The sequence below is a fragment of the Spirosoma daeguense genome (genome assembly GCF_054776875.1).
Map to the genome: position 1 here is coordinate 873911 of NZ_BAAHBF010000002.1, position 57671 is coordinate 931581.

Consider the following 57671-nt stretch of genomic DNA (forward strand, 5'->3'; position numbering starts at 1 on the left):
GATGATAAACAGCTTTTTACCTTCGAAAGTCTCCTGAGTGAAATCACCCGTATCGTCCCAAACCCGGTAGTCTGTGATTTTTGGCTTGGCATTCTCATTAACCAGCACCATTTCTTTAAAGGTGTATCCCGGCTCGGTAGGATATTTTTCCAGTTCAACCGTCTGGCCAGCATGTTCCATAATATACTTGTAACGTAGCGGTTCAGAAGGTTTCATCTGCGTCGGAATACTTTTCCCGACTGCATAAGGAAGCATATCGATTGGTGGTAAAAACTGAACGGCGTAAACACCCAGCCCAAGCGTCAGAATGGTTATTAAAGCCACCAGCCAGCCTGTGTTACGCGCACGTAATCGGTTTCGATGCCCAATAATAAATAGAATCAGTACGGTCAGTACTACGTCCTTTCCAAACGAAGTCCAGGGTTTTAGTTTGATTGCATCACCAAAGCAACCACAGTCTGTTACCCGGTTGAAATATGCCGAATAAAATGTTAGGAAAGTAAAGAAGATGATCAGGGAAAATAATAGCCAAACCGTAACTTTGGGTTTATAAGCCGCCAGCAACGCTACGCCCAGAATGATTTCGGCCGCACAAAACAGCACCGACATCACCAGTGTAAATGGCACCAGCCCCATAAAGAAGTCATGCAGAAAAGGTATGTCCTGCGCAAACACTTCAAAATATTCCTCAAACTTAATCTGGGTCCCAACCGGGTCATTCAGTTTAATAAAACCCGAAAAAATAAAAACGATTCCGACCAGAATTCGGGCTGTACGGGCGGCAATCAGCATCGGTGGCGTGCCGGTCTTAACTTTAGGCTGAGAAGCTGTTGGGTTCATATTTTTTTAATGAATAATAATGTAGCGAGGTAAGCATTATTCCTTCTACATTATCAATTATTCATTTATTAGTCAGTTTAATCAGACAAAAAACGGCGTAATTGATCATATCCATATAATTAGCATCAACGCCTTCCGACACTAGCGTAGTACCCTGATTATCTTCGATCTGCTTCGTTCGCAGAAGTTTCATCAGAATAATATCGGTCATTGAACTAACCCTCATTTCGCGCCAGGCTTCGCCATAGTCATGATTTTTGGCAAATAACAGGTCAATAACCTTGCCAACTTCCCTATCGTAGAGTTGTTCAAGTTCATCGGTCGGAATATCCATCCGGGGCGATTCTGCCAACGTATCATTTGCCAGACGCAACTGAATCAGCGCCATTACACAATAATTAATGATACCAACAAATTCAGGTTCAATGCCTTCGCCTACCCGGCTGACACCCGTTTCCTGTAAGGTCCGAATACGTTGGGCTTTGATAAAAATCTGGTCGGTGATGCTGGGCAGCCGTAAAATGCGCCATGCCGTACCATAGTCTTTGTTCTTTTTTAAGAAGAGATCTTTGCAGCGTTGGATAACCTGCCGATATTCGGTTTCAGTATTGCTCATAGTCGCCAGTCGACAACCACAAGTCGGTAGTTACAATAAAAATGCTCTAATAGCGACTAACGACTAATGACTTTTTTTATGCCGAAAGTTACGAAAAAAACGCTGAACTGCCGGGGAAGGCTGGTAGATTTACAAACGCCCGCCGTAATGGGAATCCTGAATGTAACACCTGATTCGTTCTTTGCCGACAGTCGCGTTACGTTAGAAAAAACCGTTGAAGCGGCCCGAAAAATGCTTGACGAAGGTGCTACGTTTCTGGATGTGGGTGGCTATTCTACCCGGCCCGGTGCGGCCGAAGTTTCACCCACCGAAGAGGCCGATCGTGTATTGCCAGTTATTGAAGCTATTCTTAACACTTTCCCCGACGCTCTAATTTCGGTCGATACGTTCCGCGCTTCGGTTGCTCGTCAGGCTGTAGAAACTGGCGCAGCGTTAATTAATGACGTAGCAGGTGGCTCACTTGACCCCGATATGTTTGAGACAGTAGCAAAATTAAGTGTCCCATACGTACTGATGCATATGCGTGGCACTCCTCAAACAATGCAATCACTGGCCAACTATGATAATCTCGTATTGGAAGTGCTAGATGAATTAGCGGTTCGAATAACAGAACTGAGACATTGGGGTTTGAAAGATGTCATTATTGATCCCGGATTTGGCTTTGCGAAGACGCCAGCGCAAAATTTTTTTTTACTAAACCAGCTTCACTCGTTCACTTTGTTCGACGAGCCAATTCTGGTTGGTCTATCCAGAAAAACGACTATTTGGAAAACACTGAACATCAGTGCCGATAAGTCGCTAAATGGTACTACTGTTTTGCACACCACAGCCCTACTGAAAGGTGCGTCAATACTACGTGTACATGACGTTTTAGAGGCTGTAGAGGCCATAAAACTGACTCAGCAATTAAATTTTTTTTGAGTGAGGCTTGCATCTAGAAAAATAAACTTCTACTTTTGCAATCCCAAACGACGACAACGAAACACGGACGACTCGAAAGGGAAAATGATTTGGTAGCTCAGCTGGTAGAGCAATACACTTTTAATGTATGGGTCCTGGGTTCGAATCCCAGCCGAATCACAGAGTAAACGAAGGGCGAAACGATCTCAAATTGGTCATTTCGCCCTTCGTCATTTTGGTATTTTTCCTAGTTCAAGTGTCTTGCAAATGATTCATTTTATTCACTTTTCAAGAACAAGTATAACCAAAATTACAATTAGAGCCATTCCCTATAAAATTCCGGGGAAACCTGTTTTTACCGACTTTTTTTTGTAGTATATTGCGTGACTTTGTCACAAACGCCCGTCAATTCAGCCGCACTCCTTCATAATGTTTTCCGGCTGGATTATTTTGATAATTTAGATTTTCTTACAATTCGCCCCTGTTTGTTGCAATTTTGGCAACAGCGTTCGGCAAACAGCGGCATTACCCAACACTGTTACGACCATGTCTGATCAGGTTGACCAACTGGCGGGACTTTACCGCCCTGAATTTGAACACGATAACTGCGGTATTGGCTTTGTGGCCCATATCAAAGGCCGCAAGTCTCACCAGATTGTTTCGGATGCGCTCCAGATGCTTCGTCGGATGGAACACCGGGGCGCCGTTGGCTCCGAGCCAAATTCTGGCGACGGCGCGGGCTTGCTAATTCAACTACCGCACGAATTTTTCGTAGACGAAACCCGCAAGTTGGGCGTTCATTTACCTCCTGCACTCGAATACGGTGTCGGTATGGTATATTTTCCGAAAGATGTTTGGCTGCGCGAAGAATGCCGGGCCATTCTGAACCGGAACATGAAGAAATTGGGTCTTGAGTTACTTTGTTATCGGGTGGTGCCCGTTAATAACAGTGATTTGGGTGCTGGCTCTCGTTCGGCTGAGCCACAAATGGAGCAGGTGTTTATTAAACGACCTGCCGATATTACTAACCCCGAAGACTTTGAGCGAAAACTCTACATTCTCCGAAATTACAGCACTCGGCTTATTAATGAGACGGTAGCAGGTGTCGATCATTTCTATTTTTCGTCACTTTCCTGCCGTACCATTACGTATAAAGGTCAGTTGACTACTCTTCAACTGGAACCTTACTTTCCGGATCTTCAACAGGATGGAGTGGTTTCGGCAATTGGGGTTGTTCACTCACGTTTCTCAACCAATACGTTCCCATCGTGGAAGCTGGCTCAGCCATTCCGGTATATTGCCCACAACGGGGAGATCAATACGGTACGTGGTAATGTAAACTGGATGAAAGCTGCCGAAGGGTTGCTACAAACTTCGAAATTTACGAAAGATGAGATGGACATGCTGCTGCCCATCTGCGATCCTAAACAGTCGGATTCAGCCAACCTCGACAATGCAATCGAGCTACTTGTGATGAGTGGGCGGTCATTGCCGCATGTGATGATGATGCTTGTTCCTGAAGCCTGGGATGGTAATGAGCACATGGACCCCGTTCGGAAGGCGTTCTATGAATTCCATGCTGCCCTTATTGAGCCCTGGGATGGTCCTGCATCGATCTCGTTTACCGATGGACGTATCGTAGGCGCAACCCTCGACCGGAACGGCCTTCGTCCATCACGTTTCTGGGTGACCAACGAAGATATCGTTATTATGGCGTCGGAAGTGGGTGTACTCGACATCGACCCTGCTAAAGTGGTATCGAAAGGCCGTTTGCAACCGGGAAAAATGTTCCTGGTTGATATGGAACAGGGCCGGATTGTTGCTGACGAAGAAATTAAAGCCGAAATCTGTTCGCGTAAGCCTTATCAGCAATGGCTCGAAGATAATAAAATCAAGATTCAAGATCTTGAGGCTCCAATCCGTTCGTATAACCACTACGATCCGGCTAAGTTGCTACGTATGCAGCAAGCCTTTGGCTTCACGTCGGAAGATCTTCGGATGATTCTGACGCCGATGGTTGAAACGGGCAAGGAAGCGCTAGGCTCTATGGGTACCGACGTACCACTGGCCGTTTTATCGGAACAAAGCCAGCACCTGAGCCATTACTTCAAACAACTGTTTGCGCAGGTTACCAACCCTCCTATCGATTCGATTCGGGAACGTGCGATTATGTCACTGATTTCATTCGTAGGAGCAACGTATAACCTATTGAGTGAGTCGCCGGAGCATTGCCGTCAGGTCGAACTGGAACAACCTGTACTGACAACCAAAGAGTTTGATAAGCTTCGGTTTATCGATAAGCCGAAGTTTCAAGCCAAAACCATCAATTGTTTGTTTACGGCCGATGGGCAGGGCAAATCGCTTGAGAGAGCACTTGACCGTATCTGTCGTTACGCCGAAGATGCGATTCAGGATGGCTACTCGATTCTGGTGCTCTCTGACCGGGCCATCGATTCCAGCCACGCGCCGATTCCGTCGTTACTTGCTACGTCAGCCATCCACCACTACCTGATTCGTCAGGGATTACGGGGTAAAATTGGTATCGTCGTAGAAGCAGGCGACGTTTGGGAAACGCACCACGTTGCTACGTTGATTGGTTATGGCGCATCGGGTGTCAACCCGTATATGGCATTTGAGTCCATCGCCAGCCTTAAAGAGAAAGGTTTACTGGGCGTTGATTACGATCTTGACAAATTGTACAAAAACTATGTCAAGGCAGTAAACGGAGAGTTGCTCAAAATCTTCTCGAAGATGGGTATCTCTACCCTGCAATCATATCAGGGCGCCATGATTTTCGAATGTCTTGGCCTGAACTCGGACGTAGTGAGCCGGTACTTCACGGGCACCGTATCACGCATTGGTGGTATGGGTCTCGACGAGATTGCCCGTGAGATTCTGGTACGTCACTCTGTTGCCTTCCCGGACACACCGATGGTGGCACCACGTCTTGAAGTTGGTGGTATTTATCAGTGGAAACAACGGGGTGAGAAACACATTTTCAACCCCGACACGATTCACTTGCTGCAACAGTCGACCAAAAAGAACGATTACGCGCTCTTTAAGAAATACTCGAAGCTTATCGACGATCAGACCCAGAAAGCGATTACGCTACGTGGTCTGTTGAAGTTCAAGAAAGGTAACGCTGTACCTATTGATGAAGTTGAACCAATCGAAAACATCTTCAAGCGGTTTGCTACAGGTGCCATGTCGTTCGGTTCGATTTCGTGGGAAGCACATACTACGTTAGCGATTGCCATGAACCGGATTGGCGGTAAGAGCAATTCAGGCGAGGGTGGTGAAGACGAACTCCGTTACAGCAAACTCGAAAACGGAGATAGCATGAATTCGGCTATTAAGCAGGTCGCTTCGGGTCGATTTGGTGTCACGAGTTATTACCTGACCAATGCGAGTGAGCTGCAAATAAAAATGGCGCAGGGTGCGAAACCCGGCGAAGGTGGTCAGTTACCTGGCTTTAAAGTCGATGACTGGATCGGCCGGACGCGCCATTCAACACCCGGTGTTGGTCTGATTTCGCCCCCGCCCCACCACGATATTTACTCGATCGAAGATTTAGCACAGCTAATTTCCGATCTGAAGAATGCCAACCGTGCAGCACGTATCAGCGTTAAACTTGTATCGGAAGCAGGCGTTGGAACGATTGCTGCCGGTGTAGCAAAAGCCCATGCTGACCACATTCTGATTTCGGGTTACGATGGTGGAACGGGCGCTTCTCCCCTGTCATCGATTCGTCACGCGGGCCTGCCCTGGGAACTTGGGCTGGCCGAAGCGCATCAGACACTGGTAAAAAATAAACTACGTGGTCGGGTAACGGTACAGGCCGATGGGCAAATTCGTACAGGTCGCGATCTGGCAGTAGCCGCTTTGCTGGGTGCCGAAGAGTTTGGTGTAGCAACGGCTGCGCTGGTTGCAGCGGGTTGTATCATGATGCGGAAGTGTCACCTCAATACCTGTCCGGTAGGCGTAGCAACGCAAAATAAAGAACTGCGCGCGCTGTTTACGGGTAAGCCTGAGCACGTAGTGAACATGTTTACGTTCCTGGCGATGGAGCTTCGTGAGATTATGGCTGAGCTGGGTTTCCGTACTATCAACGAAATGGTCGGTCAGTCACAAATGCTCGAGCTTCGGAGCAATCTGCCTCACTGGAAATACAAAAACCTGAATTTCGACGCGCTTCTTTATAAAGAGCCAACGAATCTCGACGTAGCACTTTTCAAGCAGGAAGAGCAAAATCACCATCTCGACGAAGTTCTCGACCGTAAGCTTATCGAACTGGCCCAACCAGCTTTAGCTTCTGCCGAGTCGGTTTATGGCGAGTTTACCGTTCAGAACATCGACCGGAGTATCGGTACCATGTTGTCGAATGAAATTTCGAAAGTATATGGTGGCCCCGGTCTACCAGAAAGTACCATCCACGTAAAACTTCGCGGAACAGCTGGACAGAGTTTTGGTGCCTTCAGCACGAGTGGTATTAAACTAGAACTCGAAGGCGACGCCAATGATTACTTCGGCAAAGGTCTTTGTGGTGCTCAATTGATCGTATATCCTGATCGGACGGCTCAATTCAAACCCGAAGAAAACAGCGTTGTTGGCAACGTATCGTTCTACGGGGCTACGTCGGGCGAAGCCTTTATTCGGGGTATGGCTGGTGAACGGTTCTGCGTTCGTAACTCAGGTGCTAAAGTTGTGGTTGAGGGCGTGGGTGACCATGGTCTGGAATACATGACGGGTGGATTGGTTGTCATTCTGGGCAACACAGGTCGCAACTTCGCGGCTGGCATGTCGGGCGGTGTGGCGTATGTCTGGGATAAGGATGGCACGTTCGCGTCGAAGGTAAACGCCGAAATGGTTAGCCTCGAATCGCTAACGGCTGAAGATCACGGAATTGTTCGGGAATACGTCGATAAACACTTCCAGTATACAACCAGCAACGTAGCACTTTCATTGATTCAGAACTGGGACAATATGATTGGCCAGTTTGTGAAAGTAATGCCTGGTGATTTCCGTCAGGCGCTGGCAGGTCGTGGCATTTCGCTAGCCGATCAGATTCGCGACAAGAATGTTGTTTATCAGGATATTACCGTTGACGTAACAAACGGTTGAGCATAAATTAGAATGGGAAAACCTACCGGATTTTTAGAGTATGCGCGTGAGCTACCCAAAAAACGCGCTCCACAAGACCGTATTCACGATTACAAGGAAATTGAAGTACCACATTCTGAACAGGATTCAGGCCGTCAGGCCGCCCGTTGTATGGACTGCGGTACCCCTTTCTGCCATAGCGGATGTCCGCTCGGGAATATCATTCCAGAGTTTAATGACGCGGTTTTTGAGCAGAACTGGGCCTACGCATATGAATTACTGAGTTCAACCAACAACTTCCCGGAGTTTACAGGACGCATTTGTCCGGCCCCCTGCGAAGCGTCGTGCGTATTGGGCATCAATAAACCGCCCGTTGCTATTGAGTTTATCGAGAAGTCGATTGCTGAAGTAGCTTTTGAACGGGGTTATGTAACGCCGAAACTACCCAAAGAACGTACCGGCAAAAAGATAGCCGTTGTGGGTTCGGGTCCGGCGGGCTTAGCGGCTGCCGCACAAATGAACAAAGCAGGGCACACCGTTACGGTTTTTGAGCGGGCCGATCAGATTGGTGGTTTGCTACGTTACGGTATTCCTGATTTTAAACTGGAAAAATGGACTATCGACCGTCGTGTTGCGGTTATGGAGGCCGAAGGCATTACGTTTAAAACCGGCGTTAACGTTGGAGTTAATCTGAAAGCCAACGATTTACTGAATGATTTTGATCTTATTATTCTGACAGGTGGCTCCACCGTTCCGCGCGATTTGCCAATTAAAGGTCGTGATCTGAAAGGTATTTATCCGGCGATGGAATTCCTGAGCCAGCAAAACAAACGTAACGCTGGTTTACCTGTTGTAGTCGATCATCGGGGCGAGAAATATGGCGATGGTGACCTTTGGGCAACCGAAAAGAACGTAGTGGTAATTGGTGGTGGCGATACGGGTTCTGACTGCGTTGGTACGTCGAATCGGCATGGAGCCAGTTCGGTTACGCAAATTGAACTGATGCCAATGCCACCAAAAGATCGCGCTGAAAGTACGCCCTGGCCAAACTGGCCCATGATGCTACGTACCAGTACGTCGCATGAGGAAGGCTGCGACCGGCATTGGTCGATCAATACAAAAGAGTTTGTTGGTGACGAAAATGGCAATCTGAAAGCATTACGTATCGTTAATCTCGACTGGAAAAACGAAAACGGCCGGATGCAGATGGTTGAAGTACCGGGTTCTGAGCGTGATATTCCGTGTGAACTAGCTCTTCTGGCTGCTGGTTTCCTACATCCTCAACACAATGGTCTGCTCGACGATCTTGGCGTGGAATATGATGAGCGTGGAAATGTAAAAGCTACTAATTATCAGACCACGACAAACCCTAAAGTGTTTACTGCTGGCGATATGCGCCGTGGTCAATCGCTGGTAGTTTGGGCTATCTCGGAAGGTCGTGAAGCTGCCCGTGCTGCCGATACGTACCTGATGGGCGATAGTAAACTGGAGGCCAAGGCTGTTTCGCTGGTTGCTGTAGTTTGATCGTTTTAAAAGACACAAAAGCAGAAAGGCTCGCCAATATTGGTGAGCCTTTCTGCTTTTGTGTCTTTTAAAACGAATTAACTTTTACAGTCTGTTTTTCAGACAGTTACTTCACTGCAATAACTTCAATCTCAACTAATACGTTATCTTTACCAATCGCCTTCACACTGTTCGTTTTGGTTATCTTCGATTTATTTTCTCCCGCAAAGTACGTATTGGCAACACTCGTTACCTGTTGGGCTAGAGCGGGCTCTACTAATCCTTTTCCCGATTCACCTTTCACATTATAGGTAATCTGCGTTACGTTATCCATCGACATTCCAACACGACCTAGTGCTGCTTTAATATTTTCTAAGACCTGCTCGGCTTGTTTCGCAACACTACCAACCCCTACTAACTCGCCTTTTGCATTATACGGACGTTGTCCGCTAATGTAAACTTCTTTGCCCGGAATAGCCGAAGTTACTTTGTACGTATAGCCAAGCGACAGTTGCGATGGTGTTTGCGCCTTTGTCAACGTAACACATAAGGTGCTCATTAACAGAAAAAAGCAAAATTTCATACCGAAAAAACTTGGTTTATGACTACTATTTTTCATTCTAATCATGGTTTTCCAACTCCTCTTTCAACACATCACAACCAGCAATACGAATAGGTAGCCTATAATAACGTAACAGGCTCTTCTTTTTCGTCAAAAAATAAGTAATTCAGCCAGTCACAGTAAGGTTTCAGCAAGCGGCACCCTTGTATAAGTTCATCAGCAAATTGTGCGCCCAAAACTTCTTTATCGGTGAACCGATGGATAAAAAATAACTCTTTCCGACGTAGCAAATCAATTTCAGGATGATCGGCTGAATAGCCTTTCGGAGCACCTTTCAATAACTCGCCCTGCGCTTCAGTAAAATACGATTTGAACGTATCGTTTTCGATGATGTCTTTTAGTTCATCAACATTGTAATCAACTTCCTGTCGAAACTTGGCGAGATTCGTTGGCGTAGGCTGCCACATTCCCGCTCCCACAAACGATTGGCCGCCCGGCTGAATATGGACGTAGTAATCGATTCGTCCGGAATGACGGCCACCGGGGCCAATGGCAAAGGCTAAATTTGATTTGTAGGGTGCTTTATCTTTCGAGAATCGAATATCCCGATTGATTCGAAAAATGCAGTCTTTTACCGACGTATTGGCCAGTGGTTCAACTGGTCCTAAGCCCTTCAATACGTAGTCAACGACATTACAGAGTTCGGCTTTGGCCGCATCATAACGCGACCGATTGGCATGAAACCACTCGCGATTATTATTCTGAACCAAGTCGCGAAGGAAGGTAAGCGTATCGGATGTAAAGACAGCTTTTGGGGCAGATTTTGCTTTCATAACTAATCAAAGATACGTATTTCTGTCCCACAACGGATGTTGAAACTGGCAATTTGTTACCAAACTAGGCAAATCTGACTATACGGGTAACTGATTTGACGTTAACATACTGGCTATCAACTTGATTTCTTTGTACTCATTATGTACATTCGGTACAGTTTCACTAAATGCTTACTCGTATGAACCTATTACATCGCATTGAGCATTGGGGCGATACACATCACCCCGCCTGGACTGACGCTCTCCGCATTATGCTGGGGATTATTCTGGTGCTGAAAGGCATTAGTTTTATTAGTGATACTGGCTACCTGCATAACCTTGTGGGTGGGTTGCATTTTGACCTTTACGCGGTCATGGCTGTTCATTACGTTGCCTTTGCTCACTTGATGGGCGGCTTTCTAATTATGGTTGGCTGCCTCACGCGACTCATGTGCATTCTCCAGTTACCGATTCTGGTGGCTGCGGTTTTTTTTGTCAACATTCGGCAGGGATTTTCTTTCCTGAACTCAGAGCTTTGGTTATCCTTGATTGTTCTGGCCCTACTTATGGCATTTATCGTGCTAGGCTCTGGTCGCTTCTCGATGGACGAGTACGTGAAACAACATAGTCGTTAGAACCCGCCGGATTTAGCAGATTTAAGGATTAACCGGATTTTGTTTTCGCTTCTTCAAAGCGCTTTATCAATCAACAAAATCCGGTTAATCCTTAAATCTGCTAAATCCGGGTTCAGAAAATATACCGAATCGCACACCACGGAATCTCTTCTCGAACTAGCCCTTCAAATATCTCAATCATTTTTCGCTTCAACTGATGATTGTAGCGAATGTTCCAGCCGCCAAACTGACTTACTTTACTCTCCTGCAATTCAGGTACCCACAATAATTCTTCAGCTTTTGGATTAATGGCCAGATTGGCCTGATGTTGCCACTGGTTGTGCGTCAGAAAAATGACTTCGCATTTGAGTTGCGCCCGCACTTCGGGACGTAGTGCAGCATCGAGTTGGCGAAATAAATCGCGGTAATCATGTCGCCATTGTTTACCACCATACACAATTACAGGTGAAAAGTTTACGTGGACTTCGTAACCAGCGTCGTAAAAATCGTTGATGGCGGCAATACGTTTCTCGATGCTATCGGTTCGTACATCTACCAATTTGCTCACATGGGCGGGCATCAGACTGAAGCGAATCCGAATTTTTCGCTGTGGATCGAATGATAACATTTCCGGGTTCACAAACTTCGTCGCAAACGTGGCTTTCGCCTTTGGATGATCCCGATAAAAGTCAAAAACCTGCTGGATTCCGCTGGTCAGACTGTAGTCGACCGAAATATCGGAGTTACAGCCGATGTCATAGGTATAGAACGTAGTGTCGGTCTGGTTTCCGGTTTTGGGCCACGGTAAGCTCATTACGTGCCGGTCGACCGATGCGAGGTTTTCCTCTATATTGGTAAAGAGTGTAATTGGATTAACAGCTTTATGTCGGTCAACGTAGCAATAGGTACAGCCACCAAAACATCCATTGGCCAAACTTGGCGCAATGTAGTCGGCGCTACGTCCACTCCATTTAATTTCCTGCGACTTTAATCGACCCAGAACCAGTACGTCGGATTTGATTTTAAAATGATTCATACCCAGTTCGGGCAACCGGTTATGTTGCTTTACTTCAAGCGCTTCGGCTTCCGGAAATTTTGCCAGCACAGCCTCACCTCTTCCATTCAGAGCATCGGCAGTATAAAGTATATAAGACGGATTGAAATCGGGCATAAAAAGACGTTGAGGCTACAACTGATAAACGTCTGACAGGCAGGCTTAGTTCAATTTCAACCCACTGACCGTCAAAGCATTACACAAATCAATAACACAGTTTTTTATGATCCCTTATGATCTGTGTACATCATAACGATCATAATAATCTGTGTTCCAGTAATCAATGTTTAAGAGTCAAATGTATCCTCAAAAACTACGTTCCCATCGGGTTTTGTAAATCGAACAGCATCTACCGACCCCGTCCCTTCAAAATCGTAGCTAATTCCTACAATGTCTTTTGCTTCAACCGTAATTTTAAACTCGTAAGCCTTTTTACCATCCACATACACTTTCGCTAATCCATTCCGAACCTCGCAACGAAGATTTACCCACTTCGATAAATCGGCTCCGAAAGCAGATAAATCGGTGTCTTTCGCATCAGCGTAATGACCTGGTAAGCAAATACCTAAATCCCCAATACAACCTTTTGCCGACAGTGGAATGGAAAAGTACTCGTTCTTGCAATGAATCATGATGGTAACACGCTGGCAGATTGACGAGCCTTTTTGAAAGTCATTTTTTAGTCGGGTTTCCATCGTAAAGTTATCGCTCCGAAGATTAGTAAATTCTCGAACGTAGCGGTAACGAACGGTTGGTGGCTTGGGCTGCATCGGAATATTCTGTTGCTCAATCAGGGCTACCGGAACACCTAAACTACCCTTTTGGCGAACTTCTGCCTCTTTGAAATACACAGGTACCGGCTCCTGCATCACTGCTACGTTCCAGCCTTCCGACGGAATCAGTAAATTATGCTCCTGCACAATCTGATTACCGATTACCAGCTTCGCGCGAAAATAGCCGGGGTAATAATAGATTGACGTATGGGAATGACCGTCTTTGGGCACAAGTTGCCGACGCCGTGGGTCCCACGATTGTTGGATAAATATGGAGTCAGTTGGTGATGACCTAGCATCGTAATGAAATACTACCGAATTGGGAATTCCTTTTGTTACGGGCTGGCTGCTGAACGAAAAATCATCTGGCGAAAGTGGCCGATGTTGCATGTAATTCAGGAAAATGGCCAACACACTAATGAGGCCCATCAGGAGCAATGCACCAATCCACAAACGTCGGGCCGAATTTGGTCGAGTGGGTTTCGGAGAAATGGTCACGCTACGTTCTGGCGAATCGGATTCAGGTATTGAATCAGGCCCTAATCCTTTTTTGAACTGCTGCCAGTTTTCGTAGCCGATAAACTGAACTAAGGCATTCAACGTAGTGGTTGTGGGTGCTGATTCGTATTTCACGCGGCCCCATACACGTTTTAGCGTCGTTACGCTTAAGGAAACGTTCGTCTGCCTGGCGATGAGTTCGCTTAATTGCTCAAAATCCTGCGTCGACCAGTTTCCCGAATTCCCCCAGGCTACTTTTTCTTCAATCAACTGGCGACACCGAGCAAGTTGCCATTCCTGCTGCTCCGCTACCATATACATATCATTATCAATTCATTACGTATTTGTACAAACTTGAACACAAGTTGAACAGCTTTGAATCGTCTATTTATCCGTCAAGTTGGAAGTTTGTTTCGATTCGATCAAATGTACTGAAACGAGCAACGAAAACCGAAAACTCATCCCTGAACGCTAACTATCAAATTTATGCAAATCAAACTATTGCTCTCACTTGCCATAACCGCCCTCGGACTTAACACGGCCATGGCTCAGGGCTCTCCACAGAAACTGCCCCTCAACAGCACAGATGGATTGATTCCAGTTCAGGTGAAGTTATCTGCCGAGACCTATCTTGGTAAGAAATCTGTCCGTGTGGTCGATGCTGGAGACCCGTCGACGGCGGGTGCTTCACAGATCTATGCCAAAATCAAGGATTCACATTTTCACAACGGCACCATTGAACTGGAAGTTGCTGGCAAACCCTTGCCCACTGCCGGTGAACAGGCGCGAGGTTTTGTTGGCATTGTCTTTCGCATTGTTGAGGAGGGCAAATTTGAGTGCATCTACTTACGCCCAACCAATGGCCGTTCTGAAGACCAGGTTCGGCGCAATCATTCCGTTCAATACAGCGCACACCCTGACTTTCCTTTTGATGTGAGTCGTAAGGAAGCCCCCGAAAAGTATGAAGCGTATGTCGATCTGGTAGCTGGCGAATGGACAAAAGTAAAGATTGTGGTTGATGGTCAAAAAGCCCGGCTATATGTCCACGGTGCCGCTCAACCCACGTTGATTGTCAATGATCTGAAACACGGTCCGAATGATGCAGGAGCCATTGGTTTAATGATTGGCCCCGGTACCGATGCTCATTTTGCGAATTTAGTGGTAATTCCTAAGAACTAATACGTTTACCCAGACCAACGTTCGGCAACACGTAATAGACCCATAGGTCAATCAGTACGTACTAACTACCAATACTGTTACGTACTGATTACATCGCCAACTTTCCGTCGGCTCCAGATCGGATTGCTCGATTGTAATTTTGTCAATGTTGTTTCAACAAACCAAAGCTGCTGGCGTTCATCGAATTCGATCAGGACGATACGTTCTGGTTCAGACGAGGTTCGATACGTAGCATCAATTCGTTCATCCGTTTCGATACGTCCCTGCACCAGTCGAACAACGCGGTCAGCTAACGCCTGTACATCCAGCACATGATGGCTTACCAACAACGTAGTGGTTCCCCAGCGTTTGTGTAATTCGAGTAAAACCTGACGTAACACCTGACTGGACTCTTCATCCAACGCAGCAAATGGCTCATCCAATAACAAAATTTGCGGACGACGTACCAACGCACGAGCCAGCGCCACCCGTTGCCGTTGCCCCCCCGACAAACGCGCTGGTTTCTGATTCACGAACGTTTCCAGCCCTGTTGCTTCCAGTAATTCTTCGAGCAAATCCTGTTGTCCACGTAGTGCTGCATACTCAATATTCTCGCGAACGGTCATGTTCGGAAACAAAGCTGTATCCTGAAAAACGTAACCAATTGAACGTTGCTGCGGAGCCAGATTAATACGTTGGTCCGTATCGAACCATACCGACTCGTTCACAACGATACGTCCTTTACGGGGTTTTTCTAAACCGGCCAGTAAACGTAGCACAGTCGTTTTTCCCGAACCCGATGGGCCAACCAACGCCGTCAGGCTGCCCGACTCGATTTGGAGACTGACCTGAAGTTCGCTCGCTTTTTCGGTAAACAAACGCGGAATTGCTACGTCCAGCTCGATCATATTGTTACACGTTTATTGATGATATAAACCAGCAACAGAATAGCAAACGACAGGGCCAGCAGCAAAGCCGCATAGGCATGAGCCGTCTCAAAATGAAGCAGCTCTACTTCGTCGTAAATCGCTATCGACGCTACCCGCGTCTGACCGGGCAGGTTTCCGCCAATCATCAGCACCAGCCCAAATTCGCCAATGGTATGCGCAAACGTCAGCACAATTCCGGTCAGCAATGCTGGTTTACAATTAGGCAACAAAACTCGCCACAACGTTCTCGCTGGCGATTGACCGAGTGTATACGATGCTTCGCGCCAGGAAACAGGCAGATTTTCCAGCCCCGCCTGAATCGGATGGACCATAAACGGCAAACTATATAGCAGCGAGGCTACGATTAATCCTTCGAACGAAAAGACAAGTTGCAGATTAACAACACGTAACAGCCAGGCTCCAAAGCCACTAGTTGGGCTAAACGCCAGTAACAGATAAAACCCTACTACCGACGGCGGCAACACTAACGGCAAACTTATAATGGCTTCAACAACGGGCTTCAGCCGGAACCGACTTAGTGCAAGCCAGCCTGCCAGCGGCACGCCGATCAGCAACAGCAGCAACGTAGTGATGCCCGCCAGCCGAAGCGTCAGCCAAATAGGTTCCCAATCGATGGGCATAAATTGGTAATGAATAATGGATAATGTAAAATGGATAATGCAGAATGGGTAATGAGCATAAAAGAAGTGAACTTCTACTCTTCATTGTCCATTATTCATTTTGCATTAACGTTTCACGCGATAGCCGTATTTCTGTAAGATATTCCGTGCTTCGGCACTACGTAAAAAAGTCATAAACTGCTCAGTGGCTTTTGCCTGAGTTGTCCGTTTTAAGACAACAACGCCCTGTGCAATAGGCGGATAACTTGTTTGTGGCAGCTCAATCCATTTTCCTTTTTTGGTAAGTGTTGGGTCAAGAACAACGGATTTGGCCGTAAACCCAATCTCAGCCGAACCGGATAAAATGTACTGATTCACCTGCGAAATACTTTGCCCGTACACGATTTTAGACTGCACCTTTTCCAGCATTTTTCTTGATTTTAGATACGTAACGGCGGCTTCACCATACGGAGCCATAGCTGGGTTCGCAATAGCGATATGACGTACTGTCGGGTCAGATAACACGTTCAAATCAGCCGAAACGGGCAATTCGCCTGCTGTCCAGAGCACCAACGTACCGTAAGCATACACAACCGGAGCGGCTTGGGTTAATCCTTCTTTGTGCAAGGTTTGCGGGTACTCCATATCGGCCGACAGAAATACATCGTAAGGTGCTCCCTGCTGAATCTGTGTCGTCAATTTACCCGATGAGTTCACAATCGCTTCAACTTCTACTCCTGTTTTTTTCTGGAAAGCCGTTTTCAGTTGTTCCATCACAAACTGAGCATTCGCAGCTACCGCCACACGTAGCGGCTGAGCCAGCAAACTCAATGGACACAACAGCAGACAAAGAAGTAGTTTTTTCATAGATAAAAAATCTGGCTATTAAACCCAACAAGGACTATTTATGACTAATCTGATGTGGGTTGGCGAATTGCGGATTCTGAACGAACGTACTGTCGGTAAACAAACGCATAAACGCAATCAAATCCGTCTTTTCGCTTTTCGTTAAGTGAAAGCCATTTGCTTGACCCGGCAATTCGTGGCTCAAGGTCGGGCTACTTTTAATGTGCTCACTGTAATGATCAAGTACGGCGTCTAACGTAGCAAGTCGACCATCGTGCATGTATGGCGCAGTGAGCGCAATGTTACGTAGCGTCGGTACGCGGAAACGCCCTTTATCGAGGTCTAGTTTTGTAATAGCCTGACGACCAATATCTGTCGGCTTCTGCTCAAGACCATTGTTGTGAAAAACCTCCTGATACAATTTCGGGCCGCCGTGACAGTGCGCGCAGTTGCCCCCCCGAATGTTACGTTCCATGGCCGGTGCGGCATTGAAAAGTTGCATACCCCGTTTTTCCGAATCGGTTAGCTGATAATTTCCCTGCAAATAGTGATCATAACGGGAATTAGCAGAAATGAGGGTTCGCTCAAATTGGGCGATGGCTTTGCCAATACGGGCATCGGTAATCTCGTCAGTACCAAAAACCTGTTTGAACAATGCCGGATAATTCGTCGTTTTCTGCAACGTTCGGGCGGCTTCTCCCGGCTTCGCTCCCATTTCGTCGGCGTGTCCGAGCGGTACCAACGCCTGTTCTTCCAAACTATTCGAACGCCCATCCCAAAATAACTGTCTGACCCAGAGCAAATTGGTCAGCGACATCGAATTTCGCTGTGTAGGCTTGCCACTTACTCCTACGCTACGTGCCAGTCCGTCGGTAAACGCCCGTTCCTGCTTGTGGCAGCTTGCACAGGCAATGGTTTGGGACGATGACAGTTTGGGTTCATAAAACAATAGCCGACCCAGATAAACCCCTTCCTGTGTGGTTGGGTTATCGGCCGGAATGGTAAATCGCCCTCCGAATGCAGCCGGATAAGTCAATGGGTATGGGCCAGTTGGTATCGGTTTGTCGGCTATCGTCCAGGCCGATACGCCAGCAATAACAACCGTCCCGATAAGTCCAACTACCCAGATTCTCATTTGATGTATGATGTAGAATGTATGATATATGAAGTTGAATGCATCCTACATTCTACATCATATATCATACATTCTATTTAGCAAACCGTACTTCTATCGACTTTACTTCGCGAATCCAGCGGGCCGGTTTTTTCTCGCCCGGTACCACAACGCGATACGGCCCAACGCCCTGCGCCAATGGAGCACCGTCGACAGCATCGGCCAGAATAATGGTTCGTGTAGCAAATTCGGGATCAATCTCGGGAAGTGCAAATACAATTTCGTAACCGTCTATCGCTTTCACCACTACGTATTTCGTTAGGTTTTCGCCCCGTAATTCGCTTCCCAACGTAGCACCAGCCTGTTTCAGCAAATCGACCAGCGGAATACCCGAATACGTGTGGTCTTTACCATCGCGCTCTTTGGCTGTTACGTCGGTATGCGCCATTGCTTTCAAATCAGCAGCCTGCCATATTAATGGTTTTGTCACTTCGCCCGATATCGACAGCACCGTTTGTGCGTGAACAGCAAGCGTAAGAAATGAACAAACGAGCGTTATAGCCGCAATGCGTAAATGGTTTATCGGTGATTTCAGCGTCTGCATAACACGTTCTATAAGTTACTGATTACGAGATTAACAAAGAAATTACGGCCCGGTTCCGGGAACCCTTCCGACAAGGCATAATTCCGGTCGAAAATGTTGTTGACACCGCCTTCTAAACTAACGTAGCGTTGGATACGTACCGAGCCTTTGGCGTTGGCCACCATAAACCCACCGGCCTGTGTACCGTAGCTAGTGCTATACCGGCTTGAATTATATTCTACGTTTCCAATCAGCGCAATCCGACGGACAATCTGCGCCTGTGCATACACAAAAACCTTATTCTCAGGCACATCAACAAATTTCAAATCAGGATTACTCAGGTTCCGACGACGAATGTAGGAATACTGCGCACCAGCCTGAAAGGCCGTACTGACCGGAACTTTCAGCGATACGTCGCCCCCATAAAACTCGGCCCGGCCTGTATTCTGGAACTGATAGATATTTGGCTGAACATTATTTACCTGCTGAATCGCATCGCTCAGGCGGCTATAAAATGCACTAGCCTGAACCGCTACGTATCGGCTAAGCTGGTCAGAATAAGCGGCTTCGAAGTGCAGAGCCGATTCTGCTTTTAAATCAGGATTCGGAACAGCGGCTCCCATGCGGTACGAATACCGGTCTTTCACGGTAGCAAAGCGGGTTTTCTTGGCCGCCGTCAGGCTGAGCTGACGCTGCGAAATTGGGCTGTAGAATAAGCCAATCTGTGCATTTACCGCGTCGCTGTTATTTCCGGGGAACGACGAAATCGAACGGGTGGCACTCTCATAATTTTCGGCCCGCAAACTCTGCCGACTGTTGTAACTCACACCCGGTACCAACGACACTTTACTACTTAATGCCCAAACATCTTCCACACCAACTGACATGGTTTGGTCGATAAAATTACGAACGGGTTCACCAGCATTGTTTTCTCGGTGATGATCGTGTTTATAATGAAACGATGCTTTCAGGTTGTGGCTCGATGCAATGCGATTACCATATTCAAGTGAGCCACCTTTGGTGTCGTCGTTGTAGTAGCTATTGAACGACGAACCCCGAGTCTGCGTCGTATACGTATTGTTATCATATGCACTAAGCAAGTTTTTAAACTTGTCGTAGAACAGCCGCACTTTCAGATAACTATTCGTTGAAAGAGCCGTGCGGGAAATAAAATACAGACTTTCTTTGTCCCAATAAGGCCATTGCCAGAATCGGGCCGTCTGGCGGGAATCGCTACCAACGTAGGGAGGTGTGCCTTTAGTACCGTGCTGATTGATGTAGCTGATGGTGTATTCGTCGGTTGCGTTCGGCGTAAAACCGACTTTCAGACTATACTTGCGGTCGGTGCGAAACGCATTGGCTCGGTCGCCCCCATCTTCCTGCGGTTGCGGCACAAAATCGGCCGATAGCGGAAAGGTTTGCTGTTTCAGTTGCGACGCCGATCCCTGAATATAGAATTTACCAAGGTTACTGCCAATGTTCAGGTTTAGCCGATGCCCCTGCCCACTCAACAATCCAGCCCGGCCATCGAACTCCAGTTTTTTCTGTGGTCGGCGCGAAATCAGGTTGATTGCTCCACCTAACGTATTAGGGCCATAAGTTACCGACGAAAACCCTTTTGCTACGTTCACTTCGGCCAGATCGAACGTAGTGAATCGGGCTAAATCGACGTAGCCATCGTAGGGTACATAAACTGGAATTCCATCAATAAAAACGGGCACCTGCCGCAAATCGAAACCCCGAACGTATACCATTGATTCGTTGCGTGCTCCAACATTTGATAATGTAACACCGGGCAATAAATTCAGTGCCCGCCCCACGTCGAGCCGGTTGAAGGCTTCGATACGTTCGCTTAATGCCGAGTTGGTGGAATCAATACCGCGTCGACCCAGAACGGTTACTTCACCCAACTTAAAAATACGAGCCGTGCTTAACGTATCGACTTGCTGCGCCAGAGCGGATTGCACGAAAACAGATAAGCCAATAAAACCCGCAACTGCGGTAACGTGAGTAAATCTTAACATGCGTAAAAAAAGAGGAAGGCCATTAAATTCAAAAGAGGAAGGTCCGTTATATTCGTACAAATATAACGTTATCTTATTAGGTTTGATGCCCCAACGTTTCGTCTCTGTTGGCTTTGCTGATTATCTTCGCCCGACAGCTTCTGTTACGTTGATTTATGACGACTTCTCCCCCGCAGATCGAACCTCCGGCCTCCAGACAATCTTTCTGGAAAATACAATTCCTGTATCTGGCAGTTAGTAGCCTGCTTTTAGGTGGTATGATCTGGCTACCGAAAAATCAAAAATGGTTATCCGAAACCGTTGGCCGATTTTATGATCAGCATCAGAAATTAGCCAACAAAACCGACATAGCTGTTCGTCGGCAGGAGGGTTATAAAAGCTACTATTCGTATATCGAATTGATACAAAATCGCTGTAAACCAAACGATTACTTTCTGATTCCGCCACAAGCTTATATGATTCGCAATGCCTATCAGCAGGGAAAGGCTACGGGCTATTCGTGGTTATACCCGAGTGTGCTGTATTATCACCTTGGCAAGTCGGTTAAGCTGATCGATATGACGGCACCAGATTCTTTGTTGCAACAGGCAACCCACACGTTCTGGGTGTATGACAACAAGATTTTTCTCCTAACATTCAAAGATCACAACCGGCCGCTGGTGCTGGGCGAATTCAAAAAATACAATCCGAAATTTTTCGCTTACACCCCGAAACAGGCGCAGGCCTTTTACAAAACCAAGCCATGAGCCTAGCCGTTACGTTCGTTATCATTACTCAATTTCTGATAGGTTTCGGCCTGATTACCCGGTTTCGGGTAGCTATTAACGTAGCAAGTTTGGTCGGTTTGTCGATGCTGGCGGGTTTAGGAATCAGCTCAGTACTTCCGTTTGTATTGGAGTTTTCACACGTATCAATTTCGCTCAAACCGATGCTGATAGGGATGGGCATCATAGCCGCACTTTCGTTAGTTCTACTACGTGGCCAATTGCCTTACCTACGTAGTGTTTTCGACTGGAAATCGTTTTCACTACGTCTGTGCGAATTGCCTTTTTTCGGTTTTTGGACTTACATTCTATTTATAAGCATCTGGAAATGTGCATGGTATCCGAATCTACCATTCGATACCATTGTCGGGCCGGATTTAGTCGCTACGTTTGCCGTTCGGGAGCACACCCTGATTTCATCGGTTTTTACCGAGCATCTCCCTTCGGTTTCGGTGTATAGCAATCAGCCTTTTTATGCACCGTTTACAGCTATGCAGCAGATTATTTATTTGCTCGCTTCCGAGGGTATTGGTCCGTTTGCGTTCGGAAAAATCTGGCTCCCAATTCTTGTTATTGCGTTCGGCTTATTCTTTTACGCCGAACTACGCGAACGAATTCACCCATTATTGGCTGGATTTCTGGTCAGTATTCTGGCCTGTAGCCCTGAGCTTTTCGCCTACACATTTCTGGTCCAGACCGACTGGGCCAATGCGGCTTTTTTTGTAACGGGTGTTATGCTCCTGCAACGACATTTTGCCGATTCAGCACGTAGTACGTTACTGGCTGCTACGTTATTTTTTGCGCTGGCCTGCTGGACACGTACCGAAACCATTTTGTTTGTGCTACCCGGCTCTTTACTGCTCTTTATCAACTCACTACGTTCTTCGCCCGGCAAAGCGATCCTGAAAGCGTCGCTGCCTGTAGTAGTCTGTTTGCTGCCGTTTGTTTTCTGGAATTATATTTTTCTGGGCTACTACGTTCCTTTTAAACCAGGTACGTTTCATTTGTTTGTATCTGATTACGTAAACAAGCTTTGGGCAATCTACGCGACCATGAATGAACAGATTGTTTTCGATACCGATTACTGGAACTACGCTGTTTATGTATTTCTTGGTCTGACGTTACTTAACCTGGTCATTTTCCGCGACAAACGTAGCGTCCCAATTCTCATCTGGATCATTGGCTTATATCTACTATTTGGTCTGCTGATTCTTCACGTCGACGGAGCCAATATTCCGTATACGTTCCGCCGGGGATTCTTTAAATTACTCGTGCTGATGTATTATTATTTAGGCTCTACTACGTTGCTCCAATGGTTATCAGGCTGGCTGTATCGTTGGGATACACGTAGTCTTTCCACCAACGTAGTGGCCAACTGACTTTATAAATCCTGAACTTCTTTGAGCGGTTTCCAGCTTTTTTTTGCCAGTTCTGCGTCTTTTGGATCGCCCGAACAGACCGCACATAAGTACATAATTTCTAATGACCAGCCTCTATCAGAATTACCGAGTGCCAGCCGAATTTGCGTTCGTGGAGTTTGCCAGTTGACGGTTTGAAGCTCGCCAACCTGCTCGGTTTTCCCTTTGCCGTATTTATCGGTTATCAGTGCGGCTAAATCAATGGCTGCCTGTTTTACCTCGGCTTCTGGAATGCTTGGTCGTACGTAGTAAAAATAGTTTGCCGACAGGAGCGAATCGCCATTGAATTCATACTCAAGCCCCACCATCCGGTCGGCCAATGGAACCTGAGCGTAGGTGATCTTTTCTTTTTTCACCGAAGTTGGTTTAATCGATTCGGCTTCTCTTACCTGTTTCGGTGAAAAGCCCCAACGCACTTTTCGAACGTCAAATTCCTGCTGAGCAAACAGTTGATTGACGAAAAGTACTTGCAGTAGCAACAAACTCAAAGCTCGAAAAAAGGCAGTTTTCATAATTGACACGGAGCGTCGCTTTCCTAAAATACGGTCAGCATAAGTAAAAGTAGAATATGATGTGGATTGTTCGGGAAGTAAGGGGACAAGCTGCCACTTATTACTAAACAACAATGAAAAGCCAAAAAGTTGTAGCTTCGTGGAAACGTTCGTTCATGATGGAAAATCTTCTGGCTCGTGTCACGCTCAACCCTGCGGTTAGTCAAGGTAAGCCAACCCTGCGCAATATGCGCTTCACGGTGGCCCAACTACTCGAACTACTGGCTGCGGGCATGACCCATCAAGAAATTTTGGCTGACTATCCCTATCTGGAAGAAGCTGATATTCAGGCCGCGTTACTATATGCAGCTCATATTGCCAATGCCCGGAGTATCGTAGTACTGCCATTAGCATCTTAATTGCCTGTGCTCAAGTTTCTGGTCGATACACAGCTACCTCCTATGCTGGCAACCTACCTGCGCTGGAAGGGCGCGGATGCTATTCATACGACCCACTTTCCAGAAGGTCATCTATTGCAGGATACAGACATAGCCCAAATAGCCCTACAAGAAGAGCGAATTATTGTTACTAAAGACTCCGATTTTCCCGATGTATTTTTTCTCAAAGGGGCACCACCCCGGCTGATTTATCTGCGCTTAGGTAACATACGTAATCGGGAATTAACCGCTTTTCTGGAAACTCGTTGGGCCATGCTGGAAGAGTTGTTAGCCCAAGATGTCGGTATGCTTGTTGTCAATCAGCAACAAATAATCAGTTACTAACTCATGTCAACCTGAGCAACTTAACAGCTTAATTTGCCCAACCTTGGCGTCCAATCTGGCTTACATCGGCGGCAAGCGTAAACTCTAAAAGCCCCTCATAGGGCGGCTTGTTGCATGAATATTGGCTTTTATACCCAACTTAAGCAATGCCCCCCAACTTTAGTAGTATCCGTCAAAGCTAGTCAGTCGAAAAGGCTCAATCATAAAGTTAGTATGGCCCTGAAGGGTTAGTTCGGCCAGAATCTGGCCCACCGCTGCCGAATGTTTGAACCCATGCCCTGAACAGGCCGACGCCAGCAAAACATTGACGTTATCGGGATGATGGTCGATAACAAAATCACCATTGGGCGTCATGGTATATAAACAAACCGCTGATTTTACGCATTCAGGACCAATGCCCACAAAATTGGGCACTACGTATTGCTCATACATAATCTGCTGTTCATTCGCCGAAACGGTTCGATCAACCTCGCCTGGCAACGTAGTGACGGCATAGGTTTCGGTAGCAACTTTGAGTCCTCCTTCTGGCCCATTTACTGCCGGAAATCCATAAACACCCCGATCATTTAAGATAAAAACGGGTAGCTTTTCATACTGAGCATAATCACCTTGAATAGCAAACCAGTACAAAACCTGTCGATAAACCCGAAGCATGTTTTCGTAGGACGTATTCCGTAGCGATTCCGTAATCCATGCGCCCGTGGTCAGAATCAGTTTTCGGGTTTGATACGTTGCCCTATTTGTTTGAATGGTAATACCCGTTTTGGTTTCCGAATAAGCTATCATTCGCTCATGGGTATTTATGGACGCACCATTTCGGCGAGCCTGTTCAAGCTGAACCGCTACACAGCGTTCGGGTCTGAGGAATCCAGCTTCTTCCTCATAATAACCAATATCATTCGACTGAAACCGAAATTGGGGAAACTCACGACGTAGTGCATCTGACTCAAGAATATGATGCGCTATACCAAACTGTTCAGCCGCCTGAAGGGTGGTTGTGAGCCAGCCGGGTTTGTTACGTGTCAGCACCGACGAATCTCGTTCGCCCACAAAAAGGCCGCCGGTGATGGTCAGGAGCTGTTCGCCGGAAAGCCGTTCGAGTTCGCGCCAGATTTCATAGGAACGTAGCGCCAGCGGCACAAAATGAGCGCCTTCGCCAATAGCCTGCCGTGTAATTCGCGTATCGCCGTGGGTTGAGCCTAGCGTATGAGGTGGCGCAAACTGATCGATTCCCAATACGTTAGACGTCTGCTTTGAGAGCTGATACAGCGCGGCACTTCCCATTGCACCCAACCCCACAACAATCGCATCAAAAACCATTATTCAGCTAAGTTTATAGAACTATCGACTTGTTTCCCCGGCTCTAATTTACCGATTTGACGTCTGTCTAAAAAAACCAGACGTCCAAATATCTGATTGACAAACCCATACCTCATTCATCAATATGAGGTAAAAAAAATCTTTTAGTAAATGAACGTTTACTTATTAATTTCTATTTGATAAGCATATTCATCTCCGTGAAGATATGAGACCAAAGAACATCGCCAAAGAAGAAGCCATCCGTGATCTGGCGCTTCAGATCATAGCCGAAGAAGGTCTGGAAAATTTGAGTATGCAGAAACTAGCAAAAGCCGCCAACGTATCGCCCCGCACGATTTATCTGAAATACGAGAATAAAGACGATCTGCTGATTACGCTCTATATCCACGATGTATTAGGTGCTTATGAAAAAGTCACAATCCATAACGTTACAGAAACCATGGATTTTGCAGCTGGTGTAAAGCAGATATGGCTTAATATTTTCCATTACTTTAAAAACAACCGGCAGGCATTCGCGCTGGTACAGTACGGCAAATCGTCGCCCTTATTGAACAAGGCGTTTCAGGAAAATAATATCAAGGAAGGCCAATTTTTCGCCCCTATCCATCGCTTTTTAAAACACCACGCGACCCAAGGAACGATCAAGAAATTCCCGAATGATGTGTATCGAGCACTGTTGTTTTCGCCGGTTCTGGAACTGGTCAATGAATACTTCGACCACCAGAATCGACCGAAACAGATTATTACCGAAAAAATGGTTGCAGACTGCTGCAACGTAGTAATCAAAGGTATGCTTGTTTAACATCTGAATACTCTCAAACGACAAAACCAATGAATCCAATTACCAACAAAAAGATCGCCATTGTGGGCGGTGGCCCCGGCGGATTAACCCTCGCCCGACTCCTACAACAAACTGGGGCCGACGTAACAGTCTATGAACGAGACCTTACTAAAGATGCCAGAGTACAGGGCGCTACGTTAGATTTACATGTAGAATCAGGGCTGGAAGCACTACGTAGAGCTGGATTAATGGATGCGTTCAGAGCCAACTATCGACCGGGTGCCGACAAAACGCGGGTTACAGACAAAACCGCAACCATTCTGTATGACGACGCCTACAAAGGAGATTCGGACGAATTATTCCGACCCGAAATAGACCGTGGCCCACTACGTAAACTGCTCATCGACTCGTTACAGCCAGAAACAATTGTCTGGAATAGTCAGTTGGTTTCGGTTACGCCCGCTGGTACTGGCTGGCAACTAACGTTTTCAAACGGCACATCTGCCCTTGCCGATTTAGTAGTTGCCGCCGATGGGGCTAATTCGAAAATCCGCCCGTTTATTACGTCCATAAAACCGTTTTATTCGGGTATCACGATCGTTGAAGGCTCCGTTTACGATTCAGAGAAAACCGTTCCCAACGTTCATAAACTCCTGAATGGCGGAAAGATATTCGCCCTTAGCGATGGAAAATCATTGATTGTTAGCTCAAAAGGCGATGGTAGTCTGGTCTTTTACACAGGTTGTAATACCGACGAAAATTGGGCACAAACCAGCGGCATTGATTTCTCGGATAAGAAACAGGTTCTGGCCTGGTTTCAGGGAGAATTTACAGATTGGTCGCCCGTTTGGTCGGAGTTGTTCGAGAAAGTCAGCGTTCCATTTATTCCTCGTCCGCAATATTTCATGCCATTTGATCAAAGCTGGGAAGCTTTACCGAACCTCACCATGCTGGGCGATGCAGCACACTTGATGCCACCGTATGCGGGTGAAGGCGTAAATATGGCCATGCTGGATGCGCTGGAACTAAGTGATTGCCTAACGAACGAAGCATTCTCTGACCTGCAAACCGCCATTTCAGCCTACGAAGGCCAAATGCGTGTCCGCGCATCGGAAATGGCCAAAATGACGATGGAGCAAACCAATTCCATTCACTCGCATGATGGACTTTCCAATCTTCTCGATCTATTTAGCCAGCCTTTTCGCGAATAGAGTGCGCTACTAGTTAAACGTTGAGTAAGGTTTTGACACAGAGAGGCCCGGAGTTCAAAAGAGATGCACGGAGAATAAAATATCCCTCTGCGTATCTCTTTTTGAACTCCGGGCCTCTCTGTGTCAAAACTTCTGGCGTCAGCTATACGACGGCTTAGCTATAATTCACGATGTTACTTAAATGCTCCGGTTACAATACGAACAAATTGCGTCAGGATAACCGGAACGACACCAGCGACCAGAATTAAACCAAACTCGGTGGTTGTCATTGGCTGAATATTCAATACGTCGTGCAGCAATGGCACGTAGTACGTAAACGCCAGAATAGCAATACAGAGCCCAATGGCGTACCAAACGTAGCGGTTTCGTGTGATTTCGTTCACAAAAAACGATTTCTCCGAGTGCAGATTGAAGACGTGCATCAACTGCGCGAATGAAAGAGCGTAAAACGTCAGATTGTTTCCTTCGTCCTGACTCAGTCCTAAGTAACGGGTGCCAATGATAAAAACGCCTAATACTGCAATGGTCAATGAGAGGGCGTAAATAACCACCGTTCGCCAATCGCGGGTGTCCATGATTGGCGTTTTCGGATCGCGGGGAGGCTGCTCCATCAGGCTTGCATTTTCGCGACCAACGCCAAGTGCCAGCGCCGGAAACACATCAGTTACGATGTTGATAAACAGAATTTGCAGCGGTAACAATGGCGTACCTACGTTTAGAAAACCGGCAAACGTAACCACAAAAATTTCGCTCAGATTACACGATAGCAGAAACAGCACGAACTTGCGGATGTTCTCGAAAATCACCCGTCCCTGCGCAATAGCGGCCACTATCGACGAAAACGAATCATCTTTCAGCACCATATCGGCGGTTTCGGCGGCAACCTGCGTACCACGTAGTCCCATGGCAATACCAATGTCCGATTTTTTGAGCGCGGGAGCATCGTTAACCCCATCGCCAGTCATGCCCACAATATCTCCTTCCTGCTGATACAGATCAATCATATCCAATTTCTGGGCTGGACTGACCCGCGCAAATACCCGGCATTCCATCAATTTCTTTTTCTCATCGGCCGAAAGTTCAGCAATGGGTTTCAGGTCTTTCCCGGTCAATACGATTTCTTCACCAGCTTCAACTAGTTTCACTTTCGATGCAATGGTCAGTGCCGTAGCCGGATGATCGCCGGTAACCATAATCACCTTTATACCGGCCCGACGGCAGGCCTCGAGCGAAGGCGTCACTTCGGTACGCGGTGGGTCAAGAAAACCAATTAGGCCGAGGTATGTTAGGTCATGGTCGGCAAAGTCGTTGCCGGGTTTTGCTTTTTTATCGAATTCACGATACGCAAACGCCAGCGTTCGAAGTCCATCGGCGGCCATTTTTTCGGAAATATCGTACTGCGTTTTCCGTGCTTTTTCATCCAACGACTTATCGCGTTTCATTACTTCTTCGGCGGCTCCTTTTACGGCCACTACGTAGCGTTCGTCGTGCTCGTGCAGCGTACCCATTATCCGCGTATCGGAGCTGAACGCTTTTTCGGCTTTGCGCGGATAGTCCTGATGTATGTCATCCGGGTTTTGTCCGGCAGCGATGGCAAATTTCAACAAGGAAACCTCCACCGGGTCACCAACTTCCTTGGCCTGCCCGTCTACTACGTCATAATCGGCATTATTGCACAAAACCCCAATCAGTACCAGTTTCTGGAACGTATCATCTTCGGCAATAGTCTGATCGCCGTCTACTACGTTCAGTTTTTTAGCGTCCACATCAGCTTCTACTTCCGCCGACTGATCGATCAACTGAACGGTATTGACCTCAATACGATTCTGGGTCAACGTACCGGTTTTGTCCGTGAATATTACGTTGGTTCCGCCCAGCGTTTCAACAGCCGATAGTCGTTTTACAATCACTTTTTTCTCGGCCAGACGTAGCATACCATACGCCAACGCAATGGTCGCGACCACCGACATTCCCTCGGGAATTGCTGCAATAGCCAACGCCAACGCCGTTTCAATTAACCGAAGCGGTTCTTCGCCACGAATAAAACCGACTGCCAGAAACAAAGCGGCTAGCCCAACCGTAACCCAAATAAGCACTTTTGCCAGCGCGTCCAGTTTTTCTTCCAGCGGTGTAGCCGAGCGTTCGGCTTCTTCAACCAACGTAGCAATTTTGCCCAGTTCGGTCTGTTGCCCGATACCAGTTACAATGGCCCGACCATTTCCCGCCGTTACGGCTGTTCCTTTAAACAAGCGATTGTGCTGATCACCCAGTGGCGCGTCTTTATTGACTACGTCCGTATTTTTATCAACGGGCAACGACTCCCCCGTCAACGCCGACTCATCGACCTGCAATTGGTTGACTTCGAAAAGATTAGCATCTGCTGCAACCAGATCACCTGCTTCAACGATCAATACATCACCAATCGTTACTTCATCGGATGAAATTTCCCGAACGCGCCCATCACGTAGGACGCGGGTGGGCGTAGTGTCGAGCTTCCGCAACGCATCCATCGACTGACGGGCATTCCATTCGAGCACGAAACCTGTTATGGCATTGATCAGCAACACAGCGATAATGGCAAACCCTTCGACGGTATCACCCAGGAAAAACGAGATACCTGCCGCTGCGACCAGAATGTAGACGATTACGCCTGTAAACTGACGTAGCAGCATCATCAATACACTTTCCTGTTTGGCTTCCTGCAACGCATTAGGACCAAATTCGTCTGATCGGGAACGTGCTTCGCTGGCCGATAAACCCGTTTTGGGTTTAACATCCAAATCCTGAAAAAGCTGTTCGACAGGGAGTTGATGAGGGAGTTCGGGGAAGGAAAGTTTAGACATGAGAGGCTGTATTGGGAGAAGCTTAGCAAATAAAGTATTTTAACCCCATTTTAATACAACCTTAACCAGTCATTTTCTTACTTGGTTTGAAATGGATTTCAACTCATTAATCAGAACTTGCAATATCGTAGTAGTAAACCTACAATCAGGCTCAATCAACATCTGTTATGCCCACGAATATCGCCGTAGAAATTGATAGTGCCGTTACTACAATTATTATCCATCGACCTTATAAAAATCAGATTCCAGCTTATGAAAACTGGCTAAAGGAGATTGTTCCGGCAGCGCAGGCTTCACCGGGACACCGGGGTGTAAACGTAATCAGGCCACACGGCAACAGCGACGAATACACCATTGTGCTTCATTTTTCGTCGGAAACGAACCTACGAAATTGGCTGGATAGTGATTTACGGAAGCAGTTGATCAATCAAGTACGTCCCCTATTAAACACAGACGAGAAAATCGACATTAAAACCGGGCTTGAGTTTTGGTTCACTCCGCCCAAAAGCAACAAAACGGCCCCTTCCTATAAGCAATTCCTGATTACATGGTCGGCCATTTTTCCGCTATCGCTGCTGATTCCTTGGCTGCTTTCACCCATTTCGTCGGCAATACCCTTCTTGTCTGTTCCTTTCGTGAAGCCGTTGTTGACAAGCCTGATTATTGTCGGACTCATGACCTTTGTCATAATGCCCCGCTACGTCCGATTAGTAGCGAAATGGCTATATCGCTAACGTTAACAGGCATTTAACGGCTTCCTTCAATGGTTGTCACAACGCTACTGGTTGACATAGTTATTGAAATCGACGATTTTGTGGCTGTGCCAATTTTAGTGCTACGTGCCTGTTCACTGTATAAATCGATATTGGTTGTTGTACCAGACATATAAACCGTACCAGCCTGTTCTCCCGTTACTGCTGTTCCCTGTTTTATAACAAAGTTGATCGTTGCCGAATGCGTTGACTGACGAGTGAACGCAATAGAAGCTGTTTGCCCATTTGACGGCAGATTTAGTACCGAACTCCCCTGCTTAACTTGGGTTATATTGTATATTCCTTCAAGGGTTGCTGCTAAATCAGGATTAGGCTCAGGTCCCTTGCCACAACCGAACAAAATAACTCCTACCAAAGCCAAAACGTATAGCCGTATTTTCATAGATTTCATTGTATAACTCACCAACAAGATGTACAAGAATCAGGCCAGACGGTACACATCTATTTTACAGAAAACATCGTCCAAACACATCGATATTACGTAGTAAACTCGATCAGAAACTCAGTCCAGCCGTTGGGTTGGGTTTTTAGGGAGAACGCAAAGCCGTGATTCATCAGAATTTCGCGGGCAACGGTTAAGCCAATCCCCTGCCCATCGGGTTTGGTACTATAGAATGGGTTGAAAATGTTAGCTGTCGTTTCTTCAGGAATGGGTTTGCCATTATCGCGAATGAGCAGCGTTTTGGCCTGAGCAATCACTTCCACTCGATCACCGGATTTACAGGCTTCGATTGCGTTTTTTACTACGTTCACCAAAACTTGCTCCAACTGCTCTACATCGACTTGTTGTTTATTTTCGGAGTCAGTAGCCAGAACCAACGTAACGCCCACCATTTCAGCCTGTTGCTGCATCAGTCGCACTACGTTATCGGCAATCGGATTGACATCGGCAAGTTGTTTTTGCGGGAGTGGTAAACGCACTACGTCGGCAAATCGACGCATGAACCGGTTCAATCGGTCGTTACGTTCAATGGCAACTTTAAGTGCGTGCTGTACATCGGGTTCTGCTACGTAAGATGTTGTTACGTCGAGAATGGAGTTGACGGCACCAATCGAATTATTGACCTCGTGCGCCATCATCCGAATTACTTTGCTATAGGCTTTCTTTTCGGTGGCCAGAATTTCGGGCGTCAACTCTTCTATGATCAGAAACGACCGCCGGAAACCCCGATCCATAAAATTGGAACGTAGCACTTTGAAGGTTTCAATACCGTTGGGCTTCATAACCCGCGAATCACCGTCGGCTAAATCGGCCATTTGTGCCAGTAACGAAAAACCAATCTGGTCGAGGTATTTGCCTACTACGTCGTTAGCCTGTACCGATAAGAGTTGGGTGGCTCTTGGGTTAATAGACGCAATACGTCCATCCAGATCGAAAATCAGGATGGCAATGGGTGCGGCTTCAACGAGTTTTTCCAGAAAAAACTGCTGCTCAACCTGCCTGGTGCGTTCCTGCCGAAGTTGGTCGATCATGAGGTTATACACCGTTATCAATTCATCAACTTCCTGATTGCCCGTCGGCACAAATTTGACGGTAAAATCCTTATCCCGAATGGCTTCGATTCCCGACGCAATGAATTCAGAAGGTTGCTGAAACTGCCGGTAAATGCTGATGGCAACAATAATGGAAATGACCAACCCAGCTTCACTGGCAATAAAAACGAGCTTGTCCTCCCGCAAAACCATAAATAATAAACTAGCTATAGCTATGTGAATAGCGATAATATAAAGCAGATAGCGAGTGCGGAAGTTGACGTGCATGGGGTTGGTGGGTGAAGAGCTTAGGGCATGGGGCTTAGGGCAACAATACATGCTATTCCTCCACCCTGTGCCCCACGCCCTAAGCTCTACACATCTTCATACGAGATTCCAAATTTCTCTAATCGTCGGTAGAGTGCAAAACGGGTGATGCCCAGTGCTCGTGCTACTCTGGCTACGCGGTTCTGGTGAAAGGCCATTGCGCGTTGAATCATCTGAAATTCCATTTCCTCCAACGTCATCATACCAACATCGGGCATGGATTGCGCGGAAGGAACGGTTTGCATGGGAATGCTGATATTACGTTCAAAATCGTCGGGCTGGAGTTCGTCGTTGGGCGATAACAAAACGGTACGTTCCACTACGTTTTTTAGCTGGCGGATATTGCCGGGTAGCGCCAGATTTTTCAACCATTTCTGCGCCGTTGGACTCACGCTCAAATCAGGTCGATTATAAATGGTTTTCAGGTTGTTGACAAAATAATTTACCAGCAATGGAATATCGCCGGGTCGTTCGCGGAGGGCGGGCAATCGTACCGTAATAAGGTTGATGCGGTAGAACAGATCTTCGCGAAACTGTCCTCTGCTGACCATTTCTTCCAGATTTCGGTTGGTGGCGCAGATAACCCGCACATCCACCGTTCTGGATTTACTGCTTCCCAGCGGCTCAAACGTTCGATCCTGCAACACACGTAGCAATTTGACCTGACTCGCTGGATCGAGATCGCCGATTTCGTCGAGAAAAATAGAGCCTTTGTTCGCCAGTTCAAACCGGCCAATACGATCCGTTTTTGCATCGGTAAACGCACCGCGAACGTGGCCAAACAGTTCACTCTCGAACAATGTACTGGAAATACCACCGAGGTTAACCTTCACAAATGCCTGTCGTTTTCGGCGGCTGTTCTGGTGAATGGCTTCAGCAATGAGTTCTTTTCCCGTACCACTTTCGCCCGTAATCAGCACCGGTGCATCGGTGGGCGCTACCCGACCAATAGTAGTTAGAATATCAAGCAGTTTTGTGTCTTCTCCAACGATATTCTCAAATTGAAATTGCTGGTCGAGCTTTCGGCGATTTGGCGATGCGGGCGTGGTTTGCGCCAGATTCAGCGCAGTGCGTACCGACTGAACGATATGATCGTTCTGCCACGGTTTTGTAATAAAATCCTTCGCTCCGGCTTTCATTCCGTCAACCGCCAGATCGATACTCCCCCACCCGGTAATCAGAATAACCGGTACGCTGGGCAACTGCTCCCGAATCCGACGTAGTAATCGCAATCCATCATCGCCCGACGTATCAACCGAGAAATTCATATCCAGCAGAATCACATCGGGCGTTTCTTCGGCCAGTACCTCAAACGTCTCGAACGGCCCATCGGCCACACGCACAGCAAACCCTTCTTTCCGAAAGAGTAAAGAGAGCGAAGTCTGAATGGCAATATCGTCGTCAATGATCAGTAGAGACGCAATACGTTGCGTCTCCTGCCCGGATAGTTTTTGGTTACTTTGCATGAGGGTAAGCTAAACGAATATATACCGTTGCTGATGTCAACTATTGCTGGCGCACTGGAGACGCGGAGACGCAAGGTATTGCGTCTCTACTCTTCATGCAAGGCGGTGGCGGGTTGAATCAGGGCAGCTTGTCGGCTTGGGAACAGGGCGCACAACGTAACAATTCCGTAGATGACGGCAATAGCAATCAGAATAGCCGTTACGTAGATGCCCGACGACAAATCGAATACGTTTAATAACGGGAATTGAGCGGCAAACAGCAGGCCGATTAACATCGCGAACGTAGCAAGTACCCAAATTTCGCCCACAAACTGGGTTGATATGCCGCTACCCGTAGCACCGATAGCCCGCCGTAAGCCGATTTCGCCACGGCGTTTGGCAATGCTCAGATTTAATACGCCGAACAAGCCAAGTGCTACGTTGATGAGCAGAAAAATTGAGATAATAGACGCAATGATTACAGGCACAAGCACCAGATTATGCTGATTTTTGCGCGAATCGGTCAGATAATCAACTTCTACGCTCCAGCCTTTCGCCATCGATGCAATATCTTTCACCACTTTGGCCTCAAATACAGCATCAGTTCCTGGCTTTGTCTTAATCAGAATTGTATTATTCCACGAATCGCTAACTTTTACCAGTTCAAAATAAGCGGGTTTATTCGCCATAAACTCGCCCTTTGATTTAAAATTATCAATCACGCCCATTACTTTTAAGTCGTTGCTGACAATTTTTCCTAATGGATTTTCGGTACCAAAAAGTTCTTCCTTTGCTTTCTGATTAATAACAATGGGCTTGTATTTACCGATGCTGTCGGCATTTCGATACCATCTTCCATCAACAACGGCGATATCTAGCGTTTTGGCAAAGTCCTCGTCGGTCATATAATGATCAGACATTACGTTTCGCTTATTGAACTCAATGCCATTGTTTGTCTGACTCGCCGAAAACGGAAAGTTATTTCCCATTCGTGACACAGACTCAACTTCAGGATACGCTTTCAATCGCCCTACAATTCGTTGTAGCTTCTCTGCTACGTCGGTAGTATCCTCATTATTATTCAGGCCCACGGCCCAGACTTTCTCATACGTGAAGCCAAGCGGTTGACGGTAATTACCGACATTCACCACCATAAGGGTAGCCAGACCAAACAGTACCATAAACGAAGCCCATATCTCTACGATGAGAAGCATATGCGCTTTCTTCTTGTTCCAAATAAGTTTAAACAGATGACGTAGCATAATTAAAGAGTGAACGAGTGAATGAGCGATTGAGTGAAAAATAGAGAGCGCCAGCTATTCGCACTTTCACCCTTTCGCTCTTTACGATTTGAGTGCTTCGGCAATGGTTAGTTTCGACATACGTAGTGCGGGGAGTACGCCCGACAGAAACCCAAAAATCAGGCATACAAATAGACTGATTAGAAACACGCTCAGATTGATTGTCAGGTCGGCGTAGGCAATCCAGCCACTGCTGTTAATAAAATGAATCACTATCACCGACAGTAGCAAGGCAATGGCTCCTCCGATGAACGTAATGAAAATATTCTCGACAATAAACTGCCAGACCAGGGTTTGAACGGGGGCACCGAAGGCTTTGCGAATTCCGATTTCTGATGCCCGCTCCATAATTCGACTTACGTTGATATTGACCAGATTAATGGCAGGCAGACCCATCAGCATAAACAAAACAAAGGAAATAACGCCCCAGAAAACTACTTTTAACCCAGGCCCCCCATCCAGGATCATTCCCAGAAAATTTTCGGCGTAGGGAACCGCTTTTACTTCCAGAGAATGGAATTTCCAGCCATTATCTTCTGCGGGCAACGGAATCCGACCAACACGGCTTTGAAACTCGTCCTGAATGGCCGCAAAATCTGCTTTTTGTTTGGCGAGTACAATACTGACAAAACCTCCCCGAAAACCGCTGCGCTGGTAATTACTTTTGGGGGAAGTGTAGGGAAAATAAACATCGGCATACGTAAATGGGCGCGTTGCAGGACTTCCTTTCACCACGCCAATGATCTTGTAATTGATATTTTCAACGTCGATGGATTTGCCCACGACCGACTCATCTGTAACCCCAAAATATTGTTTTTTCAGATCATCGTTAATCACCACTACATAGTCGCCATTGGCGATATTCTGCTCATTGTAAGGCTTCCCTTCCAGAAATTCGAATCTCATTACGTGCCAGAAATCGGCATCGGTAAATTTGGTATTCAATTTTATTTTCTGCGAACCAACATACGCATTCGACGTATTGATCATGGTTGAGATCGAAACACGTTCGGGCGTTTTGAGCGTTTTGGCAAAATCGCTCAAAAACTTAAAACTCATCGGCCCAGAACTCTGACCTGTCTGAGCCGAATCTCGCTGCCTCATATTCATGATATAGAGCGAACGATCCCGGTTCACTTCCGGATAATGCGTTCCTAAAAGATGGTCGAGAAAAGACGTTAGCACCATCAGCACCGTGAGCGTAAGACTAATGCCGAAGAGCGTAATGAAGGTGTAGAACGGATGCCGCAGTAATACCTTCCAGGCGATTTTTATATAGTTCAGTAGCATAATTTAAAGAGCGAAAGGGTGAAAGAGTGAAAGAGCGCTGAAGAAGAATGTGCTGTTGCTTTTCGCTCATTCATCCTTTCGCTCCGCTTCGGCGGTCCGATTTCACTCTTTATAATACCTGCGTTCCGTCGAATAAGCGAATTAATCGGTGTGTGCGTTTGGCCATTTGTTCGTCGTGCGTAACCATCACAATGGTGGTGCCTTCCTCGTTGAGCTGTTGCAGAATGTTCATGATTTCGTTGCCCATTGCACTGTCGAGGTTGCCGGTTGGTTCATCAGCCAGAATAATATCCGGGTTTCCGACAATGGCTCGGGCAATAGCCACCCGTTGTTTCTGTCCGCCCGACAGTTGTTTCGGAAAATGTTTCATCCGGTTACCTAGCCCAACTTTTGTCAGTGCTTCTTTGGCATATTCCTGACGCGGTTTGCCATTGGTGGCCCGGTATAGCAGCGGAATCTCTACGTTATCGAGAACCGACAGGTCATTGATCAAGTGGAAACTCTGAAAAATGAAGCCGATTTTCTGGTTACGGAGCCGGGCAAGATCTTTGTCACGATACTGCATAACAGCTTGTCCATCAAGCTCCACTGTACCTTTCGATGGTTGATCAAGCAATCCTATTACGTTCAGCAGCGTGCTTTTACCACAGCCCGATGGCCCCATGATAGAAATAAACTCCCCCTTCTTAATGTCGAGGTTGATGTTGTTCAGTGCCAGCGTCTCGATAGTGCTGGTCCGGTACACTTTTTCGATGTTTTTGAGATGTATCATAATTAGCGTTGGGTAGAGGGCGTGGAGCATGGAGCATGGGGTTGCGTTTAAGTCACCCTCTGCCCTTCCCCCTTCGCCCTATGCTATTTTATTTTCTGGTTATTTTCAAAATCGTATAAAGTCAATAAACGGAGCGTATAATACGCCTGCCAATAGTCACGTAGCGCCAGAATAGCATCGCGACGGGCGCGATCTTTATCCTGAATGGCAATACCTAAATCCGTTACGCTCAGGTCGCTGAGCTTGAACCGATCCTGCGCAATCTGGTAACGACTCTGGGCAATCTGGTCTGCTTTGGCTGTGAGTGTTACTTGTTGGCGTAGCATTTGCAAAAGCGTAACCTGTGTAAATATTTCCTGCTCAAACGTCAGTTTATCCTGTTCTACCGTCTGCTGCGTCAGCTCCTGATTCGCTTTGGCAGTTTCGACAATTGCCTTCGCCCGGCCCCAGGTCATGATAGGCAGCGTAAACTGCAACGATACGTACTCCCGATTCTGTGGATTTACATAAACATCACCTAGTCTCGGTCCCTGATTCGACAAGCCGTAACCCGCCAGCAACGTAGCATTCAGTCCGTTATTCTGACGCGCTTTTCCCAAATCGCGGCTCGCTTCCATCAATCGTCTGCGGAACCCAATTGCTGCCGACCGGTTAGCCGTGGCTTCATCTAATGCCCGCTTCACATCGACGGCAAATACTGGAATCTGATTCGGAATTGTCAGTTCGAAGAGCCGTGTCTGGTTGTTGGCATCTTCCCGATAGCCAATAAACGTTTTCAGCTTCAGCGACGACACTGCCGCCGTTTGCTGCGCCGAAGCCAGATCTTTTTCGGCATTCAATACGCTCAGTTGCAGTTGGAGTAAATCGTTTTGCGATATTTTGCCAAGGTCGAGCCGGTGGAGCGCAATACGGTATAACGTATCGTTATTGGCCCGGTTGGTTTCGGCAATTTGCAGATTCACCTGCGCCACTAGCAAATCGAAATACAACGTAGTGGCCGTTACCGAAACCTGTTCCAGATTTTCGATCAGTTGCTGACTTCCTTCGGCAAACAGAAGCGGCTGAATTTTCCGATCCCACCGCATCGGATTAAACTGAAACAGCGGCTGACTCAGGCCAATACCAAACGGAATGCCGTTGTAAAGGGTGTTATTCTGGATGAAATTATCGAACCGTTGAAGCTGCTTCTGCACAAAAATAGTTCCGCCCGTTGGGGCAATGGTCTGACTCAGCGACAGGTTCAGAATGGAATTATTGTACGAAACAGGTTCAAACTGGATGTTTCCGTCGGGCTGAATCACCTGCACATACGAGCGGGTAAAGTTTGGCAACGTACCGTCCAGACTAAGTTGCGGCTTGAACTGCGCCAGAAACGACCGATACGACCAAATGTTGGTACGTTGCTGCGTGTGCGCCCGTTTTGCCGCTACCGACTGATTCTGTGCCAGTTGCAACACCTCCGATAACGTCATCCGCTGCGTCTGCGCCAACGTTTGACTCATTGTCAGGAAACCAATCAGGAAAAGATAGAGACGGTTCATAACGGTTAACGGTTTGTTTTCGGCTCTATCGTAATTTCGTCCAGATTCTCGAATTCACTCAGATCGGTCAGGATAACCTGTTCGCCCGCCTGAACGCCTTTCTTAATTTCAACAAAATCGAAATTCGAAAGCCCTACCGTGATTTCCCGCCGATGTGCTACGTTGCTTCCCTTTGGCAGTATATATATGTACTGGCTCTTTTTCCCTTTAAACGTTGGCCCATTTGCTACGCGAACAGCCTTCGCTACGTTGTCGGTAACAACAAATACGTCGGCTTTCATATTCGGACGTAGTGATGCGTGTCGGTTGTTTTCCAATTGAATAACAAACTGGATTACACCATTTTTCACGGCCGGTTTTACCTGCGTAATCGTACCACGTAGATTTGAAGCGTTTACTTTGACAATTACCGATAAACCGACTTTTACTTGTTCGGCATATACATCAGAACAGGAACCTTCGACCCGGAAACTAGCGAGATCGGCGAGTTTGGCCAGCATTTCACCTTCGCTTACTGCCGAACCAACATTTTCATTTACCCACGTCAGCACACCTGGCCGGTCGGCCACGATGTCGGCGAGTTTGAGCTTGCGGTGCAGTTCTTTCTGGTTCTTTTCTTCAATCTGTGCCTGTAGTGTTGTTTCGCGAAGACTCGCTCCCATCGACTGACGGTTGTAGGTCAGATCATTTTCTAACTGTTTCTTTTCCAGTTCGGCCACACGCAGCGCATTTTCGGCACGTGTTACGTCTTCGACTGTATTCCCGCCAACTTTTTGCAGGCGACGTACTCCTTCCAGATCGGCTTTTAGTTTATTGATATTTAGCAGTTTGATCTGATCGTTGACTTCAGCGTCGTAAAGACTCTTGTTCAACTTCATCCGTAACTGATCGATGCCGTTACGTTTCAGTGCAAGCTGGTCATTGAGTTTTTCCAGTTCAATTTCTGTCAGCGATTTGTCGAGATCCAGAATTGGCTGACCGGGTTTTACTGACGTACCGGGCGTGAGTAATACACGCCGGATGCTGGCTCGAATGGGGCTAGTGATGACTTGTTCGAAAGCGGGGATGACCTCGCCCGTTGCACTGAGCGAATTTTCGACTGGGCCAATCTCTGCCGTTGCCATCCGAATCCGGCTGGCTTCAACGGACGTTTTCAAGGCAACCCGCATCCAGAATATGCCTCCCAGCAACGTAGCAACAACCGTGGCACCAATAAGCCAGTTTTTGCTACGACTACGATTTACTACGTCCGGTGCCAGTTCTTTATCCATTTTCTGTGTATGAGTTCACACAGAATAAGCCAAACGACGTGCCAGAGGCAAACTACTACGTATCAATGCGTTACAAACTATACTACAAAAAAAATGTGCGACTTCGCACACATTTTCGCGATTTCGCACAGGGGTTAACGATTATTATAAACGGCACAATTTATGGCTACGTAGCGGTTGGCAATCGCGGATCAATCGGATACGGTTCAATTCGTATTACCTGACATTCTGCTCGTAACGGATGCAATGGATCAAGTAATACGTTGCGTGATGGCGATAGGGACACTACCGCCGACGGCAATGCGATACACAACGTACCATGCAGACGAAACTGAGTATCCATAAATTGGGGTAATCCAGTTGGTGTTACGTGTGGATTATTCCAACCAACCGGTAACTCTTTTGCGTCAAGCCATGTAATTGACGCATCAGGAATTTCTATTTCGCACAAAATTAAAGGCGGCAAATCAGCAAGGGGAGTTCCATCCAAATGAACCATATATTCGAGAAAACACAATTCAGGAGTTGTAGCGGTATAGACCATCGGGCGACCCCGTACATTCCACCGTCCTCCATGTAATTGCGCACCGATGCCATCTAGTATGGAATCTCGATGCGTGTTAGTCTGGATTCGATATACTTTCGTTGCCATTAACTAAAAACGCCGTATTCGATCCGCCCTAGAATATCTTCAACCAATTGAATCCCTGTTGAACTATCCATCAGGTCCAATGGCGACTGATTATCCAGTAGCTGCAATGGACGTCGGAGCCAGCGTGTAAACTTGCCTTTGTCCTGAAAAACGGTTTCGCCATACGTAGCCAGTCGAGTTAGCAGCAAGAGTCGTTCAGACGTTGGTGCATCCAGATGCGACAAACGAACCTGCCGGTGAAATGTTGCCACAGATTGGTTGATCAGCCGAGCCATTTCTTTATCAGTAACACCCAATAGTCCAGCTACTTTACCTGTTTCGGCCCCCGCCAGCCCCTGCCGTGAACGGTCGATTAGTTGAAGCGGGCTAAGTGATGTATTGACTGTCATGTGAATTATCGTTAAAAAACGAATCTAATTAGACTCATTTGATAGCAATATAACGCGCTTTTGCATCATTTGATTACAAATGGCATCAAAATGACAATTTTCAGCCGAGGAGTCATGTGCTTCCGAAAGCTTTTCGTAGTTTTTCGCTTTCAATCCTAATCAAATGACCAAGATTACATATACCCTTCTTCTGCTGTTCTTTAGTTTTCTTTCTTTTGCTCAACAAAATCTGGTGCCTTACGTCCATCCCATGATTGGTACCGAAAAAATGGGGCACACATTTCCGGGCGCTACCGTACCATTTGGAGCGGTTCAGCTCAGTCCGGATTCCGATACGTTGTCATACGAATTCAATGGAAAGTACAACGGCGATGTCTATAAATACTGTGCAGGCTACAAATACGAAAACAAAACCATTGTTGGTTTTAGCCATACCCATTTCAGCGGAACGGGCCATTCCGACCTCGGCGATTTTCTGATTATGCCTACGCAGGGCGCGTTGCAGCTCAATCCGGGTACAGAATCGAATCCGAAAAGCGGTTATCGGTCCGCGTTTTCACACGCAAACGAGGTTGCCGAAGCGGGTTACTACAAAGTCAAACTCGATGATCATAATATTCTGGCCGAGCTGACAGCCTCGAACCGGGTTGGTTTTCACCAGTATACGTTTCCTAAATCCGATCAGTCGCATATTATTCTCGACCTAACTCATGGCATTTACAATTACGACGATAAAGTGGTCTGGACCTATGTTCGGGTTGTAAACGATACGTTGATAACGGGTTATCGGCAAACCAACGGCTGGGCCCGTACAAGAACCGTTTATTTTGCGCTATCCTTCTCAAAACCGTTTAAATCTTACGGCCAAAAGAGTGACGATAAACCACAGGTGTACAAAGGGTTCTGGCGGAAATTTGACCAGACAAAGAATTTTCCTGAACTGGCAGGCAAAAAGCTTCGGATGTATTTCGATTTCGATACGCAGGAAGGTGAGAAAGTGAAACTAAAAATGGCGATTTCGCCAGTAAGTCAGGAAAATGCCCTCGCCAATATGCGTGCCGAAGTACCGCACTGGGATTTTGATCGGGTAAAAACGCAGGCACAGGCGGTCTGGAATCAGGAGTTAAACAAAATTCAGATCGACGCTTCGGATAACGACAAGGTAAATTTCTACACGTCGTTGTATCATACATTCGTCAATCCAACGACGTATATGGACACAAATGGCCAGTATAAAGGGCTGGATCAGGACGTTCATAAGGCCAACGGGTTTACGAACTACACGACGTTTTCGCTTTGGGATACCTATCGGGCACTACACCCGTTTTTCAACCTGATACAGCCATCCCGCAACAACGATATGGTGCATTCGATGCTGACGCATTATGATCAGAGTACGTTGAAAATGCTGCCCATCTGGTCGCACTACGCCAACGACAACTGGTGCATGAGTGGTTATCACAGCGTATCGGTTCTGGCCGATGCCATCATCAAAGGCGTTTTTAAAGGCGATGCTCAGAAAGCGTTGGATGCTTGTATTGCTACGTCGAATCACCGTGATTACGAAGGAATTGGCGACTATATCGACAAAGGATACGTACCGGCATCGGCGAATAGCAACTCGGTTTCGAATACGCTGGAATATGCTTACGATGATTGGTGCATTGCCCAACTGGCGAAAAAATTAGGCCGTCAGGACGTGTATGCTACGTACCAGAAGCGGGCCGAAAACTGGAAAAACGTGTATGACAAGTCTATCAATTTCATGCGGCCACGGCTCACCGACGGTACGTTCAAACAAGAGTTCGACATATTGAGCACGCATGGACAGGGCTTTATCGAAGGTAACTCCTGGAACTTCAGTTTCTTTGTTCCGCAAGACCCTGCTACGTTGGTGCAGTTTATGGGTGGTTCTAAGAAATTTGCTACCCGGCTCGATACGTTGTTTGCCATGAATCTGCCCGATAAGTTTTTCGCCGAAACCGAAGACATCACACGCGAAGGTATCATTGGCGGCTACATTCATGGCAACGAACCCGCTCACCACGTAGCATATCTATACAACTGGGCTGGTCAGCCGTGGAAAACGCAGGAGCGTATCCGCATGATTCTCAACATGCAATACAAACCCACGCCCGATGGCTTGGGCGGCAACGACGATTGCGGTCAGATGAGCGCGTGGTATATGTTCTCGTCGATGGGCTTTTATCCGGTTGCACCCGGTTCGGAAGAGTATGCGTTAGGAAGCCCATCGGTGAAAAGCGCGAAACTTCAGCTCGAAAATGGCCAGACGTTTACTGTTGAAGCCATCAATCAGAGCGCAAAAAATGTATATGTGCAGGAGGTGTTACTCAATGGCAAGCCCCTCACCCAGCCCGTCATTACGCACAGCGAGATTCTGAAAGGTGGTAAATTGACTTTTTACATGTCGGCCAAACCGGTGAAGAAATAATAAAGTAACCTTACTAAAATAGGGCAACTAGTCTTTAGATTTTCGATATTAACAGACAAATTAGTCGATGCTGCTATTGGGCAGGATGCGTATGTGCAGCAACAAATTCTTTTCTTAAGCTGATGTGCTCCAAAAGATGAGCAAAAAGAAGGGCTGACTACACATTCATGTAATCAGCCCTTTTTGGTAGGAAGTAGCGGGCTCGAACCGCTGACCTCTGCTCTGTCAAAGCAGCGCTCTGAACCAACTGAGCTAACCTCCTTCAACTAATGCATAATTGAAAATGAATAATGATTGTCTTTATATCCATTAATCATTGTGCATTACTCATTCCCCTAAGGGATTGCAAACTTACAAAACTTCCTCTTTTTCCAAATGGGTGTGGTAGATTTTTTGCGAAGGAATACGCCAAAGCAGCAAAAATCCAATCACAAATAAAACCAGTAAAGCCAGCACTGAATTTCGCATACTTCCCGTTAGTTGCTCAATTAATCCGTAAACCAGCGTACCAAATACGATAGATGTTTTTTCGGTTACGTCGTAAAAACTAAAATAGGAAGCGGTGTCGGTTGTGGCCGGAATGAGTTTAGAATACGTTGAACGTGAAAGTGATTGAATGCCACCCATAACCAACCCAACAACAGCCGCCAGCACAAAAAACTGAGTCTCCGTCTGAACGTAGTACGCAGCCGCACAAACGAAAATCCAGATGCAGACGGCCACCATCAGGGCATACGTATTACCGATACGTTCCGACAGGCGCGAAAAACCATAAGCTCCCGGAATAGCAACCAATTGAATCAGCAAAATGGTGATAATCAGGCTTTGGCCGGGAAGCCTAAGCTCGTCGCTCCCGAAAATAGTGGCTACGTACATTACTGTCTGAACGGCCATATTATACACAAAAAAGGAAATCAGAAATCGTTTGGCCAGTGGGCGTTCCTGTAAATCAGCCCAGACATGGCGAAGTTCTTTAAAGCCATTCAATAGATAGTTTTCGGCTTTTCCCGTTGCCTTTCTTACCCCGTCGGGCAAGCGACTGAATGGAATCTGGGCAAAAACAATCCACCAGACACCTACTGTCAGAAAGGCCAATCGCGACGCCATACCTTCGGATATATTACCGAACCATTCCCGTTTCAGAATCACGAGCAGGTTGAAAATCATCAGCAGTACGCTACCCAGATACCCCATCGAAAAACCACGGGCACTTACCCGGTCATACTGATCTTCGGTGGCAATATCGGGCAGGTAGGAATTATAGAATACGATACTCCCACTCCAGCCAATCAGACTGATCCAGAAGCAGATAACAGCGAACGTAGTGGTTTCCTGAACGAAAAAATAGAGTAAACTACAACTGACGGCTCCTGTGTAGCAAAACACCTTCATGAATGTTTTTTTTCGGCCGCTATAATCGGCAATAGCCGTACAGATAGGTGATAAAAGAGCCGTGAACAGAAAGGCAAATGAGATGGTATACGAAAACAGGACCGAATTTTTTATTGAAATTCCCAGAAAGTCTATTACTGGCCCGCCTGCTTCATTCAGAGCAGTGGCCGAGAAATAGACAGGAAAAATACTCGATACTATAACGAGCGAATGCACCGAGTTTGCCCAGTCGTAGAACGTCCAGGCGGTGAGAATGCGGGGATTATTTTTCATCCAATGGATTAGTGAGGTCGGAAGGAATTGCCGAAGTTATTGGCTCAGCTACGTATTTGCCAATTCAATATTAAAAATTTTTATAGCCCCACTACATATCATCTGCTACGTGCTTATAAAGTTAATGTACCCATCGGTTATATAGCCGGATCAAACTCCAGATTAATGTCGGTATCTTTCCCGTCGACTGGAGCACGCTGACGCAGGATGAATTTGCTACGTGTCAGTTGAATGATCGGAAAATTGCCTTTAAAACCCGTTACATCTACGTCAATGGATTTATTGTCGGCGGCAAGTTTCCAGGACCCTCCGTTAATGACCGAGTTCGATTGTTTAGGATCTAATGCCCGCACGGTTCCATTATTTCGAAACTGCATATCCAGATCAAAAACTACCTGTGTGGTTAAATTCAGACGACTCCGATTGATTTCCTGCCCTGCTACGTCGGAGACCCGCTTCATTCGCCAGTTATTGGCCACCAACAAATCTGATTGGGAGTCAGCCGTGATAGGACCATCATCTTTCTTGCAACCAATCAGGCCATTCACGAAAATTGTTAACACAATCAGTAATCGAAGCTTATTCATAACGAATTGATTTTGATGGAATAATCGGCCCGATGGACCAATTTGTTGATATACTACGTTATCAGTTAAACGGTCAACGCCCTTAAAATTCTGTAGTTTTAACCCAAATTAAAAACAATGCGGGTTTCTTTTGGCATTTTCGTTACGTATTTCCTAGGTTTTTGGGTAACAACTGGCTCAATAACGGTAGCTCAGCAGTGCGCCGACCGGCTCACCTTTACACCCGTTAGCCAGCCCAATCAGATTGAGTGGAACAAATTTCCGGATTTTACCCTACCCTTTCCGGTTATTTATGGCGGCCCTCGCTTTTCCGACACACAGGCCAGTCCGCTACGTCACGGCTTTAGTCATGTAACGGATGTTCAACCCAGCGAGTTTGGTTCGCTTGTGAAACCACAACAACGGGCAGTTGTTTATTATGGTGTTGCAACGGGTTTAAATCAGCCCTGGGAAACAATTGAAAGTCCGTGGGGCAACGACCTTACCGCCTTTCGGGTTAAATGGGATCGTTTTCTTTTAGAACTGTCGGGCGGAGAGAAAAATGCAAACGGACTTTATGTTATTCCGATGAACCGATTTGCGCTGGACATTGAACGACATCTGGAAACCGATACTCGAATACTACGTATTAAACAGGACTCGCGCATTCCCGAAACGTACCGACGGCTTTCAGATGCTGATTTTGTTGCTGCCTACAAAAAGGACATGCGCAATCTCTACGCCGAAGCTATGCGGTATATGCGGCAACGTGCCGATTTTACGGGTGTTAGTGTTACCAGTTACGCCGATACGCCCGTGCTGAATACGTACCTGAACGTACCGACATTTAGCTGGAACGACTGGAAATCGAATCTGAATCTGACCAATTATATGGTGCAGGACTCTACCGGACGTAGCATTGGCGGCCCTTACTACAATCAGCTCGATGCGCTTTCACCGTCGGCTTATTATTACTACGATTACCCCAATCCCTTAGCGCAGGATTATCTGGCTTATCTGCTGTTTCAGGTTGAAATTCAACGTGCCTGGAGTACTAAGCCCGTTGTACCCTGGGTCTGGCTGCGGTATCACGACGTATCAAGCAGTTACCTGAGTTTTGTGCAACCGTTTATGGCTGAAGCAACCGCCATCTTTCCGTTTTTCTCAGGAGCAGCCGGTTTATGGCTCTGGGAAAACCCTACTCTGGCCCCAACCCGCACCGATAATTATGCAGCTTACGAGCATTTTACGCATGGTTTGTATCGGTTGTCGCGCTTTGCTGATATGTTTCAGGGAACGTATGAGTTGGTCATTGAAACACCCGCTCGCGATCTGATGGACAAGCAATTGCCCGTTTGGCGTGGCGTTGTTAAAGGAACTCAAATCCTGATTGCGGCCCAGAATCCGTATGCTGCCGATGGACAGAAAACAAGTCTGACTGTGCGCTACAAAAACTGGCAACGTAGCATTGAATTAACTGGGCGTGAAGTGTATTTATGCCGTTTCGACATGAACGCCATTACAGCCAGCGAGCCTATTCTAGCCAATGCCAAGGTGTTTCCCAACCCAGCACAAACAGTGCTGACCGTAACCTTTCAGAAACAACCCATACGGTCAACCGAGCTTGTTCTGCTGAACACAACCGGGCAGGCTGTGGTTAGAAAATCGGTTGGCAGTATTCAGGAAACGCTACGTATCGAAAGTCTGCCCGCCGGATTGTATGTACTTCAGATTCGAAGCGACAGCGAAACACAGACAAAAAAAATCCTGATTAGTCGCTAGTTACTACCGTCAGAGCCGACCACAATTTTTGTCTAACGACTATTAATGATCATGGCCAATCAACTGCAATACGAAACCAGCCCTTATTTGCTTCAACACGCCAGCAACCCCGTCGATTGGTATCCGTGGGGTGAGGAAGCCTTGAACCGGGCGATCGACGAAAATAAACCTATTTTGGTCAGTATTGGCTATTCGGCCTGCCACTGGTGCCACGTCATGGAGCACGAATCGTTCGAAAAGGAGAACGTAGCACAAGTGATGAACGAGCACTTCATTTGCATTAAGGTTGATCGGGAAGAACGGCCCGATGTTGATGCAATTTATATGGATGCTGTGCAGGCTATGGGCGTACAGGGTGGGTGGCCGCTCAACGTATTTCTGATGCCCGACGCCAAGCCGTTTTATGGCGTTACGTATCTACCCACAAAAAACTGGCTAAACCTCCTCGATAGTATCCAGAATGCTTTCGTCGAACATCACGACGATCTCGCAAAATCGGCGGAAGGCTTTGCCACAGAACTCAATATTACGGATTCAGAGCGGTATGGATTGACAACAACCGATCCACTTTTTGCACCTGAATCACTCGATGAGCTTTATCGTAAGGTACTGGTCAAAGCCGATGCCGATAAAGGTGGTATGCTACGTTCGCCGAAATTTCCGATGCCGAGCATCTGGCGTTTTCTGCTACGTTATCATGCTGCAATGGGCAATGAATCTGCTACGTCGGAACGGGCACTCCAACAAGTTAAAATAACTCTTGACCGGATGGCGCTGGGCGGCATTTACGACCAGCTAGGCGGTGGTTTTGCCCGTTACTCAACCGATGGCGACTGGTTTGCGCCCCACTTCGAGAAAATGCTGTACGACAACGGTCAGTTGCTCACACTGTATGCCGAAGCGTATAGCCTAACCAAAAGTCCACTCTACAAACACATTGTTTACCAGACGATTGGGTTTACTCAGCGTGAATTGCTAAGTCCTGAAGGTGGATTTTACTCGGCACTCGATGCTGATAGCGAAGGCGTTGAAGGTAAATTTTATACGTTCACTACGCCCGAACTACAGGAAATTCTGGGCGACGATTACGAATGGTTTGCCAGCCTTTACCATCTTACCGACAAAGGTAACTGGGAACATGGGCGTAATATCTTGCATCGTATTGAACCCGACGAAGCGTTTGCCGAACGAATGGGCTGGTCGTTGGAAGATCTGAATGTTCGGCTCGATGCTACGCATACGCGCCTGCTTCGGGTACGTAACGAACGGATACGTCCGGGGCTTGACGACAAAATCCTTTGTTCATGGAACGGTCTGATGCTGAAAGGACTGGTTACGGCTTATCGTGTTTTTGGCGAACCGGATTTCTTAACACTGGCTCTCCGCCTTGCGTTTTTCCTGCTGAAAAAAATGCGCGACAGTCGCAATGGTCGGCTTTGGCATTCCTACAAATCAGGCCGTGCTCGTCAGGCTGGTTTTCTTGAAGATTATGCCGCCGTAATTGATGGATTGCTGGCTCTTTATCAGGCCACTTTTACGGAAAGCTGGCTCACCGAAGCCGACCAGCTAACACAGTACGTACTAGCCAATTTTTCCGATACACGGCAAACCGACAACGGTACTGATCCACTGTTTTTCTTTACCGATAAAAACGGAGAAGAACTTATCGCTCGTCGGAAAGAACTGTTTGATAACGTAATACCATCGTCAAATTCGATGATGGCCGAGAATTTATACACGCTAAGCCTGCTTCTCGAACGTCCTGAATACGCTGAACGAGCTGATCAGATGTTGGGCCAGCTACAACCATTGGTTCAGCAAAATGCCGATTTCCTGACCAACTGGGCGTCGCAATTTGCGCTACGTGCCCGTCCTACCGCCGAAATTGCCATTGTCGGCCCAGCAGCCGATACGTATCGAACCGAAATCGATGCTACGTATTACCCAAATAAAGTACTCGTTGGCACCACCGACAAGAGCGATTTACCGCTACTCCAGCAACGTAGCACAATCGACGGAAAAACAGCGGTATACGTCTGCTATAACCGGGCCTGCCAACTTCCCGTTACCAGTATTGACGATGTTTGGCGGTTGTTGAAACGAGATAATGTATAATGTTTTTCAGAATCTTTTTCATTATTCATTATCAATCTCACCCCAGGCCGTTAAAACCAGGGTTCGGCGGCCGCCGTCGTTGCGGTGTTCGCCGAGGTAGATGCCCTGCCATGTTCCAAGATTCAACTGGCCGTTTGTGATGGGTATGGTTACGGAATGCCCTAACATCGCGGCTTTCAGATGCGCGGGCATATCGTCGGAGCCTTCGTAATCATGCTGAAAATAGGGTTCGTTTTCGGGTACAGCTTTGTTGAAAAATCGCTCAAAATCACCACGAACGGTCGGGTCGGCATTTTCATTGATGGTCAGGCTGGCCGAGGTGTGCTGAATAAATACCTGTAAGACTCCCACACGAATTTGCTCCAATTCGGCCAATTCGCGTTCAATAATCCGGGTAATCAGATGGAAACCACGCGGATAGGCAGGTAGTCGGAATGTATGTTGAAAAACGGTCATAGAAGGCAAACTACAATCAGATGAGTAGACTTAAAAATTTAACCAGTTTATAGTAACACTGGTTGTCCCGATTGCTTATTTTTGAGTAAGCCACAGCGATCACTCAACGAAACAACAAACTGATGAACATTGTCTACTTTCTGATAGTTGGTCTGCTGATTTTTCAGTCAGCCAAAGCCGCTGCGCCTTCCGACACGCTACGTCATACGCCCGGCAATGTAGAACGTCGTTCTCATACCGACTACAACGAAGAAATTCTTTACTTCGGTAAGCACAACGATCATTTCACGGTTCGGATATTTCACAAAAACGGAACCTTGTTTCGCATCGATTCGTACTCCCTACTGCCCAAAACTCTGTCCAATGGCTTTCAACTCGACAGTTTAAGTCGCATTCAGCATCATGGCCCAACAAAAATCATGTACCCATCGGGACAGGTTTATGTAACCTGCGAGTATAAAGAAAATCTGTTACAGGGGCCGTTTATGGTCTTTTATGAAGATGGTGCCATCAAACGGCGTGAATTTTACCGACATGGGCGATTAGCCAAAAGCAAATGCTTTGCCACCGATGGACACGAGCAGAAATGTGAGCCCTTTTATCAGGCAGCTAAATTTCTGGGCAAAACAAAAGACCTTCAGACGTACCTCAAACAAAAACTGGAACCCGTTCTCGACGGCGAACAGGTCCGAAACGTAATGGCTACGTTACTGATCAACGAAATCGGACAGATTATTCGGGTCTATGTTGATGTCAGAGCGACATCAGCGGCACAGGGGCAAGTAGAAACGGTTCGCAACTACGTTCAGCAGGTTATTCGAAATATGCCCGAGTGGACACCCGAAAAACTAAACTGGAAAGCCGCTATTAATGATGGTAAAGCTATTTCATCGACTTGCGTACTATCTATTTATCGCATCAATGGAGCCATTCAGTACCAGCTCAATTACCAAATGTAAGATCAGGCAATTACCGGATTCATCGGAATCTCCAGCAGCAGCAAAATCGCATTATTCGATAAGGCTTCAAAATCAATCTGCTGATTTTGTAAGGTAGACAAGGCTAATCCGTCGCGCTCATGGAGCAATCGGTTCTGCGCTTCAAAAGCACCACTCAGCACAAAAACAAATGCACCATTCGCGGCCGATTTTAGTTGGTAGATTTCCTCCGCCCGGCCATCATATCGGCCAATATAAGCCTGAAAAGAAGCTTCATCCGTTACGTAGTGCTGCGTCCTAGCAGCAAAAAGAACGAGTTTGTTTTGGGTCGATAAATCGAATTCTATCTGGTTGATTTTAGGCTCAAAATGCGTAGCATCGCTCGTGAGCCAGATTTCGACATAATTGATCAATTCTGTTTCGTAGGGGTTACTGATTTCGTAAGTCATACCCGCAGCCAATCCGAAAACCTGCGCCTGGCCTGCTTCCAGAAAACCTGCACCCAAAGAAGTCCGATACGCCAACCCACCCACAATCGGCAGAATGATCACTTCGGTATTTTGTTCAACCGTCATGCTGATGCTACGTCCGGCCTGTAACGTATTGTCGTTCAGAACCTGTAGCGGCCCAAACGGCTCCCGGCTATCAGCAACGTAACGCCCGAAATTGAATTCGTGATAGCTCCTAAAAAAATCAACTTCTGAATGGCCTCGCTGATCGGATAAATAAATCTGGGCTTCTGTCTGGGTATCCATAAACTAAAGAGAAACTTGCTGGAGATCAGGTACTGCTACGTTCTGAACCGAGGCAATGCTCAGGTAAGGTTGCAACTTAATCATATCTGTATCAACCGCTTTTGCCCTTGTTGGAATGCTTCACACTGATCGCCATAAGCAATGAGCAACATATCGCCAATGGTATCGATCCAGGTAACGGGCTCGCTGTAAAAGAGGATGGCAATTTTGTGAGCCAGTTTGTCGGTCAGGTGCGAATGAATAATTTCGAACTTGAACTGCGTAAACGGCAGGCATAATTTACCCGACGTATTCAACACGTCAGGTATTTGCCCCTGTAGTTGTCGAATGTACCCAATGGCGGCCGTACTGGTCTGAAAATGAAGCCGGTCGGCATTGGGTACGTTATCGAGCAACTCCTGAAACGTAGTGAATTTATTCTCCTGATTATAGAATTGTGCCTGCATATAAAACTCCATGTAGGTATCTTCGAACACATACTTATCCCACAGTTTCTGCGAAGATGCATCGATGATTTTGCGATAACTCAGGTGAATAAGGCGCATAGCTTTGTCAGTTTATCCGTTGACCACAATTGTGTGTGTGAGCGTATATCCGCCCGACAAGCTGCCCGATACGGTGGCTAATTCGTTGGTATAACCATCGCTAAATACGTTATCTCGTTCGTTTAGCGTATCCTGCGCTCCTTTCGTATAACCGTACGACTGGCCAGTGGTGTAAACCGTGTTACAAATATCATACGGAAAAGCAATCTGGGTTACCAGCAATGATTTGCCCAATGCGTTGTAGATGTGTACGTGAACGTGTGGAGCACGACCCGAATACCAACCGGGGAAAATCGACGTAAACGACACCAGCCCATTTGCATCGGTGGTCTGACGACCACGCAGGAAGTGGACGCTGGTATAGTTGGTGCTTTGCATACCCGTTCCGCCGTATTCCGAATAGTTACCAGACTTATCGCAATGCCAGACATCTACCAACGCACCGGCCAGTGCAGCACAGCTACTATTGGCATTTTTAATGGTGATGTTCATTGTAAACGCTACGCCCGTTTGGCCATCGGTAATATCTTTCCGAACGTAGCTGGCTGGGTTCTTCGTCGGGAAAGGCCCTTCGGTTTCGGTGTTGGTAACAGTACAGTTACTGGCCGAGCTACCATTGGTTGAGCCTGTTGAGGTGCTGGTGCCCGTACCGGTAGTAGTAGTTGGGTCAACTTCGGTTTTTGAGCAGCCACCAATCAGTGGAGCAACGGCCGCAATACCGAGTAAACTGCCAAATCCGCGTTTCAAAAATTCGTTACGTTCCATGTTTATGAATCAATTGTAGTAGAGAAAATAAATTGGGTTAATAGAGTGGGCATTCCGTTTTTTCAATCATTTATTGATCGACACCTCGTCAATTGAGGCTTTTACATCGTTAGTTGCATCCTTAAACTCACGGATGCCCTGCCCCAGACCACGCGCCAGTTCGGGCAGTTTTTTTGCGCCGAAAAACAGAAGTAGTACACAGATAATCAGGACAATTTCGGAAGCTCCCAGACCTAACATAGTTGAATGTTGCTTGTAAATACGTTGTAGTTGTTTACTCTTATTATCGCTGGCAACACGTGTTTCGTTGCATCCGCAAGCTACTTGTAGGTAAATGACCGGATTGTGTCGGTAAATCGATTCCGGGCGGTTCCTGAAAAAAACACCCCGAAAACGTCATGTTTCCGGGGTAGTGAATTCATGTATCACAATTAAAAAACTACGTATTCATCGGCTAAAACGGCTCTGAAAATCAGCCTCATAACTAGCTCCAATTGGTATTTCCCGGCCGTCCATAAAGATGGTTTTATTACGTACAGCGTCAATACGATTTAGCGGAACTATAAATGACCGATGCACCCGAATAAAATCAGACGCAGGTAATCGCTCCAGCATCGCTTTCATGGTCATACGGGCCACAATCGGCCTTGCTACGTCGGCTTGATTTCCGGCTTGCAGGTGAATTTTCAGGTAATCATCCAGTCCCTCAATCAGTACAATATCTTTGAGCGCGATTTTGTGAAGCGTGTAATCAGCCCGAACGTAGAGATAAGCTTCGCTCTTACTTTCCGAACGCTGCCATCGGTAATAGTCATTGGCTTTGTTCACCGATTGCAAAAATCGGTCGAACATGAAAGGCTTCAGCAGGTAATCAACGGCACTGAGTGTAAACCCTTCCACAGCATATTCTGCGTAGGCAGTCGTAAAAATCACCATCAACGGTTGCTTTTCTTCGCGTTTCGCATTATCGGTCAAAGACTTATAAAAATCAATTCCCGACACAGACGGCATGTTAATGTCCAGGAACAACAAATCGACCGGAAACTGCTCCAGATAACGTAGCGCTTCGTCGGTACGGGTAAAGGTTTTTTGCAGGTCAATGAATTCGACCTGCTGACAAAAATGCGTCAGCACACGTAGTGCCGGTGGTTCATCATCTAAAGCGATGGCACGTATCATGACAACGTAATGGCTAAATCGACGGTAAAACTATCGGGTTTGTCGCTAATCTCCAGCCGATGCAGGTTCGGATATAACAAGTTTAGTCGAGCTTTGGTATTCGTAAGCCCTATCCCGCTGGCAACGGCCATTGGCTGAAAAACATGCACTTTTCGGTTGAATACGTAGCATTGTAGATTCGTCTCGCCAATGGTTATTCGAATCAGAATTTCGGAGGATTCTTCGGGACTGACTCCGTATTTAAATGCATTTTCAATAAACGAAATCAGAAGTAACGGTGCAATAAGTTTCCCATTGGGCTGACCAGTTACCGTAAATTCTATTTTCACGGAATCATCTATTCTCAGTTTTTGCAATGCTACGTAGTGGCTGATGTAATCCAGTTCATTAGCCAGCGAAACCCGATTTTTCTGCGAATCCTGAATAACGTAGCGCAGAAACGACGATAGTTTCACAATGGCATCGGCGGCTGGTGGCGAATCAATGATTGCCAGTGCATAAATGCTATTCAACGTATTGAACAGAAAATGCGGATTAATCTGTGCTTTCAGGTACGAAAGTTCAGTTTCAATTTTTTCGCGTTCGGTTTCGCGAAGTCGGTTGTTTACTCGAATAGCTAGCGCCAGTAATAAACCAGCCACTGTCAGAAAAAACGTCTGACTTATTTCGGGTGGAAACCCCGAGCGGTCGGGTGGAGGCCACGGCAATCGAGAATTGTCTGGTGGCGGAAAACGTCGATTTTCGCCTGAAAATGGTCGTTCAACATCATTCTGTTTAGGCGGGCGAAACCGGTTTTCTCTAAACGGGTGAGGTGCCTCCCGATTAATGATCACCAATACACTTTCAATAAACAGAAAACAACTTACCGCACATACACCATAAAGAACGTAGCGACGGTTGAAATATAATCTGGGAATGAGGACGTAGTAATTGAGGTAAAAGAAAACAATCGTAATCAGGTACGACACTACGTTACGTCGTTCGTGTGGATTGTAAGGAAGTTCTGCCAGTTTGGAGAAACCATCCGACGAAAAAAGATAAGGCAACGCCAGAAACGTCAGACAGCCAAACACATGAATGGCAATGGTCGAAAGCCGCTTTGTCATGCCGGGAAATTACAGCGCAATCGGCGAACCGAGTACAGAGCCACCGAAAATTGGGATTAACCGGGCAAATGTGTCGGTCAATTGCTACATAATCCGATTTGAATTTTCGCTCACAAACGCACCCCATGCCCCTTTTTTCGTCTTTTTACCGGAAACAGTAGGCAATGCATTTTCGTGAAAATGATGGCATATAGCTATAGCCAGCGCATCAGTTGCATCGAAATATTTAGGGTCCAGTTCTTCACGCAACAAATGACTCACCATCTGCGAAACCTGCTCCTTCGAGGCATTTCCGTTGCCCGTTACCGACTGTTTGATACGCCGGGGGGCATACTCAACAATTGGAATATTCCGCGATAAGGCAGCCGCCATTACCACACCCTGTGCCCGACCTAATTTGAGCATAGCCTGCACATTTTTCCCAAAAAATGGGTCCTCAATCGACATCTCGTCGGGGTGACATTCGTCGATGAGCCGCAGAATGGTATCGTAGAGTTTCTGGAGCTTCAGTTGGTAGGTCGTATATTTGTTCAACTCAACTACTCCATACTGCATCATGCGCATAACCCCTGCTTTCACCGAGATAACGCCATAGCCGGCGATCTGGGTGCCGGGATCTACGCCGAGGATAATTTTCTCGGGTTGTTGTTCGGATGGCTTTGGAGCAATAATCATGGAGTTGGGTCGTAAAGATTTCTTACAAAGTAACGTGTTCTCCCATTGTTTTGTCGCTACTATCGGGCAAAAAATTCATTTTCTGGGCAAAAACAGCCGTTTTTGCTGGCCTTGTTCTCTACATTGGCTACGTAATCCGTCAACAATACGTCGACTGGCATCTCGTGGCAGCTTTACTACGTTCTGTTCGTTATCCCGAACGCTGGTTTATTGGTCTTTTTTTACTGACGCCCATAAACTGGGGCTTCGAAGCGTTGAAGTGGCAGATTTTACTACGTAGGATCGAAAACACTACGTTTAAAGAAGCGTATCGGGGGGTTTTGGTAGGGGTCTCGCTGGGTTTTGCCCTACCCGCGCAACTAGGCGATACGGCCGGACGTGTGCTTTCATTACGTACGAATCGAGCCAAAGCAATAGGCGCTTCTATGGTTTCGGGGGGCATGCAATTTTACGTAGCACTCGTATTCGGAACAATAGCCTGGGGTTATTACCTAAAGGCGGCTCCCGAACGTAGCAATTCGGCCAGTAATTGGTTGTTGGCCGTACTCATTACGTTATCAATGGGCGGTATTCTGTTTGGTTTACTACGTAGACAGTTGGTGCGCTGGCTCGAAAATCGAACTAGATTTAAACGATTTTCGGAGTACTGGAACGTAGCAGGTTTATATTCCGATACCGAAATCATTCAGGCGTTAAGTATGGCTGCTATTCGCTACGTCATTTTTTCAGTACAGTTTTATCTGGCAATGCGACTTACAGGTATAGATTTACCTTTAAACGTAGCAGCATCAGGAATTGGGGTTGTATTTCTGGTAAAAACCATAACGCCAGCATTCAATTTATTGAGTGATTTGGGTGTTCGGGAAGCGGCTGCCCTATGGGTATTTTCGCCGTTCGACATCCCCGCTCCTATCTTGCTGACTGCAACACTTACGCTCTGGGTCGCCAATTTGCTGACGCCCGTATTAATCGGCCTGATTTGGGTCTGGAAACTAAAAATCAGTCGATGACGCTATTTCTGCTCTTCATAAGTGGTCTATACGCACTTTTCACATTTATACTCTGGCTTACCTGGCTTCGGATTCCTTCTGTTTCGACAAATTCATTTTCAGAAAATGGGGCATTTATAACCGTAATTATTCCCGTTCGAAACGAAGCCGAAAACATTGCGAATCTGTTACAGGATTTGAGTCGGCAAACGTATGCGAATTTTGAGGTGATTGTGGCCGACGATTCCTCTACCGACGCTACGTTGTCGATTGTTCAGCAATACGTTTCTCAG

The 57671-nt window shown here is 46.8% G+C and carries 53 protein-coding genes and 2 tRNA genes (2 of these 55 running past the window's edge); 19 read left to right on the forward strand and 36 right to left on the reverse strand.

What is annotated here, in order from left to right; translation table 11 throughout:
* Positions 1–840, reverse strand: the 5' portion of a protein-coding gene (locus ACYVD4_RS08425; protein ID WP_460944375.1) for a BT_3928 family protein. Its footprint begins 306 nt before the window's first position; only the first 840 of its 1146 coding nucleotides appear in the window; the start codon lies at positions 838–840; its stop codon lies off the left edge, out of view.
* Between the two features lie 61 nt (positions 841–901).
* Positions 902–1456, reverse strand: coding sequence for a DUF1599 domain-containing protein (locus tag ACYVD4_RS08430; protein ID WP_460944377.1), 555 nt, complete (start codon positions 1454–1456; stop codon positions 902–904).
* Positions 1457–1534: 78 nt separating this feature from the next.
* Between ACYVD4_RS08430 and folP the strand changes: the two genes are divergently transcribed.
* The 4 genes from folP to ACYVD4_RS08450 all read left to right on the forward strand — a co-directional run bounded on the left by folP (position 1535) and on the right by ACYVD4_RS08450 (position 8980).
* Positions 1535–2377 carry a dihydropteroate synthase gene (folP, locus tag ACYVD4_RS08435; protein WP_460944379.1) on the forward strand — a complete coding sequence of 281 codons (843 nt, stop codon included), beginning with the start codon at positions 1535–1537 and terminating at the stop codon, positions 2375–2377.
* An 86-nt stretch (positions 2378–2463) separates the two neighbouring features.
* Positions 2464–2536, forward strand: a tRNA-Lys gene (locus ACYVD4_RS08440).
* A 366-nt stretch (positions 2537–2902) separates the two neighbouring features.
* A complete protein-coding gene (gene gltB / locus ACYVD4_RS08445) occupies positions 2903–7477 on the forward strand; it encodes a glutamate synthase large subunit (RefSeq protein ID WP_460944381.1) in 4575 nt (1524 codons plus the stop codon).
* 12 nt (positions 7478–7489) lie between these two features.
* The gene (locus ACYVD4_RS08450) at positions 7490–8980 is read left to right on the forward strand and encodes a glutamate synthase subunit beta (RefSeq protein ID WP_460944383.1); all 1491 of its coding nucleotides are present in this window, start codon (positions 7490–7492) and stop codon (positions 8978–8980) included.
* Positions 8981–9086: 106 nt separating this feature from the next.
* On the opposite strand, the gene ACYVD4_RS08455 is transcribed toward ACYVD4_RS08450, so the two are convergent.
* Both ACYVD4_RS08455 and ACYVD4_RS08460 read right to left on the reverse strand, forming a co-directional pair.
* Positions 9087–9542, reverse strand: a complete 456-nt coding sequence (locus ACYVD4_RS08455; protein ID WP_460944385.1) for a RidA family protein — start codon at positions 9540–9542, stop codon at positions 9087–9089.
* A 98-nt stretch (positions 9543–9640) separates the two neighbouring features.
* Positions 9641–10354 (reverse strand): DUF2461 domain-containing protein, encoded by a 714-nt coding sequence (locus ACYVD4_RS08460; protein WP_460944387.1) that lies wholly within the window; start codon positions 10352–10354, stop codon positions 9641–9643.
* A gap of 179 nt (positions 10355–10533) precedes the next feature.
* Here ACYVD4_RS08460 and ACYVD4_RS08465 point away from each other — a divergent pair, with 179 nt between their 5' ends.
* Complete coding sequence (locus ACYVD4_RS08465; protein ID WP_460944389.1) at positions 10534–10968, forward strand: DoxX family protein; 435 nt, start codon at positions 10534–10536, stop codon at positions 10966–10968.
* Between the two features lie 112 nt (positions 10969–11080).
* Here the strand turns inward: ACYVD4_RS08465 and ACYVD4_RS08470 are convergent, their stop codons facing one another.
* Both ACYVD4_RS08470 and ACYVD4_RS08475 read right to left on the reverse strand, forming a co-directional pair.
* Positions 11081–12118 (reverse strand): spore photoproduct lyase family protein, encoded by a 1038-nt coding sequence (locus ACYVD4_RS08470; RefSeq protein WP_460944391.1) that lies wholly within the window; start codon positions 12116–12118, stop codon positions 11081–11083.
* 170 nt (positions 12119–12288) lie between these two features.
* Positions 12289–13593, reverse strand: a complete 1305-nt coding sequence (locus ACYVD4_RS08475; RefSeq protein ID WP_460944393.1) for a hypothetical protein — start codon at positions 13591–13593, stop codon at positions 12289–12291.
* A gap of 165 nt (positions 13594–13758) precedes the next feature.
* On the opposite strand from ACYVD4_RS08475, the gene ACYVD4_RS08480 reads away from it, so the two are divergent.
* A complete protein-coding gene (locus ACYVD4_RS08480; protein WP_460944395.1) occupies positions 13759–14451 on the forward strand; it encodes a hypothetical protein in 693 nt (230 codons plus the stop codon).
* A 77-nt stretch (positions 14452–14528) separates the two neighbouring features.
* Here ACYVD4_RS08480 and ACYVD4_RS08485 read toward each other — a convergent pair whose 3' ends face one another.
* The 6 genes from ACYVD4_RS08485 to ACYVD4_RS08510 form a co-directional block, all read right to left on the reverse strand.
* Complete coding sequence (locus ACYVD4_RS08485) at positions 14529–15338, reverse strand: sulfate/molybdate ABC transporter ATP-binding protein (RefSeq protein WP_460944397.1); 810 nt, start codon at positions 15336–15338, stop codon at positions 14529–14531.
* Positions 15335–16000 (reverse strand): molybdate ABC transporter permease subunit, encoded by a 666-nt coding sequence (gene modB / locus ACYVD4_RS08490; RefSeq protein WP_460944399.1) that lies wholly within the window; start codon positions 15998–16000, stop codon positions 15335–15337. The genes ACYVD4_RS08485 and modB overlap by 4 nt, the downstream gene beginning before the upstream one ends.
* 105 nt (positions 16001–16105) lie before the next feature.
* Positions 16106–16846, reverse strand: coding sequence for a molybdate ABC transporter substrate-binding protein (modA, locus tag ACYVD4_RS08495; RefSeq protein WP_460944401.1), 741 nt, complete (start codon positions 16844–16846; stop codon positions 16106–16108).
* A gap of 34 nt (positions 16847–16880) precedes the next feature.
* Entirely contained in the window at positions 16881–17960 is a 1080-nt protein-coding gene (locus ACYVD4_RS08500; protein ID WP_460944403.1) for a cytochrome-c peroxidase, read from the reverse strand.
* A 73-nt stretch (positions 17961–18033) separates the two neighbouring features.
* Positions 18034–18543 (reverse strand): molybdopterin-dependent oxidoreductase, encoded by a 510-nt coding sequence (locus ACYVD4_RS08505; RefSeq protein WP_460944405.1) that lies wholly within the window; start codon positions 18541–18543, stop codon positions 18034–18036.
* A gap of 8 nt (positions 18544–18551) precedes the next feature.
* On the reverse strand, positions 18552–20546 hold the full coding sequence (locus ACYVD4_RS08510) for a TonB-dependent receptor plug domain-containing protein (RefSeq protein WP_460944407.1): 1995 nt from the start codon (positions 20544–20546) through the stop codon (positions 18552–18554).
* 155 nt (positions 20547–20701) lie between these two features.
* On the opposite strand from ACYVD4_RS08510, the gene ACYVD4_RS08515 reads away from it, so the two are divergent.
* A complete protein-coding gene (locus ACYVD4_RS08515) occupies positions 20702–21292 on the forward strand; it encodes a hypothetical protein (protein ID WP_460944409.1) in 591 nt (196 codons plus the stop codon).
* Positions 21289–22689: a hypothetical protein gene (locus ACYVD4_RS08520; RefSeq protein ID WP_460944411.1), complete on the forward strand. Its 1401-nt coding sequence runs from the start codon at positions 21289–21291 to the stop codon at positions 22687–22689. The genes ACYVD4_RS08515 and ACYVD4_RS08520 overlap by 4 nt, the downstream gene beginning before the upstream one ends.
* A gap of 2 nt (positions 22690–22691) precedes the next feature.
* Here ACYVD4_RS08520 and ACYVD4_RS08525 read toward each other — a convergent pair whose 3' ends face one another.
* Positions 22692–23240 (reverse strand): hypothetical protein, encoded by a 549-nt coding sequence (locus ACYVD4_RS08525; protein ID WP_460944413.1) that lies wholly within the window; start codon positions 23238–23240, stop codon positions 22692–22694.
* Positions 23241–23353: 113 nt separating this feature from the next.
* On the opposite strand from ACYVD4_RS08525, the gene ACYVD4_RS08530 reads away from it, so the two are divergent.
* Positions 23354–23638: a DUF433 domain-containing protein gene (locus ACYVD4_RS08530; RefSeq protein ID WP_460944415.1), complete on the forward strand. Its 285-nt coding sequence runs from the start codon at positions 23354–23356 to the stop codon at positions 23636–23638.
* A 6-nt stretch (positions 23639–23644) separates the two neighbouring features.
* On the forward strand, positions 23645–24001 hold the full coding sequence (locus ACYVD4_RS08535; protein WP_460944417.1) for a DUF5615 family PIN-like protein: 357 nt from the start codon (positions 23645–23647) through the stop codon (positions 23999–24001).
* A gap of 159 nt (positions 24002–24160) precedes the next feature.
* On the opposite strand, the gene solA is transcribed toward ACYVD4_RS08535, so the two are convergent.
* Positions 24161–25321: an N-methyl-L-tryptophan oxidase gene (gene solA / locus ACYVD4_RS08540; protein ID WP_460944419.1), complete on the reverse strand. Its 1161-nt coding sequence runs from the start codon at positions 25319–25321 to the stop codon at positions 24161–24163.
* 205 nt (positions 25322–25526) lie between these two features.
* On the opposite strand from solA, the gene ACYVD4_RS08545 reads away from it, so the two are divergent.
* Positions 25527–26123 (forward strand): TetR/AcrR family transcriptional regulator, encoded by a 597-nt coding sequence (locus ACYVD4_RS08545; protein ID WP_460944421.1) that lies wholly within the window; start codon positions 25527–25529, stop codon positions 26121–26123.
* A 29-nt stretch (positions 26124–26152) separates the two neighbouring features.
* Positions 26153–27313 (forward strand): FAD-dependent oxidoreductase, encoded by a 1161-nt coding sequence (locus ACYVD4_RS08550; protein ID WP_460944423.1) that lies wholly within the window; start codon positions 26153–26155, stop codon positions 27311–27313.
* Positions 27314–27486: 173 nt separating this feature from the next.
* Here the strand turns inward: ACYVD4_RS08550 and ACYVD4_RS08555 are convergent, their stop codons facing one another.
* Complete coding sequence (locus tag ACYVD4_RS08555) at positions 27487–30156, reverse strand: cation-translocating P-type ATPase (protein WP_460944425.1); 2670 nt, start codon at positions 30154–30156, stop codon at positions 27487–27489.
* Between the two features lie 167 nt (positions 30157–30323).
* Here ACYVD4_RS08555 and ACYVD4_RS08560 point away from each other — a divergent pair, with 167 nt between their 5' ends.
* Complete coding sequence (locus ACYVD4_RS08560; protein ID WP_460944427.1) at positions 30324–30890, forward strand: antibiotic biosynthesis monooxygenase; 567 nt, start codon at positions 30324–30326, stop codon at positions 30888–30890.
* A 13-nt stretch (positions 30891–30903) separates the two neighbouring features.
* Here ACYVD4_RS08560 and ACYVD4_RS08565 read toward each other — a convergent pair whose 3' ends face one another.
* The 10 genes from ACYVD4_RS08565 to parS form a co-directional block, all read right to left on the reverse strand.
* Positions 30904–31311 (reverse strand): hypothetical protein, encoded by a 408-nt coding sequence (locus ACYVD4_RS08565; RefSeq protein ID WP_460944429.1) that lies wholly within the window; start codon positions 31309–31311, stop codon positions 30904–30906.
* A 95-nt stretch (positions 31312–31406) separates the two neighbouring features.
* Positions 31407–32690 (reverse strand): sensor histidine kinase, encoded by a 1284-nt coding sequence (locus ACYVD4_RS08570; protein WP_460944431.1) that lies wholly within the window; start codon positions 32688–32690, stop codon positions 31407–31409.
* Positions 32691–32776: 86 nt separating this feature from the next.
* Positions 32777–34195 (reverse strand): sigma-54-dependent transcriptional regulator, encoded by a 1419-nt coding sequence (locus ACYVD4_RS08575; protein ID WP_460944433.1) that lies wholly within the window; start codon positions 34193–34195, stop codon positions 32777–32779.
* An 86-nt stretch (positions 34196–34281) separates the two neighbouring features.
* Positions 34282–35436 (reverse strand): ABC transporter permease, encoded by a 1155-nt coding sequence (locus ACYVD4_RS08580; RefSeq protein WP_460944435.1) that lies wholly within the window; start codon positions 35434–35436, stop codon positions 34282–34284.
* An 81-nt stretch (positions 35437–35517) separates the two neighbouring features.
* Positions 35518–36765, reverse strand: a complete 1248-nt coding sequence (locus ACYVD4_RS08585; RefSeq protein WP_460944437.1) for an ABC transporter permease — start codon at positions 36763–36765, stop codon at positions 35518–35520.
* A gap of 109 nt (positions 36766–36874) precedes the next feature.
* Positions 36875–37537: an ABC transporter ATP-binding protein gene (locus ACYVD4_RS08590; RefSeq protein ID WP_460944439.1), complete on the reverse strand. Its 663-nt coding sequence runs from the start codon at positions 37535–37537 to the stop codon at positions 36875–36877.
* A gap of 83 nt (positions 37538–37620) precedes the next feature.
* Positions 37621–39078, reverse strand: coding sequence for a TolC family protein (locus ACYVD4_RS08595; RefSeq protein ID WP_460944441.1), 1458 nt, complete (start codon positions 39076–39078; stop codon positions 37621–37623).
* 5 nt (positions 39079–39083) lie between these two features.
* Positions 39084–40349, reverse strand: a complete 1266-nt coding sequence (locus ACYVD4_RS08600) for an efflux RND transporter periplasmic adaptor subunit (RefSeq protein WP_460944443.1) — start codon at positions 40347–40349, stop codon at positions 39084–39086.
* 166 nt (positions 40350–40515) lie between these two features.
* Positions 40516–41001, reverse strand: coding sequence for an RES family NAD+ phosphorylase (locus ACYVD4_RS08605; RefSeq protein WP_460944446.1), 486 nt, complete (start codon positions 40999–41001; stop codon positions 40516–40518).
* On the reverse strand, positions 41001–41390 hold the full coding sequence (gene parS, locus ACYVD4_RS08610; protein WP_460944448.1) for a type II RES/Xre toxin-antitoxin system antitoxin: 390 nt from the start codon (positions 41388–41390) through the stop codon (positions 41001–41003). Before parS ends, ACYVD4_RS08605 begins: the two co-directional genes overlap by 1 nt.
* 163 nt (positions 41391–41553) lie before the next feature.
* On the opposite strand from parS, the gene ACYVD4_RS08615 reads away from it, so the two are divergent.
* Complete coding sequence (locus ACYVD4_RS08615) at positions 41554–43842, forward strand: GH92 family glycosyl hydrolase (RefSeq protein ID WP_460944450.1); 2289 nt, start codon at positions 41554–41556, stop codon at positions 43840–43842.
* Between the two features lie 184 nt (positions 43843–44026).
* Here ACYVD4_RS08615 and ACYVD4_RS08620 read toward each other — a convergent pair.
* The 3 genes from ACYVD4_RS08620 to ACYVD4_RS08630 form a co-directional block, all read right to left on the reverse strand.
* A tRNA-Val gene (locus ACYVD4_RS08620) sits at positions 44027–44104 on the reverse strand.
* 89 nt (positions 44105–44193) lie between these two features.
* The gene (locus tag ACYVD4_RS08625; RefSeq protein ID WP_460944452.1) at positions 44194–45507 is read right to left on the reverse strand and encodes an MFS transporter; all 1314 of its coding nucleotides are present in this window, start codon (positions 45505–45507) and stop codon (positions 44194–44196) included.
* A gap of 137 nt (positions 45508–45644) precedes the next feature.
* Positions 45645–46094 (reverse strand): hypothetical protein, encoded by a 450-nt coding sequence (locus ACYVD4_RS08630; protein WP_460944454.1) that lies wholly within the window; start codon positions 46092–46094, stop codon positions 45645–45647.
* 117 nt (positions 46095–46211) lie between these two features.
* On the opposite strand from ACYVD4_RS08630, the gene ACYVD4_RS08635 reads away from it, so the two are divergent.
* Positions 46212–47855 carry a T9SS type A sorting domain-containing protein gene (locus ACYVD4_RS08635; RefSeq protein WP_460944456.1) on the forward strand — a complete coding sequence of 548 codons (1644 nt, stop codon included), beginning with the start codon at positions 46212–46214 and terminating at the stop codon, positions 47853–47855.
* A 51-nt stretch (positions 47856–47906) separates the two neighbouring features.
* Entirely contained in the window at positions 47907–49970 is a 2064-nt protein-coding gene (locus tag ACYVD4_RS08640; protein WP_460944458.1) for a thioredoxin domain-containing protein, read from the forward strand.
* Positions 49971–49991: 21 nt separating this feature from the next.
* Here ACYVD4_RS08640 and ACYVD4_RS08645 read toward each other — a convergent pair whose 3' ends face one another.
* Positions 49992–50426, reverse strand: a complete 435-nt coding sequence (locus tag ACYVD4_RS08645) for a secondary thiamine-phosphate synthase enzyme YjbQ (protein WP_460944460.1) — start codon at positions 50424–50426, stop codon at positions 49992–49994.
* Between the two features lie 122 nt (positions 50427–50548).
* Between ACYVD4_RS08645 and ACYVD4_RS08650 the strand changes: the two genes are divergently transcribed.
* A complete protein-coding gene (locus ACYVD4_RS08650; protein WP_460944462.1) occupies positions 50549–51385 on the forward strand; it encodes a toxin-antitoxin system YwqK family antitoxin in 837 nt (278 codons plus the stop codon).
* A 2-nt stretch (positions 51386–51387) separates the two neighbouring features.
* On the opposite strand, the gene ACYVD4_RS08655 is transcribed toward ACYVD4_RS08650, so the two are convergent.
* From ACYVD4_RS08655 to ruvC, 7 genes are all read right to left on the reverse strand, one after another.
* Positions 51388–52119, reverse strand: a complete 732-nt coding sequence (locus ACYVD4_RS08655) for a pirin family protein (protein ID WP_460944464.1) — start codon at positions 52117–52119, stop codon at positions 51388–51390.
* Positions 52120–52199: 80 nt separating this feature from the next.
* The gene (locus ACYVD4_RS08660; RefSeq protein ID WP_460944466.1) at positions 52200–52664 is read right to left on the reverse strand and encodes a hypothetical protein; all 465 of its coding nucleotides are present in this window, start codon (positions 52662–52664) and stop codon (positions 52200–52202) included.
* Between the two features lie 12 nt (positions 52665–52676).
* Entirely contained in the window at positions 52677–53429 is a 753-nt protein-coding gene (locus ACYVD4_RS08665; protein WP_460944468.1) for a dioxygenase family protein, read from the reverse strand.
* 66 nt (positions 53430–53495) lie between these two features.
* Entirely contained in the window at positions 53496–53669 is a 174-nt protein-coding gene (locus tag ACYVD4_RS08670) for a Sec-independent protein translocase subunit TatA/TatB (protein ID WP_460944470.1), read from the reverse strand.
* A gap of 207 nt (positions 53670–53876) precedes the next feature.
* Positions 53877–54608 carry a LytR/AlgR family response regulator transcription factor gene (locus ACYVD4_RS08675; RefSeq protein ID WP_460944472.1) on the reverse strand — a complete coding sequence of 244 codons (732 nt, stop codon included), beginning with the start codon at positions 54606–54608 and terminating at the stop codon, positions 53877–53879.
* On the reverse strand, positions 54605–55714 hold the full coding sequence (locus ACYVD4_RS08680) for a sensor histidine kinase (RefSeq protein WP_460944474.1): 1110 nt from the start codon (positions 55712–55714) through the stop codon (positions 54605–54607). Before ACYVD4_RS08680 ends, ACYVD4_RS08675 begins: the two co-directional genes overlap by 4 nt.
* An 84-nt stretch (positions 55715–55798) precedes the next feature.
* Entirely contained in the window at positions 55799–56389 is a 591-nt protein-coding gene (gene ruvC / locus ACYVD4_RS08685; RefSeq protein WP_460944476.1) for a crossover junction endodeoxyribonuclease RuvC, read from the reverse strand.
* Positions 56390–56439: 50 nt separating this feature from the next.
* Between ruvC and ACYVD4_RS08690 the strand changes: the two genes are divergently transcribed.
* Positions 56440–57399 (forward strand): lysylphosphatidylglycerol synthase domain-containing protein, encoded by a 960-nt coding sequence (locus tag ACYVD4_RS08690; RefSeq protein ID WP_460944478.1) that lies wholly within the window; start codon positions 56440–56442, stop codon positions 57397–57399.
* Positions 57396–57671, forward strand: partial view of a glycosyltransferase gene (locus ACYVD4_RS08695; protein ID WP_460944480.1) — the 5' portion only. It continues 846 nt past the right edge of the window; only the first 276 of its 1122 coding nucleotides appear in the window; the start codon lies at positions 57396–57398; its stop codon lies off the right edge, out of view. The genes ACYVD4_RS08690 and ACYVD4_RS08695 overlap by 4 nt, the downstream gene beginning before the upstream one ends.

Coding starts and splice junctions, on each gene's coding strand:
- modA (WP_460944401.1), bottom strand. CDS start 16,846: ATGAAAAAACTACTTCTTTGTCTGCTGTTGTGTCCATTGAGTTTGCTG.
- ACYVD4_RS08460 (WP_460944387.1), bottom strand. CDS start 10,354: ATGAAAGCAAAATCTGCCCCAAAAGCTGTCTTTACATCCGATACGCTT.
- solA (WP_460944419.1), bottom strand. CDS start 25,321: ATGGTTTTTGATGCGATTGTTGTGGGGTTGGGTGCAATGGGAAGTGCC.
- ACYVD4_RS08600 (WP_460944443.1), bottom strand. CDS start 40,349: ATGGATAAAGAACTGGCACCGGACGTAGTAAATCGTAGTCGTAGCAAA.
- ACYVD4_RS08580 (WP_460944435.1), bottom strand. CDS start 35,436: ATGCTACGTCATCTGTTTAAACTTATTTGGAACAAGAAGAAAGCGCAT.
- ACYVD4_RS08595 (WP_460944441.1), bottom strand. CDS start 39,078: ATGAACCGTCTCTATCTTTTCCTGATTGGTTTCCTGACAATGAGTCAA.
- ACYVD4_RS08505 (WP_460944405.1), bottom strand. CDS start 18,543: ATGCAGACGCTGAAATCACCGATAAACCATTTACGCATTGCGGCTATA.
- parS (WP_460944448.1), bottom strand. CDS start 41,390: ATGACAGTCAATACATCACTTAGCCCGCTTCAACTAATCGACCGTTCA.
- ACYVD4_RS08525 (WP_460944413.1), bottom strand. CDS start 23,240: ATGAAAACTGCCTTTTTTCGAGCTTTGAGTTTGTTGCTACTGCAAGTA.
- ACYVD4_RS08455 (WP_460944385.1), bottom strand. CDS start 9,542: ATGAAATTTTGCTTTTTTCTGTTAATGAGCACCTTATGTGTTACGTTG.
- ACYVD4_RS08575 (WP_460944433.1), bottom strand. CDS start 34,195: ATGCAAAGTAACCAAAAACTATCCGGGCAGGAGACGCAACGTATTGCG.
- ACYVD4_RS08660 (WP_460944466.1), bottom strand. CDS start 52,664: ATGCGCCTTATTCACCTGAGTTATCGCAAAATCATCGATGCATCTTCG.
- ACYVD4_RS08585 (WP_460944437.1), bottom strand. CDS start 36,765: ATGCTACTGAACTATATAAAAATCGCCTGGAAGGTATTACTGCGGCAT.
- ACYVD4_RS08500 (WP_460944403.1), bottom strand. CDS start 17,960: ATGAGAATCTGGGTAGTTGGACTTATCGGGACGGTTGTTATTGCTGGC.
- ACYVD4_RS08635 (WP_460944456.1), top strand. CDS start 46,212: ATGCGGGTTTCTTTTGGCATTTTCGTTACGTATTTCCTAGGTTTTTGG.
- ACYVD4_RS08550 (WP_460944423.1), top strand. CDS start 26,153: ATGAATCCAATTACCAACAAAAAGATCGCCATTGTGGGCGGTGGCCCC.
- ACYVD4_RS08655 (WP_460944464.1), bottom strand. CDS start 52,119: ATGGATACCCAGACAGAAGCCCAGATTTATTTATCCGATCAGCGAGGC.
- gltB (WP_460944381.1), top strand. CDS start 2,903: ATGTCTGATCAGGTTGACCAACTGGCGGGACTTTACCGCCCTGAATTT.
- ACYVD4_RS08650 (WP_460944462.1), top strand. CDS start 50,549: ATGAACATTGTCTACTTTCTGATAGTTGGTCTGCTGATTTTTCAGTCA.
- ACYVD4_RS08520 (WP_460944411.1), top strand. CDS start 21,289: ATGAGCCTAGCCGTTACGTTCGTTATCATTACTCAATTTCTGATAGGT.
- folP (WP_460944379.1), top strand. CDS start 1,535: ATGCCGAAAGTTACGAAAAAAACGCTGAACTGCCGGGGAAGGCTGGTA.
- ACYVD4_RS08680 (WP_460944474.1), bottom strand. CDS start 55,714: ATGACAAAGCGGCTTTCGACCATTGCCATTCATGTGTTTGGCTGTCTG.
- ACYVD4_RS08665 (WP_460944468.1), bottom strand. CDS start 53,429: ATGGAACGTAACGAATTTTTGAAACGCGGATTTGGCAGTTTACTCGGT.
- ACYVD4_RS08470 (WP_460944391.1), bottom strand. CDS start 12,118: ATGCCCGATTTCAATCCGTCTTATATACTTTATACTGCCGATGCTCTG.
- ACYVD4_RS08640 (WP_460944458.1), top strand. CDS start 47,907: ATGGCCAATCAACTGCAATACGAAACCAGCCCTTATTTGCTTCAACAC.
- ruvC (WP_460944476.1), bottom strand. CDS start 56,389: ATGATTATTGCTCCAAAGCCATCCGAACAACAACCCGAGAAAATTATC.
- ACYVD4_RS08615 (WP_460944450.1), top strand. CDS start 41,554: ATGACCAAGATTACATATACCCTTCTTCTGCTGTTCTTTAGTTTTCTT.
- modB (WP_460944399.1), bottom strand. CDS start 16,000: ATGCCCATCGATTGGGAACCTATTTGGCTGACGCTTCGGCTGGCGGGC.
- ACYVD4_RS08625 (WP_460944452.1), bottom strand. CDS start 45,507: ATGAAAAATAATCCCCGCATTCTCACCGCCTGGACGTTCTACGACTGG.
- ACYVD4_RS08545 (WP_460944421.1), top strand. CDS start 25,527: ATGAGACCAAAGAACATCGCCAAAGAAGAAGCCATCCGTGATCTGGCG.
- ACYVD4_RS08570 (WP_460944431.1), bottom strand. CDS start 32,690: ATGCACGTCAACTTCCGCACTCGCTATCTGCTTTATATTATCGCTATT.
- ACYVD4_RS08450 (WP_460944383.1), top strand. CDS start 7,490: ATGGGAAAACCTACCGGATTTTTAGAGTATGCGCGTGAGCTACCCAAA.
- ACYVD4_RS08565 (WP_460944429.1), bottom strand. CDS start 31,311: ATGAAAATACGGCTATACGTTTTGGCTTTGGTAGGAGTTATTTTGTTC.
- ACYVD4_RS08530 (WP_460944415.1), top strand. CDS start 23,354: ATGAAAAGCCAAAAAGTTGTAGCTTCGTGGAAACGTTCGTTCATGATG.
- ACYVD4_RS08430 (WP_460944377.1), bottom strand. CDS start 1,456: ATGAGCAATACTGAAACCGAATATCGGCAGGTTATCCAACGCTGCAAA.
- ACYVD4_RS08605 (WP_460944446.1), bottom strand. CDS start 41,001: ATGGCAACGAAAGTATATCGAATCCAGACTAACACGCATCGAGATTCC.
- ACYVD4_RS08590 (WP_460944439.1), bottom strand. CDS start 37,537: ATGATACATCTCAAAAACATCGAAAAAGTGTACCGGACCAGCACTATC.
- ACYVD4_RS08675 (WP_460944472.1), bottom strand. CDS start 54,608: ATGATACGTGCCATCGCTTTAGATGATGAACCACCGGCACTACGTGTG.
- ACYVD4_RS08560 (WP_460944427.1), top strand. CDS start 30,324: ATGCCCACGAATATCGCCGTAGAAATTGATAGTGCCGTTACTACAATT.
- ACYVD4_RS08485 (WP_460944397.1), bottom strand. CDS start 15,338: ATGATCGAGCTGGACGTAGCAATTCCGCGTTTGTTTACCGAAAAAGCG.
- ACYVD4_RS08480 (WP_460944395.1), top strand. CDS start 13,759: ATGCAAATCAAACTATTGCTCTCACTTGCCATAACCGCCCTCGGACTT.
- ACYVD4_RS08475 (WP_460944393.1), bottom strand. CDS start 13,593: ATGTATATGGTAGCGGAGCAGCAGGAATGGCAACTTGCTCGGTGTCGC.
- ACYVD4_RS08555 (WP_460944425.1), bottom strand. CDS start 30,156: ATGTCTAAACTTTCCTTCCCCGAACTCCCTCATCAACTCCCTGTCGAA.
- ACYVD4_RS08510 (WP_460944407.1), bottom strand. CDS start 20,546: ATGTTAAGATTTACTCACGTTACCGCAGTTGCGGGTTTTATTGGCTTA.
- ACYVD4_RS08670 (WP_460944470.1), bottom strand. CDS start 53,669: ATGTTAGGTCTGGGAGCTTCCGAAATTGTCCTGATTATCTGTGTACTA.
- ACYVD4_RS08645 (WP_460944460.1), bottom strand. CDS start 50,426: ATGACCGTTTTTCAACATACATTCCGACTACCTGCCTATCCGCGTGGT.
- ACYVD4_RS08465 (WP_460944389.1), top strand. CDS start 10,534: ATGAACCTATTACATCGCATTGAGCATTGGGGCGATACACATCACCCC.
- ACYVD4_RS08515 (WP_460944409.1), top strand. CDS start 20,702: ATGACGACTTCTCCCCCGCAGATCGAACCTCCGGCCTCCAGACAATCT.
- ACYVD4_RS08630 (WP_460944454.1), bottom strand. CDS start 46,094: ATGAATAAGCTTCGATTACTGATTGTGTTAACAATTTTCGTGAATGGC.